Below are 55,785 nucleotides of genomic sequence, written 5' to 3'. Positions count from 1 at the left end.
GTGGCGGAGGCGGGGCTGGCGGCGGCCTGCGTGTACCTGGCTCTGTCGAAGGGGTGGGGGCGGATGTCCGCGCACCCCGGCGGGGCCGCCCGGTAGTTCGTCGCCGCCGTCGCCGATCCGGACGCCGTCATGACCGCTCGATCTTCACGGCGGTGCCGTAGAGGACGTAGGCGTCCGAGAAGCCCGAGGCAGGGCTCACCGCGAGGCGGACCCCGATGACCGCGTCCGCGCCTTCGATCACGGCGTTGCGGGCGAGCGCGTTCAGGGCTTCCTCCATCTCGTTCCTCCTCATCCAGACGAACCAGGCGCGGACGATGCGATACCCGGCCAGTGGAAGGGTGTCCGTCGTGTAGAGCTGGATCTGCCGCCCGGGTCCGGGCGCGTTCTGTGCCATACGTCACCGTCCTCGATCCGAGTGCCGGGCGGATGCGGTCGTGAGGCGGTTGGAGAGCCCGTCGAAGCCTCGGCCGGGCCGCGCTCCCGACGGTCCGCGCCCGCCGACTTCCGCGACGGGTATTCCCTCGCTCTGTGCGGGTCATGTCATCGAGGGTCATGTCGTCCAGGGTTGTGTTGTCCAGGGCCGTCTCGTCGGCCGAGGGAGCCGGAGCCCCGCTGCCGTCCGCGTGCCGACGCGAGGACCTCCGGTGCACGAAGGGACCGCCACCGAACCCTCACCGATCGCCTGATCGCCGCCCCCTCGCCATCACGACCCTTCGCAAGGACACTTGTAGACAAAGGAGTTGCCGCTGGAGGGGGACGGGACATGCGGGACGCCCATCGGGCGGAAGCCGATCGGCTGCTGGTGCGGGCCGTGGAGGAGGAGGTCCGCCGTTCGGGCGGCCGCGTCGACGGACAGGTGCTGCTGTCCCGCGCGCGCGGCGGGCTGGAGGAGATGGAGCGGACGGCCGCCGAGGAGTACGCGGCGTACACCCTGGCCCTCGACGAGACGGAGGCGGGCCGGCCGAGCTTCGGCCGCCGCTACGCCAAGGAGGGCTCCGGAACTCCCCTGCTGGTCGCGGCCGTCGCGGCGGTCGCCGCCACCGTCGCCGACCTCTCCCTGGGCACCGGGGCGGCCACGGCCCTGGGCGCGGGCGTGGCCGCAGGAGTGATCGGTGCGGCCGCCACGGTCGTCAAGGTCGCCGGTTCGCATCTGCCGGCCGCTCATCACCACGCCGGCGCGGCCGGTCAGCCCGGCGGTCCCGAGCAGCTGCGGCTGCAGTGGCTGACCGCGCTGGAGGTGCGGGGCATCCGGCCGTTCCTCGATCAGCAGCGGGTGCTCAGCGCCTCCACGGGGCCGAAGAAGCAGGGTCCCGGGCTGCGCGGCGCGGACAAGAGCGCGGCGGCCCGCAGGCGTACGGTGCTGCAGCAGTCGTTCGGTCAACTGCCGTCTCCGGACGGAATGTTCGCCGGCCGGCAGCAGGAGCTGGCGCGGATCCGGCAGTGGGCGCAGGCGGCCCGGGCGGCCACGGAGACCCGTCCGACGGTCGTGGTGCTGCACGGGGAGCCGGGCTCCGGCCGTACCGCCCTCGCGGTCCGGGCCACCCACGAGCTGAGGGACCTCTTCCGGGGTGCGGTCGTGGTGGATCTGCGGGGTGCCAGCCAGGAGGAGCCGCCGCTGTCCACGCGGGACGCCCTGCTGCATCTGCTCAACCGGCTGGGCGCCCCGCGTGAGCAGCTGCTGTTCCGTGAGCGTTCCTCCGCCGACCAGCAGGTGAAGCGGCTGAGCGAGCTGTACCACCAGCACCTGACGGGTCTTCCGGTGACGATCGTGCTGGACGACGCCTCGGACCCCGAGCAGGTGCGCATGCTGGTGCCGGAGCGTTCCGACAGCCTGGTCCTGGTCACCGCCCGGGACCAGCTCGACCTCCCCGCCGACCTGCCGGCCTGGGTGCACCGGCTGCCGGTCACGGCGCTGGACGCGGCCGGCGCGGAGGAGCTGCTGGACGCGGCGGCCCAGGACACGTCGGGGCCGTACGACGCGCAGTCCGCGGACCGGATCCGGGAGTTGTGCGGCGGGCTGCCGCTGGCGCTGCGGGTGGCGGGTTCGTCGCTGGGCTCGCGTTCGCCGCTGCAGCTCGCCACCGACCTGGGCGCGTACGGTCCGGTCGGGCCCGTGGAGCGGGTGTTGTGGCTGCGGTACACCGACCAGTCGGAGACCGGGCGCCGGCTGCTGAGAAGGCTGGCGCTGGCGGGCCGGGCCTCGCTGGGCGTGGCGGCCGCGGCCGCGCTGCTGGGCGCGGACGAGGCGGAGGCGACCCGTCACCTGGTCACGCTCGCCCAGGCCGGTCTGATCGACCATGTCCGCGGCAGCCGGTACCGCCTGCACGACCTGGTCCGCTCCTTCGCCCAGTCCCGTCTCCTGGACGAGGAGACCCCGGCCGACCGCACGGCGGCGCAGCAGCGGCTGATCGTGAACTACGCGGAGCTCGCCGACTCGGTGCTGCGCCTGGTCGACGGGAACATGTCGACCCGCTCGGACCGGTTCAGCCCGCACGGCTTCACCTCCCTCGACGAGGCGCTGCGCTGGCTGGACGACGAGTCGAGCTTCATCACGGCCGCCCTGCGGCATGCGGAGGGCGTCGACCAGGCGGCCGTGCAGAACCTGCTGGGCGCGTTGTGCGACTACTGCCTGCTGCGCGGCGACCTCTACCGGCTCGGTGAGATCAGCGAGTTGGCGCAAGCGGTCGACCAGGGTCTCCTTGTCCGCTCGGTGCAGTGGCGTACCGGTATCGCGGCCCGTCAGCTGGGCGAGCTGGACAAGGCCCGCACCACCCTCACCTCCGTCGTCGACCTCTACCTGGAGGCGCATCACGACGCCGGCGCGGCCCGTGCGCTGTGCTCGCTCGGGATCACCCTGCACCACCAGGGCCACCTCACCGAGGCGGCGGCCAAGCTCCAGGAGGCCCTGGACCTGCAGGCTCCGCCCGAGCTGGCCACCGACCGGGCGTGGACGATGCACGCGCTGGCGGCGGTGCAGCGCGACCGAGCCCGGCTGTCGGAGGCCCTCGACCTGCTCAGCCGCTCGCTCGTCCTGCACCGGGAGGGCGGTTCGGTGCACGGCGAGGCCTGGGCGCACTTCCAGCTCGGCCAGCTGGCGCTGCGCATGGGCGACGTACCGCGGGCGGAGCGGGAACTGCGGGCCGCGCTGGACCGCTACGGCCGTACCCGCGACGCCCGTGGCGAGGCCTGGGCACTGACCCAGCTGGCCCGGGCCCGACTGGTGGACGGCGACCCGTCCCCAGCGGTCGACGGCCTCCGTCAGGCGGCGTCCCGGCACCGCGAGAACGAGGACGCGCGCGGCGAGGCCTGGACGGTCTACTACCTGGGCCAGGCCCTGGAGGAGACCGGCAACCTCGACCTGGCGGTCCGCGAGCTGGAGCGCTCGCGCACGATGTTCTCCCGTATGCGGGACGTGTACGGCCTGGCCTGCGCCCGCCATCACTCGGCCCGCGTCACCCGCGACCAGCGGGCGGCCCAGACCGGCTCACTGCGCAACTCGGGCTTCGCCCGCCAGCTCCTCGTCGACGCCCGCGCCGACTTCCAGCGCATCGGTGTCGTCCACGGCGAGGCCTGGACCTGTCTGGAGCTGGCCGTCGTCGACGCCGGCAACACCCGCACCCAGCAGGCCCTCGCGCTGTGCGACGAGGCGGTCGCCCTGTTCACGTCGTACGGCGACCGGCGCGGTGAGGACTGGGCCCGCTTCCTGCGCTGCACCCTGCTCCCCTACGCCGCGCCCGGCGGTGTGGAGGTGGGCACCGCCGTCGCCCAGGAGGACCTGGCCCAGCTGGCCCGCACCGCGCACCCGCTGCGCGACGAGAAGCTGGCCGAGTACGTCACGGCGTACGGGCTGCTCCTGGACCGCGGGGTGCATCTGGAGTCGGGCTGGCAGGCGTGGCGTCTGGGCATGGTGCCCAGCCGGCACGCCCGTGAGGTGATGGGCGTGCCGGTGCCGGCCGCGGCGTGACGCCGGTCAGCCCTTGCGGTCGGCCTGTGCGGTCAGCTTTTGCGGTCGGCCGGCGCCGCGGAGTCCGCCCCGCCCGGGGCGGACTCCTTGAAGTCGACCTTCTGCATGTGCTTGTTCATGGACTTCATCAGGCCCCAGACGGCCACGGCCATCACCGCGAAGACGATGAAGCCGAGGACTCCGGGGGTGACCTTGTTCTCGTCGACCTCCTTGGCGAGGGGGACGAGGTGCGTCAGTGCCAGGCTTGCGCTCATGTCAGGCATTGTCGCGGATGCCCGCAAAGAGGTCGTCCTCGGGGAGGGAAGTATCGACGAGGGACTTCGCGAGCTCGTACTCCTCGGTCGGCCAGACCTCCTTCTGGAGGTCCATCGGCACCTTGAACCAGCCGCCGTCCGGGTCGATCTGCGTGGCGTGCGCGATCAGCGCCTTGTCACGGATCTCGAAGAAGTCCGCGCACGGGATGTGCGTGGTCAGGGTGCGCTCGGTGCGCTCGAACTCGTTCCACCGCTTCAGCCAGTCCCCGTACGGCGACTCCAGGCCGCGCTCCAGCATGGCGTTGTGCAGGGCCTCGGTGCGCGGGCGGTTGAAGCCCTGGTTGTAGTACAGCTTCTGCGGCTGGAAGACCGGCCCGAACTCGGCCTCGGGGTACTTCTCGGCGTCCGCGGCGCCCTCGAAGGCCACCATCGAGATCTTGTGGGTCATGATGTGGTCGGGGTGCGGGTAGCCGCCGTTCTCGTCGTAGGTGGTGATCGCCTGCGGACGGAACGCGCGGATCTTGCGGACCAGCTCACCGGCCGCCTTGTCGACGTCCTCCAGGGCGAAGCAGCCCTCGGGCAGCGGCGGCAGCGGGTCGCCCTCGGGCAGACCGGAGTCGACGAAGCCGAGCCACTCCTGCTTGACGCCGAGGATCTCGCGGGCCTCGTCCATCTCCTTCTTGCGTACCTCGTGGATGTGCTCCTCGATGTACTTGTCGCCCTGCAGCTTGGGATTGAGGATGGAGCCGCGCTCCCCGCCCGTGCAGGTCACGACCAGCACGTCCACCCCCTCGGACACGTACTTCGCCATGGTGGCCGCGCCCTTGCTCGACTCGTCGTCGGGGTGGGCGTGGACGGCCATCAGTCGCAGCTGGTCAGTCAAGACTCAATCCTTGGTAAGTCGGCGCCCCGGTAGCTCGGGGGCAATCGGCGGCTTCTATAGTGACCGAATCGGGGGGCGAATAATTCCGGGGTCCGGAGGACGATCATGAGTACCGCGAGCACGCGCCTGCCCGAGGGCCGTTACGGCACTTCCTCGGACGAGCGCGCCGACCGCAGACTCAAGGTCGCCGGTGCGGTCCTCGGCGCACTGCTGCTGGTCCTGGTCGGCTACTGGGCCTACCACTACGTCGTGCAGAACAAGATCAGCGCCCAGGTCGTCACCTTCGACGCCTCGGACAACGCGGTCAAGGTACATCTGGAGGTCCACAAGGACTCCGGTGCCTCCGGCTACTGCACGCTGCGCTCCCAGGCGGCGGACGGCTCCGAGGTGGGCCGGGCGGACTTCCACTTCACCGGTTCCGCGTCCGAGATCGACAGGGTCGTCACGCTCCGTACGACGGCCCGGGGCACCACGGCGGAGCTGCTCGGCTGCCACGCCGACTGACGTCAGCCACAATACGTAGGCGCTGACCTGCGTTGACGTAATTCTGATGGCTTATGTCCTCCCCCTTCCGCCGTTGAATTGTTAGGCTCGTGGTTTCGCCCTTCCGTGAAGGAACATGCTTCTGGGTAGGGCGATGCTTTGTATTCCCAGTACCTACGAGGAGCACCTGTGACCCAGACCAGCGAGAACGTCACCTGGCTGACCCAGGAGGCGTACAACCAGCTCAAGGCCGAGCTGGAGTACCTGTCTGGTCCCGCGCGCGCTGAGGTCGTCGCCAAGATCGCGGCCGCGCGCGAGGAGGGCGACCTGCGCGAGAACGGCGGGTACCACGCGGCCAAGGAGGAGCAGGGCAAGCAGGAGCTCCGGGTGCGCCAGCTGACCCAGCTCCTGGAGACCGCCAAGGTCGGCGAGGCCCCGGCGTCCGCGGACGGCGCCGTCGCGCCCGGCATGGTGGTGACCATCGCCTTCGACGGTGACGAGGACGACACCATGACCTTCCTCCTCGCCTCCCGCGAGTACGCCAGCGCCGACATCGAGACCTACTCCCCGCAGTCGCCCCTGGGCACCGGGGTGATCGGCCACAAGGTGGGCGAGAACGCGGAGTACGAGCTGCCGAACGGCAAGAAGGCCTCGGTGAAGATCCTCAAGGCCGAGCCCTACTCGGGCTGACACGGACAAGCACAGGCCCCGGCGTCCGCGGGACGCCGGGGGCTCTGCCGTGCCGTGCGTCAGGCGGTGGCGGAGCGGTACTTGCGGACCGCCAGCGTCCGGAATATCGCGATGATCAGGACCGAGTAGATCAGTGACGCCCACACCGGGTGCTGCATCGGCCAGGCGCCCGACAGGGACTGGCCGGGGTTGCCGAAGAGCACCCGGCAGGCCTGCACGGTGGCGCTGAACGGGTTCCACTCGGCGATGTGCCGCAGCCACGGGGTCATGTGGCTGGTGTCCACGAACGCGTTCGAGATGAAGGTGACCGGGAACAGCCAGATCAGTCCGCTGGAGGTGGCCGCCTCGGGGGTGCGGACGGACATGCCGATCAGGGCGCCGATCCAGGTGAACGCGTAGCCGAGCAGGAGCAGCAGGGCGAAGGCGGCGAGGACCTTGCCGGCGTTGGTGTCGCCGTTCGTCCCGACGCGCCAGCCGACGATCAGGGCGACCACGGCGAGGACCACCAGGGTCAGCGCCGTCTGCACCAGGTCGGCGAGCGTGCGCCCGGTCAGCACCGCACCGCGTGCCATCGGCAGGGAGCGGAAGCGGTCGATGAGGCCCTTGTGCATGTCGTCGGCGATGCCGGCTCCGGAGCTGGCCGTCGCGAAGGTGACGGTCTGCGCGAAGATGCCGGCCATCAGGAAGTTCTTGTAGTCGGTGGCGCTGGTGCTGCCGCCGATCTGCATGGAACCGCCGAAGACGTAGGTGAACAGCACCACGAACATGATGGGCTGGATCAGCCCGTAGATGATCATCTCGGGGATCCGGGACATGCGGATCAGGTTGCGTTTCGCGACCACCATCGAGTCGCGGAACGACTGGGTCACTGCGTTGCCGGGGGCGGCCGGCACCCGCGCGGTGTCGCTGACGGCACTCACTTCACGGCCTCCTTGCGGGTGTTCTTCCTGGTCCCCTGCTTGGTCTCCCGCGCGCCGTTGTCCTCGGGTTTCTCCTCGGCCACGTGTCCGGTCAGGGACAGGAAGACGTCGTCGAGGGTGGGGCGGCGCAGGGCGATGTCGTCGATCTCGATGCCCCGGGAGTCCAGCTCGCGGATGACCTCGGCGAGCAGCTTGGCGCCGCCGGTGACGGGCACCGTGAGCCTGCGGGTGTGCTCCTCGACGGTGGTGTCGCCCTTGCCGAAGCCGCGCAGCACCTCCGCGGCGGTGCCGATGTGCTCGCGCTCGTGCACCACGACCTCGACGCGCTCGCCGCCGGTGCGGGCCTTGAGCTCGTCGGAGGTGCCCGTGGCGATGACCTTGCCGTGGTCGACGACCGCGATGTCGTGGGCGAGGTGGTCCGCCTCTTCCAGGTACTGGGTGGTGAGCAGCAGGGTCGTGCCGCCGGAGACCAGTTGCTGGATGACCTCCCACAGTTGCTGGCGGTTGCGGGGGTCGAGGCCGGTGGTCGGCTCGTCCATGAACATGACCGGCGGGGAGACGACGAGGGCGGCGGCGAGGTCGAGGCGGCGGCGCATGCCGCCGGAGTAGGTCTTGGTGGGGCGGTCGGCCGCGTCGGTGAGGTGGAACTGCTCCAGCAGCTCGACCGCGCGAGCCTTGGCCTGCTTGGCCCGCATCTGGTAGAGCTGGCCGACCATCTGCAGGTTCTCGCGGCCGGTGAGGTATTCGTCGACCGCGGCGAACTGTCCGGACAGGCCGATGGAGCGGCGTACGGCGTCAGGTTGCCTGAGCACGTCCATGCCCGCGACGACGGCCCGGCCGCTGTCGGGGCGGAGCAGGGTCGTCAGGCAGCGGACGGCTGTCGTCTTGCCCGCGCCGTTCGGCCCGAGCAGTCCGAGGACCGTGCCTTCGGGGACGTCGAGGTCGACGCCGTCCAAAGCCCTTACGTCACCGAAGGTCTTGACCAGGCCTTCGGCATAGATGGCGCCTGGCATATGGGTCTCCACGTCGTCGGGGATTCTGCGAGAAAGAGTAGATATGCGGCCCTCGGCCCGCCTATGGTTTTCCGCCGGCGCGACGGCAGGGATGGACGGGCGGTGGCGGGCAGCCTTGGCCACGCGACACACCATAACGCGATGTATCGCGTCCGTCGACGGATTTTCCCGAACGAGTGAATGAATGGTGACCGACCTGGACGTTCACCGCGGCGAGCGGAAGCCGGGGGCACCGTCGGCGGTACGGCCGCCCCGGCTGCCCCTGCCGCCCGGCCGTCTCTGCCGCCCCGCGGCCTCTCGCCCCCTCAGTCGATGACCGTGTAACCGGCCTCGCGCAGCGCCTGCTGGACCTCGACGCAGTGCTCCGGGCCCTTGGTCTCCAGGAGCAGCTCCACCTCCGCCTCGGTGAGCCCGAGCCGGGGGTCGGTCCGGACATGGCCCACGTCGAGGACGTTGGCGTCCGCCACCGACAGCACCCCGAGGAGCGTGGCGAGGGCGCCGGGACGGTCGGTCAGCCGCAGCCGTACGGCGAGGTAGCGGCCCTGCGCGGCCATGCCGTGCCGCAGGACGCGCTGCAGCAGCACCGGGTCGACGTTCCCGCCGGAGAGCACCGCGACGACGGGTCCGTGGAAGGCGCCGGGTTCGCCCAGCAGCGCCGCGACCGGGCTGGCCCCGGCCGGTTCCACGACCATCTTGGCCCGCTCCAGGCACAGCAGCAGCGCGGCGGAGAGCTGGTCCTCGCTGACCGTGCGGACCTCGTCGACCAGTTCCTCGACGATCGCGAACGGCACGTCACCGGGCCGTCCGACCTTGATGCCGTCGGCCATCGTCGCCGGGTTCGCCACCGTGACCGGGCGCCCGGCCGCCAGCGAGGGCGGGTACGCGGCCGCGCCCTCCGCCTGGACGCCGACGATCCGCACGTCCGGCCGGACCGCCTTCACGGCGACCGCGATCCCGGCCGCGAGACCACCGCCGCCGACACCGACGACGATCGTGCCGACCTCGGGGCACTGGTCCAGGATCTCCAGCCCGACCGTGCCCTGACCGGCGATGATGTCCGGGTGGTCGAAGGGGTGGATGAACACCGCCCCCGTCTCGGCCGCGTACTCCTCGGCGGCGGCCAGCGTCTCGTCGACCACCTGGCCGTGCAGCCGCACCTCCGCGCCGTAGTCGAGGGTGGCGCTGATCTTGGGCAGCGGGGCGCCCTTGGGCATGAACACCGTCGCGTGCACGCCCAGCAGCGACGAGGCCAGCGCCACACCCTGCGCGTGGTTCCCGGCGCTCGCGGCCACGACTCCGGCGGCGCGCTCCTCGGGCAGCAGCCCGGCGATCCGGACGTAGGCGCCGCGCAGCTTGAAGGAACCGGTCCGCTGAAGGTTCTCGCACTTGAGGTGCACCGGCGAGCCGACCAGCTGGGACAGATGCCTGCTGCTCTCCATCGCGGTCGCCCGCGCCACGCCCGTGAGCATCTTCTGGGCACCGCGTACATCGTCGAGGGTGACGGGGCGCAAGGAGTCAGCCGTGCTGTAGCTCATGACTCAAGTCTCGCAGTTCACAGGCCGAAGGCGCGGGTGTGACCAAGCTCCGAGACCGGTTTGCGCAGCGCCGGTACGGCTCGCCCCCTGTCCGCGTACTCTGTCCCCCACATCAGCACTCTTCATGAAGTGAGCTCCCCGCCATGCCCACAACACCTGAAATGTCGATGGACATGACGACCGTCGGTGACAGCGGTCTCCTCGACACGCTGCAGCACGAGGTGGCGGTGTTCGCCCGCCGTGCCGAACAGACCCGGCTGGGCGGTGTCGGGCAGGTGCGCAACTCCATGGACCGCGCCGCGTATCTGCTGCTCAACCGCCTGGACAAGGAAGGCCCCATGGGGGTCAAGGCGCTCGCGGCGAGCATGGGGATCGACTCGTCCACGGTCACCCGGCAGGTGGCTCCGCTGGTCGACACCGGGCTCGTCAAGCGGACCTCGCACCCCGAGGACGGCCGGGCCGTGGTGCTCCAGCTGTCCCCGCGCGGGCTGTCCCGGCTGGAGGAAGTACGTTCGTCCCGGCGTCAGTTGATGGCGGAGTTGACGCAGGACTGGGAGCCGCAGGAGCGCGAGGCGTTCTGCGCGCTGCTCACCCGATTCAACAGCGCGCTGTCCGCGCGGATGGCCGTGCCGCCGGGCACGGACGCGCCGCCGGCCTCCTGACCGTCCGGCCCGGCACCGACGCCCGCCGGCCTCCTGACCGTCCGCATCCGTCACGCACACGTGGCGCGCGGCTCTTGACCGTGAGCCCGCCCCTGGCCTCATATGAGACCGGGCCCTGTCGTACCCGTGTCCGGGGCCCGCGGTCGGGGAGGCAAGGTGCGCGATCGGCAGGTGTTGCAAGACGCCCGCCGGGCCCGGGAGTTCGAGGCGTTCGTCGCGGGCGCGGCAGGACGGCTGCTGCATGCCGCCACCCTGCTGACCGCCGAGGCGCCGGACACCAACCCCCGTGCGCGACGTCTGCTGACTCTCGCGCTCGCGCACACGTACGCGTGCTGGGACCGGCTGCGCGGTGAGGATCCGTACGACCGGGCCCGTCAGTACCTCGCCCTGCGCTTCGCCAACTCCGCGTGGCACCAGTACGGCGGCCCGCTCGGCCGCGGCCGAGCGCACCCGCGCAGCGCCCTCGCCGTGCTCACGCCCCGGGAGCGCCTGATCCTGGTGCTGCGGTTGTACGAGGGGGTCGCCGAGGAGCAGACGGCGGCGCTGCTCGGCATGCCCACCGAACGCGTGCACGCCCTCTGCGACCGGGCGACGGCCACCCTGCTGCATCCGCCGCGCAAGGCGGCGCCCACGGTGCTGGGGGCGAAGGTGGCGCCGTCGTGAACCGCGTCGAACGCGAGGCCGCGGCCCGGCGGATCATGGACCAGGCGCCGCCCTCGGTACCGCCCGATCTCTACGGCGAGGTCCTGCGCCGGGGCCGCCGGATGCTGCGGCGCCGGCGCCGGGCGCGCCGCCTGCTGTGGCTGCTGCTGTGCGCGGCGGCGGTGGCGTTCGCGGTCTGGGCGGCGACGGTGCATCCGTGGGTGGAGCCGCCGTCCACGACGACTCCGCCCATCGTCGGCTGGTGAACCGGCCGGCCGGTAGGACCGAACGGGCCCGGCCGACCGGACTAGCCGAGCGCCTGCTGCAGGTCTTCCAGCAGGTCGTCGACGTTCTCGATGCCCACGGACAGCCGCACCAGGTCGGCGGGCACCTCCAGGGCGGAACCGGCCGCCGAGGCGTGCGTCATCCGTCCCGGGTGCTCGATCAGGGACTCGACGCCACCCAGGGACTCGCCGAGCGTGAACACCTTCGCGCGGTTGCAGACCTCGACGGCCGCCTCCTCGCCGCCCGTGACCTGGAAGGACACCATGCCGCCGAACGCCTTCATCTGCTTGGCGGCGGTCTCGTGCCCCGGGTGCTCGGGCAGGCCCGGGTACAGGACCCGCGTCACGCGCGCGTGCCGGCTCAGCATGTCGGCGATCTTCGTGGCGTTCTCGCTGTGCCGGTCCATGCGCACCGCGAGCGTCTTGGTGCCGCGCAGCACCAGCCACGAGTCGAACGGGCCGGCGACCGCGCCCATCGCGTTCTGGTGGTACGCCAGCTCCTCGCCGAGCGTCTGGTCCGACACGATCAGCGCGCCGCCGACCACGTCCGAGTGACCGCCCATGTACTTCGTCAGCGAGTGCACGACGACGTCCGCGCCGAGCGAGAGCGGCTGCTGGAGGTAGGGCGTGGCGAAGGTGTTGTCGACGACGAGCCGGGCGCCCGCGTCGTGGGCGACCTGGGCGACGGCGGCGATGTCGGTGATGCCGAGCAGCGGGTTGGAGGGGGTCTCCACCCAGACCGCCTTGGTCTTCGGGGTGATCGCGGCCCGCACGGCGGACGGGTCGCTGGTGTCGGCGACGGACCACTCCACGCCCCACCGGGAGACGACCTTCGCGAACAGCCGGAACGTGCCGCCGTAGGCGTCGTTCGGGATGACCACGTGGTCACCGGGGCTGAGCAGCGTGCGCAGCAGGGCGTCCTCGGCCGCCAGTCCGGACGCGAACGCGAGACCGCGCCGGCCGCCTTCCAGCGCGGCGAGGTTCTCCTCGAGGGCGGTCCTGGTGGGGTTGGCGCTGCGGCTGTACTCGTAGCCGCCGCGCAGGCCGCCGACGCCGTCCTGCTTGTAGGTCGAGACCTGGTAGATAGGCGGTACGACCGCACCGGTGAGGGGGTCCGCCGTGTTGCCCGCGTGGATGGCGAGCGTCTCGAAGTGCTGACTGATGTGGTGCCTGTCGCTCATGGTTGACGAGCCTAGTGCTCCGACGGCCCCGGCGCGTCGTCCACAGGTCGGGGCGGCGGTTGTCCACAGGTCAGGGCACCGGTTGGCCAATTGTCGGCGCCGTCTGGTTCGCTTGACGCATGGCGATTCTCTGGGCCCTGATGGCGGCGCTCCTGCTGAGCTTCGCGCTGCTCCCCGTCCTGCGGCGGCGGCGCGGCATGATCGAGCAGGTCCACCCGAGCCACCCGGACGCCGCCGACCCGGCGGACTACGGCTTCGTGCGCGAGGAGGACCTGGACATCCGCATGCCGGGCCCCGACCAGGACCTGCTGGACGTCCTCGACGTCGTGCAGCACACCCAGGACTACCGGGCGGCCTCGCAGCTGCTCGCGGGCACCGAGATCGCGGGCGAGCTGCGCTGGCAGCGCGTGCAGGCCTTCGCCGGCGCGGCGGCGCTGGAGCTGCAGCAGCGGCCGGGCGGGGTCAGCGAGACGCCGGGCGGGCAGTGGCTGCGGGTCTGGCGGGCCGAGCAGCCCAAGGACGCCGGCGGCGCGGCCGTGCACGCGGAGTTCCTGGTCCAGCAGGCGTGGCGGACGTCGACGCCGGGCACGGACGACTTCCGGATCATCATGGAGGAGGCCAGGGACGCCTGCGGGCAGGCGGCGCTGCTCTCCCCCGGGGACCCGGTGCCGTACGTCATCGAGCTGTCGGTGGCACGCGGGCTGAACTACTCGCAGCCCGAGTTCGAGCAGCTGTGGCTGAAGATCCTGGACCGCGCGCCCGCGCACATGGGAGCGCATCTGGCGGCGCTGCACTACTGGTGCGAGAAGTGGCACGGCTCGCGCGAGCTGGCGTACTCCTTCGCCGAGGCCGCCGCCGCCCGCGCCCCGCAGGGCTCGCTGCTGGCCGCGATGCCGCTGTTCGCGGTCTTCGAGCACCTGCCCGAGGTGAACCTGGTGGTGAGCTTCTACCAGAGCGAGGTCGTCACCAAGGCCGTCCACGGCGCGCTGCACGCGGTGCACTCGGCCCGCCAGGACGACCCGATGCTCGCGCACGTCCGCCATCTGCTGGTCTTCTTCCTGGTGCGCTCGGAGCGCTGGGCGGAGGCCATGGGCGAGCTGATACGGGTCGACGGGCATGTGGGGGCCCTGCCGTGGACGCTGTCCGCGAACCCGGCCGCCGAGTTCGCCCTCTACCGCGCGCTGGCGGTGGCGGGCTACGAGGCGAACGGCGGGAGCCCGGCGACGCTGCACAGCTAGTCGAGGGGGGCCGACAAAAGAAGGGTTGTGTGTCGGCTGCGGGTGAATGGGGGCTGGTCGCGCCCACGCGGCGGTAGCCGCATATCGGGCACTGCCCCGCGCCCCTTGCGGGGCGCCTGAGTTCCGTTCGTTTTCCCCAATTCTTGGGGTCCTGTGGGGGGATCTGCCCGATGGGTGCAAGTCTGCGGGCGCTGCGCGCCCTGGTTCTGCTCTGTGGTTTCTATCTGCTCGGCCTCGTCCTGCTGGCGGTGGCGGCCGCCGTCGACGTGGCGGCGGTGACGTGGGCGCCCGGTGCCCTCGCCGGGAAGATCGTGATCGTCTCCCTGCTGCTGGCGATCCCGGTCGTGAAGGGCATGCTCATGCTCCGGACGCCCAGGGGCGAGGGCCCGCCCGGCCTCCCGGTGACGGAGGCCGAGGAGCCCCGGCTGTGGGCGCTGGTGCGGGAGCTCGCGGCGGCCACGGGCACGAGCGCGCCGGACGCCGTCGTGCTCACCGGTGACGTCAACGCGTCGGTCAGCGAGGAGCCCCGGCTGCTCGGCCTGCGCCCCGGACCCCGCCGCCTCTACCTGGGCGTTCCGCTGCTGACCGGGCTGACCGAGGCCCGGCTGAAGGCCGTACTCGCCCATGAGTACGGCCACTTCACCGGCGGTGACACCCGGCTGTCGGCGCTCGCCGTGCGCGGCCGGGTGCAGATCGGGCGGACGGTCGGGCACTTCCACGCGCGGGCCGACGGCAAGGAGGCGGCCGAGCGCGCCCGGCAGGAGAAGGCCGCCGCCAGGCGGACCGCGAAGGGCAAGCAGGCCAAGGAGATCGACACCGCCGGTGCCGGGATCACCTACCGGCTGATGGCGGCGGTCTACACGGCGTACGCGAAGCTCTACATGCGGGCCACGCTGTCGACGGCCCGCGCGCAGGAGTACGCCGCCGACCTGGCCGCCGCGCGGATCGCCGGCCGGGACGCGACGGCGTCGGCCCTCCGCGAGATCCCCGTCCTGTCCGCCGCCCACGACTTCTACCTCGACTCGTACGCGACGCTCGGCCTGCCGGCGCGACAACTGCCGCCGCGCGGGGAGTTCTTCGGCGGCTTCGGCCGGATGCTCACGGCGCGCGGGACGGAGCTGGCGGGGCTGCGGGAGAAGCTGCCTTCGGAGCCGGGATCGCCGTACGACTCGCATCCGCCGATCGCCGACCGGGTACGGCGGATCGAGGCGCTGCCCGCCTACGGGCGCGGCGCGGAGGACGGCGGCCCGGCCCTCGCGCTGCTCTCCGACCCGGCCCGGACGCTGGCCGCGCTGGAGGACGCGGTGCTGACCGACGAGGTGGGGCAGTTCGAGCGCGCCGGGGAGTGGGAGCAGTTGCTGAGCGCGTCGATGGCCGTGGGGCTGGCCTCGCTCGACACCCCGCTGCACCGGGCGCTCGCCCGCTGCACGGAGGGCCGGCCGACGCTGCCCGCGCTGCTCACGGTGATCGACGAGGGCCGGCTGTGGCAGCTGGCCCAGGGGCTGCCGCTGCCGGACCGGGAGACGGCCGGGCGGGACCGGGAGTTCCGGGCGGCCGTACGGCCGGTGCTGCGGGACGCGCTGCAGAGCATGGTGCTGGCCGAGTTCAGCGCGCGGTCGCTGCTGCACTGGGAGTTCTCCTGGTCGCGGCCGGCGGCGGTACGGCTGCCCGGTTCCGCGTCCGACCTCGACGGCGAGGCTGGGACGGAGGCCGCGCTGCACGCCGCGGTGACGGCCGCACTGGCCGATCACCCCGACACCGGCCCGCTGCGGGCACTCCTGCCACCGACCCCACACCCGGCCTGACCCCACACCCCGCCTGACCCACACCCGGCCCGACCCCACACCCGGCCTGGACCGGCAGCCGGCCTGCCCGGGACGAACGGGAGAGTCGCGGACGGAGGGGACGGGGAGGAACCTGGAAGGCACGGAGGCAAGGTGGTGGCTATGGGGACGCCGTCGACGCGTTTCAGCGAGAGTCCCGAGGATCCGTTCGCCCTCGGGCGTGGCGCGTCGGCTGTGCTCGACGATCGCGGCACCGTGGTCGGCTGGAGCGCACGTGCGCAGGAACTGCTGGGCTATCCGGCCGGGAAAGTGCTCGGCCGGGCGTGGCAGGACCTCCTGGTGGACCCCGCTGACCTGCCTGTCGTGCGGTCCGTCGTGGTGACCGCCGTGAAGGCGGGGGGCTGGTTCGGCGTCCTGCCCGTGCGGCACCGTGACGGGCGCCGTGTGGAGATGGGTTTCCGGGCCCGTCTGATCGCCCGTGAGGGGGGCGGCCGGGAGTGGCTCCTGGTCGGCGCTCCGGCCGCGGAGGTCATCGCCTGGCAGCGGGACCGTGCGCTGCTGGACGGCCTGTACCGCCGCTCCCCGATCGGCCTGGTCACGTACGGCCCGGACCGGACGGTGATCCGGGTCAACCGCGCGGTCGAGAAGGCCAGCGGTGTCCCGGCCTCGGCGCCGGTGGGCCGTCGCCCCCGCGAGTTCATGGTCGAGGAGGACGCGGGCCCGGCCGACGAGCGGGTGCGGCACGTGCTGGAGACCGGTGAGCCGTTGATCTTCACCGAGCAGTCCGCCCGGGCACGCCACGATCCGGGCCGGGAGCGGATCGTGTCCGTGTCGGCGTTCCGGATGGAAGACCCCGCGGGCCGGGTGCTCGGCGTGGCGGAGACGATCGAGGACGTGACCGACCGGCACCGGGCGCAGCGCAGGCTCGCCCTGCTGAACGAGGCGAGCGCCCTGATCGGAACCTCGCTGGACGTGACGCAGACCGCCCGGGAACTGGCCGGGGTGGCCGTCCAGGGCCTGGCCGACTACTGCTCGGTGGACCTCCTCAAGTCGGTGACGCTCGGTGATGATCCGGTGTCCGGTACGGCAGGTCCGCTGCTCCGGGCCGCCCTCGCACCGCCGGAGCACCGGGTGCCGTACCAGGAGGGCGAGGTGGTCCCGCTGCTTCCGGAGTCCCCGCAGGCGCGGTGCCTGGCCGAGCGCCGTCCGATCCTCGAAGGGCTGCTCTCCCTGCGTCCCGAGTGGTACGCCATGGACCGGCGGCGGATCGAGATCGCCTCGGGGCTCGGCGTTCATTCGCTGATCGCGGTGCCCCTGGTCGCGCGCGGTCTCGTGCTGGGCGTGGTGAGCCTGTGGCGGTCGCGCGATTCGGAGCCTTTCGAGGACGACGATGCCGCGGTGGCCCAGGAGCTTTCCTCGCGTGCGGCCGTCTGCATCGACAACGCACGCCGCTTCACCCAGCAGCAGAGCGCCGCGCTGACTCTGCAGCGCAGTCTGCTGCCGAGCGTGGCCTCGGACCTGCCGGCCGTGGAGGTGGCCTGCCGGTACCTCCCCGCCAGCGGTGAACCGGGCATCGGCGGCGACTGGTTCGACGTGATCCCGTTGTCGGGGGCGCGGGTCGCCCTCGTCGTGGGAGACGTGGTCGGCCACGGGATCCACGCCGCGGCCTCGATGGGCCGTCTGCGGGCCTCCGCGCGCACCCTGGCCAGCCTCGACCTGGAACCGGACGAGGTGGTGGCGCGGCTGGACGACCTGGTCAGCCTGCTGGCCACCGAGCTGGAGGCGAACGCCGAGGGCAACCACTCGGCGATCGAGCAGGTGCTCGGGGCGACCTGCCTCTACGCGGTCTACGACCCGATCTCCCAGCACTGCTCGCTGGCCCGCGCCGGCCACCCGGCGCCGTTGGTGTCCACCCCGGACGGCGAGGTGACCGTGCTCGACCTGCCGGCGGGGCCGCCGCTGGGACTGGGCGGACTGCCGTTCGAGACGCTCGATCTCGACCTTCCCGAGGGCAGCCTGCTCACGCTCTACACCGACGGTCTGCTGGAGGCGCGCAACGGCAACATCGACGCCGCGCTGAGGGACCTGCACGCGTGTCTGGCCTACGTCACCGACCCCCTGGAGCAGACCTGCCACACCGTGGTCGAAGCGCTGCTGCCCAAGGACCACCGCCCCACCGACGACATCGCGCTGCTCATCGCCCGTACCCGGGTGCTACGGCCGCAGAACGTCGCCTCGTGGCAGCTGCCCCTGGAAGCGACCGCCGCCGCCCTGGCCAGAGAGCTGACCACGGCGAAGCTGACCGAATGGGGGCTGCCCGAACTGGCCTTCACCACCGAGCTGGTCGCCAGCGAGCTCGTCACCAACGCCTACCGGTACGCGACCGGCCCCGCCACCCTGCGCCTCATCCGCACGCACTGCCTGATCTGCGAGGTGTCCGACACCAGCCACACCTCCCCCCACCTCCGGCGGGCCCTCAGCACGGACGAGGGCGGCCGCGGGCTCTTCCTGGTCGCGCAGCTCACGGAGCGGTGGGGTACGCGCTACAGCCACGAGGGCAAGACCGTCTGGACGGAGCAGCCCCTGTCACCCGCCTGACCCACGAGTCTGGGAGGCGTCGTCGTTCAGTGGGTGTCGGCGTTCAGTGGGTGTCGGCGCCGCACTTCGGCTCGGCGGGCCTGTCCTGGCGAGTCGTTCGGGTCGGTGGGGACGGCTGGGTGCCGTTCCTGGCGAGCGGCCGGAAGTAGTGGTCCAGCGCCCAGTCGGCCACATGGGTGCCGGCCCGGCAGCCGACCACGTCCGCCGTGCGGGAGTGGACACCGCCCCACACACGGGCGTCGACGACGTCCCGGTTCAGCTCGTCGGCGGACCCGTAGAACCGCGTGGTGCCGGTGACCCCGGAGGGGACGTAGAGGTCGAGGTGCGAGGTGCCGAGGACTCCGGTCAGGGCCCGTGCCACGGCGCCGGCGACGGTCGTGTGGCCGGCGACGTAGTCCGGGTGCGGTGGGGTGAGGAGCAGCGGCTCCCACGTCGGGTCCGCCGTCGTCGCGGGGTTGCCGTCGGTGTCGGCGAGGCGGATGGCGGTGATCGGCCGCCAGGTGCCGTAGTGGAGCTTGACGTCCCAGGCCGTGACGACGGCGTCGGTCGCCGACGCGTTGACCGCGGCGAACAGCCGGGCCGTCTCGGCGATGCCGAGCCGGTGCCGGGCGGCGTGGTCCCGTACGGCCGACTGGACCTGTTCGGTCAGGTTGCCGCTGAAGAAGAGCGCGGTCTCGGTCTGCCGCGCGCTCCTGCCCGAGCCGGTCTTCGCGCCCATGGCCTTCAGCTCCTGGAGATCCTGGGCGTAGGCGGCCGAGGAGAGGGCGGGTGGTCCGCCGGGCCGGAACTGCTGCGGGGAGGCGAGCAGGAGGGGGCGGAGCTTGGCGAGCCAGGTGTCGATGAAGGGCTGGAACGCGGGCGGGGTGGGCCGCCAGACCCCCGGCGCCGGGGTGGCGGTGAACGGAACGTCCGCGAACCTCCCGTCCCCTTCCCGGAGTTCGATGATGCGGGCGGCGGCGCGCTTGCCGTAGTCGACGCCCCGGTCTCTGGCCTGACCGGCCGGAAGAGCGGCGAGCGAGTTCGCGTAGGCAGTGTCGAGCCGCGCTCTGAAGGCGGGGAAGCAGGCGAGCAGCACGTCGTGGGCCGCGGTGGCGGCGGCCGCCGCGGAAGACGCCTTCGCCGGGCCGCGCTCGCGCCATTTGTACAGGGCGTAGCGGCCTTCGATCCCCACCACGGCGTTGTACACGGCGACGGAGACGAACCCCTCCCAGATCGCGGCCTGCCCGGAGGGGCGTGCGCCGAGACTGGCCTTGATCGTGTCGGTGGCGACGACGTTCCACTCGCGGACCACCGCTGCCGGGTCCCCCGCGGTACGGGTGTCCGCGGCGGGGGGACTTGCCGCGTCGGGGGGACTCGCCGCGGCGGTGAGCGTCACGAGGGCGAGGGCCGCGGCGGCGCAGGCGAATCCCCGGACACGTGAACGCGGAGGAACGGGCAGAGGGGGCTCTTGGTACACGTCGTCCTCACTGGAGTCGAGTGCCCCAGGCTTAGCAACGGCCCGCCTCACGATCAAGACAACTCGCTGCAAAACGGGCAGTCCGCCGAGAGTACCCTCGCACGCCTCGCCAGCCGCTACGACGGTTGGTGTAGCCGGGGAGCGGCAGGGCGAGAACGAGTGCGCAACGGGTGGGTCGCGACGCTGCCGCCCGACGACGCCCGCCCCTACCATCCGAGCATGGGAGGCCCACGCGCGCTCTCCTGGCAGGGGGGCGGTCCATGCGGTCCACGACTTCACGGTCAGTGTTCCGGCGCTTCGCCGGTGCCCTCGCGGTCTGCGGGGCGCTCGCCGCAACCTCCGGGTGCACGGTCCCCGTCGATGCCGTCGCCGGTGTCTCCGTGACCGCCGACGGCCATCTGCTCGGCGTCATGATGGTCTGCGGGCACCATATCGACGGCGCGTCCCTCTACGTGGACAGCGCCGACACCGACAAGACGGTGACGGTCGGTTCATGGACGTCCGACCGTCCTCTCAAGGCCGGTCTCACCACCTGGCCCCTCGATTCCCCTGCCACCGGCTGGACCACGACCAGGCCCCTCGCCCGGCTCGGGGCCAAGACCGCCTACACCCTCTACGGCTGGACCGAGGACAACTCGTGGTCGTCGAGCGGCGTCTCCTTCACCCCGGCCGACCGGGACCGGCTCACCCCGGGGAAGGTCCTCTACGACCGCGTCTCGGACGACGGCGACGAATCCGCCGTCATCGTCCCCATGGCGGAGTTCGAGGCCAGGGCCTGCAAGGACAGCTGACGCCGCGGGCGCGTCCGACCGGGGCGACGGGGCTACCCTGCTGTGTCATGCAGGAGACGCGCCTCGACACTGCTCGGATCCGGGCGGCCCGCATGGTGATCGACCCGGTGTTCCTCGACACTCCGCTGTACCGCTGCGAGGCCCTGGAACCCGCTCTCGGGTGCACGGTCAGCATCAAGCTCGAAACGGCCAACCCGGTCCGCAGCTTCAAGGCCCGCGGCACCGAGGTGGTCACGAGCCTGCTCGCCGGCCACGGGGCGCCGGCCGTGGTGTGCGCGAGCTCGGGCAACCTCGGCCAGGCCCTCGCCTGGTCCGGCCGCCGCCGGGGGCTCGACGTGACCGTCGTGGCCTCCCGCTTCGCGACCGCGGCCAAGCTCGATCGCATCCGCGCGTTGGGCGCCACGCTGGAGCTGGTGGACGGCGACCACGAGACGGCTCGCGAGCGGGCGGTGGCCCTCGCACGGGACGACGGCGTCCGGCTGGTCGAGGACAGCCTGGACATCGAGACCTGCGAGGGCGCGGCGACCATCGGCCTGGAACTGGCGGACGCCGCGCCGTCGTTCGACACCGTCCTGATCGCTCTCGGCGGCGGGGCACTGGCCACTGGCGTGGGTCATGTGCTGAAGGCGCTGGCACCCGGGGTCGAGGTGATCTGCGTCCAGCCGCTGGGCGCACCGGCGATGACGTACTCGTGGCGCCGGCGGCGCGTCGTCAGCACCGGGTCGGCCGACACCATCGCCGACGCCGTCGCCGGCCGGCACCCCATCCCGGCCGTCCTGGACGACCTCCTCCTCGTCGCCGACGATGTCGTTCTGGTCCAGGAGACGTCGATCGTCGCCGGGATGCGGATGCTCCTCGACCACGCCGGCCTCATCGTCGAACCGTCGGCCGCGCTCGGCATCGCGGCGATCCTGGAGGACCGCGAACGCTTCGCCGGCCGGCACGTGGTCACCGTCGTGTGCGGCAGCAACGTCGACGTGGCCGCCTATCACCGCTGGGTCGGTGCGGCTCCCGGCCCCGGGCCCTCGGCCGCCACCGCGTAACCGGGCACGGACGGCCATCGAACCGTCAGGACCGTCGACTCCTCCTCCGCGCACCACGAGTGGTCGACTCCGTGTCCCCAGACGACGTAGTCACCCTGTTCCTCCAGCAGGACACTGCGGCCGGGGAGTTCGACGCGGAAGCGGCCGCTGATGAGAACCAGGAGGGCTGTGCGTTCCTCGCCCCGCACCCACTGCGACCGCTCGTCGCCGCGCGGGTGTACGCCCCACTTGATCTCCACCGCCTCGCTGTGGCGCGGATCGCCGGCGCCCTTGAAGTGCCCGAGAAGCCATCCCCGGTCCAGGGGTGCGTCCCTGCCCGCATTGCCGACGTACACGGAGTCGTTCACACGGGCGGACGCTAGCAGTCGCCACGAGGAACGGGCGGGCCGGCGGACGTCATGCCTTGAGGTGCTGCTCCCGGACGGCCTTCATGAGGCCCGCCATGGCGGACAGGGTCTCGCGGTCGCCCCCGTCGTCGATCGCCTCCAGAGCGGCGGCCGCGGCCTCACGGATCTGGTGGGGAAGCCCCTCGGCGGCCGTGAGACGGTAGGCGGCCCTACGGCGTGCCCTGCGCTCGGCGATGTCCACCGCGTCGGGGCCGGAGAGCGGGAAGACGGCCGCCCGGTACGCCGATATCCCGAGCACCACCATGTCCGCGATCCCGTCGGCGTACCCGGTCGCGGCGGCCTTGCGCCGACCCTCCTGCATGGCCGCCATGATCCGGCGGCGGGACAGGATGGTGCCGAGGGCGCCGCCGCCCGCCAGGGAAAGGGCGCAGGTGACGGCGAGGAACGGTCCGTCCCACGCGTAGCCGGTGAATCCTCCGAGGATCGAGAGCGCGACGGTCCAGGCGGCCGCAGTCCGGGCGCTTATCTGCTCGGGTGTGGTGTCCATGACGGCAGTGTCCCAGCGGGTGCCGCCGCCACCCGCGCGGGGTGGACCGGCGGCACCGAACCGCGGCCGCCGGTCCTCGCGGTCAGCCCTGCGCGCGGGCGGGGAGCTTCCAGCCGGGGCGGGGGAAGTGGCAGGTGTAGCCGTCCGGGTAGCGCTCCAGGTAGTCCTGGTGCTCGGGCTCGGCCTCCCAGAAGGGCCCGACCGGCTCCACCTCGGTGACCGCCTTGCCCGGCCACAGGCCGGAGGCGTCCACGTCCGCGATCGTGTCCTCGGCGATCCGCTTCTGCTCGTCGTCCACGTAGTAGATCGCCGAGCGGTAGCTGAGGCCTATGTCGTTGCCCTGGCGGTTCCTGGTGCTCGGGTCGTGGATCTGGAAGAAGAACTCCAGGAGCGCCCGGTAGTCGGTCTTCGTGGGGTCGAAGAGGATCTCGATGGCCTCCGCGTGCGTGCCGTGGTTGCGGTACGTCGCGTTCGGCACGTCACCCCCGGTGTAGCCGACCCGGGTCGCCGTCACGCCCGGGAGCTTGCGGATCAGGTCCTGCATGCCCCAGAAACATCCGCCCGCCAGCACGGCCCTCTGCGTCTGCGCAGTCATCGCGGCCCCTCCAATACTCGTCGGCCTGGTCATTCGGGCTACCCGGCTCGCACATCCACCGGCGTCCGATGCCCACCCTCCTCAACGCACGAGGGTTCCCGTCGATTCCGTGCCCCGCTCCTGTGCGCGGGAGCGGGGCACGGGGGAGGAAGAGCGCGCGGCCGGTGTCAGTGGGCCGGCTGCGGATCGGCCGCCGGGGCCGGTTCCTCGTCGAAGGTCATCTCCGGCGGGGCCTTGCGGAAGCCCCTGGTGAGGTAGGCGAGGTAGCAGACGCCGACGGCCAGCCAGATCAGACCGAGGGTGCGGGCCTTGCTGTCGAGGTGGCACAGCAGCCACACGTCGACGACGGCGCCGACGGCCGGGAGCAGGACGTACGACCACACGGCGGGACGGCGGCCCGCGCGGCGCTCCCGGACGTAGGTCGCGATGACGGAGAGGTTGACGAAGGTGAAGGCGGTGAAGGCGCCGAAGTTGATGAAGGACGTGGAGGTGGCGACGTTCAGGCGCAGCGCGATCAGGCCGACCGCTCCGGCGAGGAGGATGTTCAGGGCGGGGGTGTGGTACTTGGGGTGGATGCTGCCGAAGACCTTCCTGGGCAGTACGGAGTCGCGGCCCATCGCGTAGAGCAGCCGTGCCGTGCTGGCCTGCGCGGCGATCCCGGAGGCGAACTGGGCGACGATCAGGCCGGCCAGGAACACGGAGGAGAACACGTCGCCGCCGATCGCCTTGGCGATCTCGAACGCGGCGGAGCTGGAGTCGGTGAACGCGTACCCGGGGTGGGCCAGCTGGGTGGCGTAGGCGACGACGACGAAGATGCCGCCGCCGAGCAGCGCGGTCAGCATGATGGCGCGGGGGATGGTGCGCTTGGGGTCGACGGTCTCCTCGGTCAGCGTGGTGACCGCGTCGAACCCGAGGAAGGAGTAGGCGGCGATGGCGGCGCCCGCGGAGATGCCCGCGAGGCTCGTCGCGTGGTTCGCGAACGGTGTGGCGCTGGCGAGTCCCGCCGCTCCCTGGTGCTGGAAGACGTGCCGCAGACAGAGCAGCGCGAAGATCGCGACGACCAGGACCTGGAAGACCATCAGCAGGTCGTTCACCCGCTCCGCGGTCTTGATGCCCCGGATGTTGAGCGCGGTGGTGACGGCGATGAACGCGACGATCCACACCCAGAACGGCACCGAGGGGTACTCGGCCTGGAGATAGGCCCCGCCGATGAGCCAGATGACCATGGGCAGGAAGAAGTAGTCCAGCAGGGTGGCCCAGCCGACGAGGAAGCCGATCCGGGAGTCTATGGAGCGCCGCACGTAGGTGTAGGCGGACCCGGCGACGGGATGGGCCGCGGCCATCTTCCCGTAGCTGTGCGCGGTGAAGAGCATGGCGCCGAGGGCCAGCAGGTAGGCCGTCGGGACGGAGCCGTGGGTGCTGTCGGCGACGACGCCGTAGGTGCCCAGGACGATGATCGGGGCCATGTAGGCGAGCCCGAAGAGCACGACGGATCTGAGGGTCAGGCTGCGGGTGAGGGTGGGCGGGGAGGAGGGAGCGGACATGGCGTTCCTTGGGCCGAGGGGACGGGGTGCCTTTTTTCTGGGGGGTGACGATCAGTTGTCGGTGACGCGCCAGCGGCGGGGGTCCAGGCGGCCGGCGTAGAGCGGGAGGTCGATGGGGGCGTCGGCCTCGGTGAACTGGTTCCACATGCGGTTCAGGCCGGCGGTGCCGAAGGTCCGTACGCGGGTCACGTCGTCCAGGTCGAGGACGTCGGTCAGCACGGTGGGCGCGGAGTCGGGGGCCTCGACGCGGACGCGTCCCTCGGGGTCGACGACCAGGCTGCGCCCGGTGCCGTCGGGGCCCGCGGTGTTGACGCTGACCACGTAGACCTGGTTGACGATGGCGTTCGCCCGGGCGAGGACGAGTTCCTGGGCGCGGTCCGCGGAGGTGGTCATCACCGGGTTGACGATGACCTCGGCGCCCATCCAGGCCAGGTGCCTGGCCACCTCCGGGAACCAGGCGTCGTAGCAGATGGCGAAGCCGACGCGGCCGGTGTCCGGGAGGTCCAGGACGACGAAGCGGTCGCCGGGGACGTACGGCTCGAAGGGCCGCCACGGGAAGACCTTGCGGTAGTGGGCGGCGAGCCGCCCCTCGGGGGAGAAGGCGAGCGCGGTGTTGAAGAGCTCGCCGGCCGGACCGCGCTCGCAGACGGTGCCCGGGAACAGCCAGACGCCCAGGTCGCCCGCGAGCTCGGCGAGCTGCCGCACGCGGGGGCCGTCGAGCGGCTCCGCCGCGTCCCGCAGCCGGCTCTCCGACTCGGCGGGCGGGCCGTCGGTGCCGCACAGGTGCAGCTCCGGGTAAGCGAGGAGGCGGGTCTGCGGGAAGCGCGCCAGCACGCCCGCGACGTCTTCGGCGAAGCCGGACAGCGGGTCCGCGGCCGGGCGGGGAGGGGCCTGGACCAGGGCGACGGGGAGGGGTCGGGACATGGCCAGGAAATTAACTCAATATGAGTCCTTATACAATGGTCTCATTATGAGCAGTTTTACTGGCCGCTACATTGAGGGCATGACCGGCACCCCGAACGGATCCGCGCCCGCGCACCCCGAGGCGCACCCCGAGGGGCCCGTCCTCGCCCTCAACTCGCCCAAGCTGAACGGGATCCGCCGACTCACCGCGCTGGACACGGTGCGCGCCCGGATCGCCATGGCGGTCGACCTCGGGCTGCTCTCCCCCGGCGAACGGCTGCCCCAGACCGACGCCATAGCCGAGGCGCTCGGCGTCGGGGAGATCACCGTGCGCCGCGCCCTGAGCACCCTGTGCACGGACGGCGTCCTGGAACGCAGGCGCGGCCGCAACGGCGGCACCCTGGTCGCCGAGCAGCCGACCCGGGGGGTCGTCGACGCGGCCGAGGCGTACCACGGGCAGACCGCGGAGGTGCACCGCCTGATCGACGAGCGGACCGTCCTGGAGTGCGGGATCGCCCATCTCGCGACCCGCGCCGCGTCCGCCGCGGCCCTCGACGAGCTCGACGTGCTGGTCGCGGCCATGGACCGGGCGGAGAGCTGGGCGGAGTTCCACTCCTGCGACGAGCGGTTCCACCTCGCCGTGGCCCACGCCACCGGCCTCGACGCGAGCGTGCAGACCTACGGGACCGTGCTGCGCCGGCTCTACGCGTACTACCTCCCCTACCCCCTCGCCGCCCTGCGCGAGTCCAACGACGAGCACCGGGCGCTGGTGGCGGCGCTCCGCGCGGGGGACGCGGCGGGGGCGGCCGACATCGCCCGCCGCCATGTGGAGACCCTGCACCGGACGATGTTCGTGGGGCTGGTTCGCTGACGCTCCGCTGGGGGTGCCGCGACATGCTGTGTGTCCGCTGCGGCGCCGTCGTGGCTGGTCGCGCCCACGCGGCGGAGCCGCATATGGATGCAACCCCGCGCCCCTTACGGGGCGCTGCCGAACGCAGGCGCCGATATTCGGTTGCCGGGCGGCGCTCCCGCGGGCTCAATGGCAGGCATGGCCGACATCCAGGGCTCGTACGACGAGCTGTTCACCGCCGTGCCCACCGCTCTCGCCGCGCTGATCGACGACGGTGACGTGGGAGGTGCCGTGGCCGTCTTCGTGGACGGGGAGCCCGTCGTGGACGTGTGGGCCGGGTTCGCCGACACCGGCCGGACCCAGGCGTGGGAGCGGGACACGATCGTCAACGTGTTCTCCGTGACCAAGACGATGACCGCGCTGTGCGCGCTCGTCCTGATCGACCGGGGGAAGCTGGATCCGGACGCGCCGGTCGCCCGCTACTGGCCCGAGTTCGCCGCGGCCGGCAAGCGGCACGTGCTGGTGCGGCATCTGCTGTCGCACACCGCCGGGCTGCCCGACTGGGAGGGTCCGGTCGAGGAGCTGTACGACTGGGCGGCCGCGACGGCCCGGCTCGCCGGGCAGGCCCCGCAGTGGGAGCCCGGGACCGCGGCCGGGTACCACTCGGCCACCCAGGGGTTCCTGGTGGGTGAGGTGCTGCGGCGGATCACCGGGCGGAGCGTGGGCGAGTTCTTCGCCGCGGAGGTGGCCGGACCGCTGGGCGCGGACTTCCACATCGGCCTCGGCCCCGAGCACGACCACCGGGTGGCGCTCACCGTGCCGCCGCCGGGCAGGGACGAGGACTACACGGCGAGTGCGGCGAACCGCGACGCGGCCGCCGCCGCCCCCACCACCGCCACCGCCCTGCGCGTCCGGGACGGCAACAGCCTCGCCTGGCGCCGCGCGCAGATCCCCGCGGCGAGCGGCTACGGCAACGCCCGCTCGGTCGCCCTCGTCCAGTCCGTGCTCGCCTGCGGCGGAACCGTGGGCGGGGTGCGGGTGCTGTCTCCGGAGGGGTGTGAGCGGGCCCGGGAGCTCCAGTTCGAGGGCGAGGACCGCGTCCTCGGCATGCCGGCCCGGTACGGCCTCGGCTACGGCCTCTTCGGCAGCGCCCTCGGCTGGGGCGGCTGGGGCGGCGCGCTCGTCTGGGTCGACCCCGACGAGCGGCTGGCGATCGCGTACGTGACGAACCAGATGCGCGAACCCGCCGCCGACAACCGGGGCATCGAGCTGATCATGGCCGCCCAGGACGGCATCAAGGGGCTGCGGGCGACATGAGTGGTGCGCTCTCTCTCGTCGGCGGCGGCTGGGACGCGCCCGAGGTGTACGGGCCGTTGCTGCGGGCCGCGGGCGGCGGCCGGATCGGGTGCGTGATCGTCGACGAGGGGGACGGCGAGGCGCAGTTCGCGCGGTACGCGGAGGCGTTGCGGACCGCGGGGGCCGATGCCGTGGTGCCGTTGCTCGTGCCGCTCGGGGGACGGTTCGAGCCGGAGTCCCTGCTGGAGAGCGGAACGGCCGGGCTGCTGGTCTGCGGTGGGCTCACCCCCGCGTACCAGGACGCGTTCGCCGGGTGTGCCGCCCGGCTGACCGGGCTGCTCACCGAACGCGGCATCCCCTACGCCGGGTTCTCGGCCGGTGCCGTGCTCGCCGCCCGGCGGGCCGTGGTCGGCGGCTGGCTGGCGGACGGTGTTCCGGTCTGCCCGCCGGACGCCGCCGAGGATCTCGAAGAGGTCGAGGTACGGCCCGGGCTGGGCCTGGTGCCCTTCGCGGTGGACGTGCACGCGGCGCAGTGGGGCACGCTGGGACGGCTGGTCGCGGCCGTGTCGCGAAGGTCGGTGCCGTACGGGGTGGCGATCGACGAGAACACCGTGCTGGAGGTGACCGGCCGGACGGGCCGGGTCGGCGGGCGCGGGCGCGTCCATGTCGTACGGCCCTCGGGCGACACCGCGGGTGCGGTCGTACGGTCGTACGCGCCCGGTGTGTCCGTCCCGCTGGGTCAGCCGCCGCTGCCGTAGGGGCGGGTGAGGATCTCCAGGCGGTGGCCGTCGGGGTCGTCGAAGTAGGTGCCGCGGCCCCCGTCGTTGGTGTTGATCTCGCCGGGACGGGTGTGGTGCGGGTCGGCCCAGTAGCCGAGGCCGGCCGCCCGCACCCGCGTGAAGATCTCGTCGAAGTCGTCCTCGGAGACCAGGAAGGCGTAGTGCTGCGGCGGGATGTCCCCCGGGGTGTCCATGAAGTCGAGGGTGACGCCGTTCGGCAGCGCGACCGGGGCGAACGGACCGTAGTCCGGGCCGACTTGCAGTCCGAGGATGTCGGCGAGGAACCGGGCCGAGGCGTGCTTGTCGTGTGCGGCGACGATGGTGTGGTTCAGGTTCACGGTCATCGTGGGACCTCCTGCTGTCCAACGTACTCCCGGCACCGGATAAGGTAAGGCTCGCCTTAGTCACTGATCGGGAGAGCCAGTCGTGCGTGCGTTGAGGTTGAGGGCCGTCCTGGCCGTGTCCGCCGTGTCCGTCGTGGGCGGTCTGCTGGCCGGCTGCTCGTCGTCCGGCGGTGACAACGATGCCGGTGCCGCCGCCCACGGCGACGAAACCGTGAACAAGGTCGCCGGCGCCTCCGAGGGCCCCTCCGCCGCGCCGAGCGCGCTCGCCGACGGGATGGGCTCCGACACGGACACCGACGGCGTCTTCCCGCGCACGGTCACCCACTTCGAGGGGAAGACCACCATCGAGGCCGAGCCGAAGCGGATCGCGGTGCTCAGCACCGGGCAGCTCGACGACCTGCTCACCCTCGGCATCGTCCCGACGGCCGGCACCCGTGCCGAGAACGCCGGACTGGTCCCCGACTACCTCGCCGACGCCTTCCCGCAGTACAAGAAGAAGCTCGCCGCGATGACCGACGCGGGCACCCGCCAGTCGCCCAACCTGGAGTCCCTGGCCGCCGCCAGGCCCGACCTGATCCTGGTCAACGACTCGCTCGGCGACCTCTACCCGCAGCTGTCGAAGATCGCGCCCACCGTGGTCACCGCCGGCCAGGGCATCAACTGGAAGCGCGACCTGCTGCTCGTAGGGGACGCGGTCGGCGAAGGGCAGAAGGCGCAGGAACTGCTCACCGGCATCGTCGACAACGCGAAGGCCAGCGGGTCCGCCCTGAACGGCTCGGCGACCGTGTCCATGGTCCGCTTCACGCCCGACCGCACCCGGATGTTCGGGGTGTCCTCCTTCACCGGCTCGATAGCCGTCGACATGGGGCTCTCCCGCCCCAAGTCGCAGCAGTTCACCGCCATTTCGCAGGACATCAGCGCGGAGAAGGTCGACACCGCCGACGGTGACTGGATCTTCTACTCCGTGCAGGGCGACGCGGCGGAGACGGACGCGGCGACCGTGCTCGCCGGGCCGCTGTGGAAGTCCATGAAGGCGGTCGAGGCCGGGCACGCCGTGCAGGTCGACGACGACCCCTGGTACCTCAACGCCGGTCCCACGGCCGCGCGTCTGGTCGTACGACAGCTCGCCGAGCACCTCCGGTAAGTGCGCCGCGCCCTCCTCTGGCCGACGGCCGCCCTCGTGGTGGCCGTCGTCGCCGTGCTCAGTCTCGCCGTCGGCACGCGTGCCGTACCGCCGGCGACCGTCCTGGACGCCCTGCTGCACGGCGGGTCCTCCCCCGACGCGCTCGTCGTCCGCTCGCTGCGCCTGCCCCGCACCGAGGTCGGCCTCACCGCGGGCGCCGCGCTCGGCCTCGCCGGCGCCACGCTCCAGGCGGTCACCCGCAACCCGCTCGCCGACCCCGGCATCCTCGGCCTGAGCCAGGGGGCGGCGGCCGGGGTGGTGCTCGCCATCGTCCTCGGCGGCTCGGGGTACGGCTTCGGGGCCTACGTCTGGTATGCGTTCACCGGCGCCGTCGTCGCCGCGTGCCTGGTGTACGGCATCGCGGCGCGGGGTCGGGGCGGGGCGTCCCCGGTGAAGCTGGCGCTGGCCGGCACCGCTCTGTCCGCGATGACCGCGGGGGCGACGACGGTGGTCCTGACGTCCAGTTCGGCGACCCTCGACCAGTTCCGGTTCTGGCAGGTGGGGGCGCTCAGCGGGCGGGACGCGGGGACCGTCGTACGGATGCTGCCGTTCCTGGCGGCGGGCGCCGTGCTGGTGCTGGCCTGTGCCCGGGGGCTGGACGCGCTGGCCCTCGGCGACGAGACGGCCCGCTCGCTCGGACACCGGGTGCATGTCGTGCGGGGGTGCGCGGCGCTGGGGGCGACCCTGCTGACCGCGTCCGCGGTGGCGGCGGCCGGGCCGATCGCGTTCGTGGGGCTGGTGGTGCCGCATCTGGCGCGGCGGTTGGTCAGGGGCGGGGGCTACGGGCGGGTGCTGCCGCTGTCGGCGCTGCTGGGAGCGGGGTTGCTGGTGGCCGCGGACGTGCTGGGGCGGGTGGTGCGGGCTCCTGCGGAGGTGCCGGCCGGGGTGATGACGGCGTTTGTGGGGGTGCCGGTGCTGGTGGCGCTGGTACGGAGGAAGGGGGCCGTGTCGTGAGGCGTACCCGGGGTGGGGGTCGGGGGGTGAGGACGCTTACCGGCGCTGGCCGGGTGCCGCTGCGCCCACCCGTGCCGCCCTGCGGCACGCCTGCCCGCAGCTGGGTGGCTGAAGAGCGGGCGGCTGGGCAGCGCCCCGAAGGGGGCGCGGGGAACTGCGCGAGCAACCCCCACCGGCCCGCAGGGACATCGGTGCTCCGCCCCCACCCCCGCTTCTCCCTCGTCCTCCACAAGCGTTCGATCCTCGTCGCCCTCGTGCTGCTCACCCTCCTCGCCCTCGCCATGGCCGCCTCCGCCTCCCTCGGCCAGACCTACATCTCCCCCGCCGAGGTCTGGCGCACCCTCCGCGGCGAGCCGACCCCCTACGACCTCGTCGTCAACGAGCTGCGCGTCCCGCGGATCGTGCTCGGGGCGCTCGTCGGCGGGGCGCTCGGGCTCGCCGGGGCGCTGGTGCAGACCGTCACCCGGAACCCGCTCGCCAGTCCCGACGTCATCGGCGTCGGGCACGGCGCCGCCGCCGCGACCGTGGTCGCACTGGCCACGGGAGCCGTCGCGTCGCCGTCCGCGCTGCCCGCCGTGTCCGTGGCCGGCGGCCTCGCTGCCGCCGCCCTCGTCTACGTGCTCGCCTGGCGGCACGGCATGCAGCCCAGCCGCTTCGTGCTCACCGGCGTCGGTATCGGCGTCGCCCTGTCCGCCGTCGTCCAGCTGTACCTCGCCGACAGCGAGCTGGACGCGGCCGAGCAGGTCAAGCTGTGGCTGACCGGGAGTCTGAACGGGCGGGGCTGGGAGCAGGCCGGGCCGCTCGCCGTCGTCCTCGTGCTCGCCCTGCCGGGGCTGGTGTGGGCGGCCCGGGCGGCGCGGCCGCTCGGGCTCGATCCCGACACCGCCGCCGCCCTCGGCCTCCGGGTCGACCGGGCCCGGCTCGGTCTCACCGCCCTCGGCGTCGTGCTCGCCGCCGCCGCGACCGGTGCCGCCGGGCCGATCGGGTTCGTCGCGCTCACCGCGCCGCAGCTGGCCAGGCGGCTCACCCGCACCCCTCAGCTGCCGCTGGTCTGCTCGGCGCTGACGGGCGCACTCGTGCTGGTGGCCGCCGACCTGGTGGCCCGCACCCTGGTCCCTCCGCTGGAGATCCCGGTCGGTGCGCTGACCTCCCTGGTCGGCGGCCCCTATCTGCTCCATCTGCTCGGCCGCAGGCCGAAACCCTGACTCAGATCGTCGCCGTGTCGATCACGAAGCGGTAGCGGACGTCGCTGTTCACGACCCGCTCGTACGCCTCGTTGATCTGGTCGGCGCCGATGAGTTCGATCTCGGCGCCCAGCTGGTGCTCGGCGCAGAAGTCGAGCATCTCCTGGGTCTCCGGGATGCCGCCGATGCCGGAGCTGCTCAGGCTGCGGCGGTTGCCGAAGACGGAGGAGAGGAGGATGTGGACGGGCTCCTCGGGGATGCCGACGTTCACCATGGCGCCGTCGGTCTTCAGCAGCGACAGGTAGGCGTCGAAGTCGAGCGGGGCCGACACCGTGTTGAGGATGATGTCGAAGGTGCCCTTGAGATCGGCGAAGGTCTGCGGGTCGCTGGTCGCGAAGTAGTGGGTCGCGCCCAGCTTCAGGCCGTCGTCCTTCTTGCGGAGGGACTGGGAGAGGACGGTGACCTCCGCGCCGAGGGCCGCGGCGATCTTCACGCCCATGTGCCCGAGGCCGCCGAGGCCGACGACCGCGACCTTCTTGCCGGGGCCGGCGTTCCAGTGCTTGAGCGGGGAGTACGTGGTGATGCCGGCGCAGAGGAGGGGCGCCGCCACGTCGAGGGGGAGACCGTCGGGGATGCGGACGACGTAGTTCTCGTCGACGACGACCTTCTGCGCGTAGCCGCCGTAGGTGGGCTGCCCGTCCTTGCCGACGGCGTTGTACGTCCAGGTCGGGCCGCCGCCGGTGCAGTACTGCTGGAGACCGGCCTTGCAGTTGTCGCACTCACGGCAGGAGTCGACCATGCAGCCGACGCCCACCCGGTCCCCCACCGCGTACTTCGTGACACCCGGGCCGACCTCCGAGACGACGCCCGCGATCTCGTGACCGGGCACCATCGGGAAGATCGCCGTACCCCAGCCCTCCCGGGCCTGGTGGATGTCGGAGTGGCAGATACCGGCGAACTGGATGTCGATGAGGACGTCGAACTCGCCGACCGCGCGCCGCTCGATCGTGGTCCGCTCCAGCGGGGCCTTCGCGGCAGGCGCGGCGTAAGCAGCAACAGTGGTCATGAGGGGGGTTCTCCTAGAGGTGTCTTCGCACCCGGTCGCCTTCTTCCGTCCCGGGCACGTTTCCAGGCTCCTCCACGCTACGTCCGTCACCCAGCCCCCGCCTCTGCGTACGTCTGCCGTGCCTACCACTGGCGGGATCAGGTTCCGGTGCGTACGACCGTGAATACTGGACGTATGGAAGACCAGCCCCGACCCTCCACCGCCACCACCGCCTCCGCCTCCCCGTCCCTGGACCGGCGTGCCGAGCTCAGCGAGTTCCTGCGCACCCGGCGCGCCCGGCTGCGCCCCTCCGACGTGGGGCTGCCGGACTTCGGGCGGCACCGCAGGGTGCCGGGGCTCCGGCGCGAGGAGCTGGCGCAGCTGGCCGGGGTGTCGGTGGCGTACTACACGCGCCTGGAGCAGGGCAACGGGCGGAACGTGTCCGCGGAGGTGCTGGACTCGATCGCCCGCGCGCTGCGGCTCACCGACGCCGAGCACGCTCATCTCATGCATCTCGCCAAGGGCAAGCAGCACAAGAAGAAGGCGTCGGCGCGGCCGCAGCAGGTGCGCCCGGCGCTGGGCCAGCTGCTGGAGGCGATGGAGGGCGTGCCGGCGTACATCGGGGGGCGCCGCTCGGACATCCTGGCGTGGAACGGGATGACGGCCGCGGTCTTCGGTGACTGGTCGCAGCTGCCGGTCACGGAGCGCAACTGGGCGCGGCTGGTGTTCCTGCGGCCCGCGTACCGCGATCTCTTCGTCGACTGGGAGCAGAAGGCGATCGACATCGTCTGCCTGCTGCGCATGGACGCGGGCTGCTATCCCGACGACACCCGGCTGTCCGCGCTGGTGGGCGAGCTCTCGGTGAAGAGCGAGGAGTTCCGCCGGCTGTGGGCGACGCACGACGTCAAGGAGAAGAGCCACGGGGTGAAGCGGCTGCACCACCCGCTGGTGGGCGAGCTGTCCCTCAGCTACGAGTCGTTCCGGATGCCGGACGACCCGGACCAGTCCCTGGTCACGTACCACGCGGAGCCGGGCTCCGCGTCGGCCCAGGCGCTGAGCCTGCTGGCCAGCTGGGGCACCGACGCGGCCCGGGTCGCCCCGGCCCCCTGATCGACCGGCCGACTGACCGGCTGTTCGGCGGCATGGAGAACGGCCCGCCGGAAGCCGCGCTTCCGACGGGCCGCTCGCTGGGGTTCTACTCGGCGGTCTACGCGCTCACTTGCCGTAGTACGCGTTGTAGATGGAGATCGTCGACTTGTTGCCCTTCTTGTCGGCGATCTTGGCGTGGAACGAGATGGCCTTGCCCTTGGCCGGGTTCTTTACGGTGATCTTGCCGTGGCTGACCGTCAGCTTCTTCCAGGTCTGGCCGTAGTCGTACGACACCCAGACCCCGAGGGACTTCAGGTTGCGGCCGGCGGCCGCGCCCTCGACGGTGACCGGGAAGGTGACCTTCTTGCCCGCCTCGACGCGGCTGTCCAGGCCGGTCTTGGCGCCGAAGTGGACGGTGGAGGCCGGGAGCTGGGCGAGTGCGGTGCTGCCGCCCGGCTTCTTCGAGTGGAAGGTCCAGCTCGCGTCGATCCGGGTGGAGGCGGCGGCGACCTTGACCGAGCGGATGACCGAGGTGGTCAGCTTGTACTCGGCGTCGGCGGACGGCACGGTGAAGACGCTGTCACCGAACAGCGGGTCCTGGTTGGAGCCCACCTTGGTGCCGTTGCGGTAGAGGGTGGTGTTCACCGACAGGAAGTCGGAGGACCCGGCGTGCTTGGCGCCGTCGGAGAACAGCGGGACGATGCCGAAGATCTGGTTGCCGTCGCGGTACAGGCCGTACTCGGACGTCAGGTGCGGGCCGAAGACCGCGACGTTGAAGGTGTTCCGGTAGGAGTTGCCGGCCTTGTAGGTCTTCGGGTCGCCCAGCGTGTAGAAGGCGTCGGCGATCGGCAGGCCCTGGGCGTCGTGGCCGGAGTACTGCGTGGCGTCGAAGGCCCACTGGGCGTCGTCCACGGTGGAGACGTGGAAGGTACGGGTGCCGGGCAGCTTCTGCTCCACCGCGTCGCCCATGACGAGGTCCTCGCCGACCACGCCCCAGGGTGCGACCGAGCCGGTCTTGTTCGGGGCGGAGGCGCCGAAGGCGTTCTTGACGGTGGCGAGCTCACCGGTCTTGAAGTGCCGGACCTTGTCGCCCTGGATCTTCTTGACCTGGGCGCTGGTGGCGACGTCGTACTCCTCGTCGGCACCCTTGGTGAACTGGCCGCTCCAGGTCTGGGTCAGACCGCTCGCGACCTCACCGCCCAGCGGTGCGAGCCGGATGTTGGCGAAGGTGTCGAAGCCGACCCCGAACCCGATGCCGGCCGGGTCGTACATGTAGTCGACGGTCGCCGAGTGCGGGGTGGCCTGGGCGTCCGGCACGGTGATGTCGGCGGACTTGGTGGTGCGGGCGTCGATGGTGAGCGTGAGGTCCTTGGTGACGCTCAGCTTCGGGTTGACCAGCCAGTCGAGACCGCCGTCGAAGGTGGTGAAGTCCTTGGCGATCCAGGCGTCGAGCAGGTACGTGCCCTTCGGCACCCGGAAGCTGGCGGTCCCGGTGTCGGAGACGGGCACGACGTAGTCGCGGCCGTTGCCGAGGCCCGAGTAGCCCGCGAGGTCGGTGGCGTAGACACCGGTCGGGTTGCCGTCGCGCCCGATGTGCTTGACGGTGACGGTGTACGACTGCACCTCGCGCGTGACCGCGGCCGCCGTGCGGATGCTCTGCCCGCCGCCGGTCGCCGTGACGTACGCCGAGTAGGCGCCGTCGAGGGTGCCGCCCAGCTTGGTGTCGACGGTGAGGTCGACGGCGGCCGTGCCGCCCGCCGGGACGGTCACCTTGGTCGCGCCGAGCTTGAAGAAGCCGGCCGGGGCCGCCGCGCCCTTGGGGTCGGTGCCGGCCGCCGCGAGGCTGAGGGTGACGTCCTTGGTACCGGTGTTCCGGTAGGTCACCTGCTTGGTGACCGGGGTGTCGTCGGTGTGCGGCCACTGCTGCACACCGAAGTTCACCGACACCGGGTCGGCGAGCACGGTCTGCTTGATGGCCTTGTCGACGGCGATCCGGCCCGAACCCTGCTCGAACGGCGTGTACTTGCCGCCCTTCGCGGAGCCGGTCAGGGCCGCCTTCAGCTGCTGGTAACCCCAGTCGGGGTGCTCCTGCTTGAGGATGGCGGCGGCACCCGCGACGTGCGGGGTCGCCATCGACGTACCGGAGATGGTCAGGTAGCCGGGCGGGTTCTCGCCGACCTCCTGGTCGATGACGCTGCCCTTGGCCGCGGCCGCGGTGATGTCGACGCCGGGCGCGGTGACGTCCGGCTTGATGGAGCCGTCGGCGGCGGGGCCGGTGGAGGAGAAGTCGGCCAGCTTGTCGTTGCCGTCGACGGCGCCGACGGTGAGCGCGGCGGCCGCGCTGCCCGGCGAACCGATCGACTCGGGGCCCTCGTTGCCCGCGGCGATCGCGAACAGGATGCCCTTCTCGGTGGAGAGCTTGTTGACCTCGGCTTCGAGCGGGTCGATCTCCGGGGTGTCGTAGCCGCCGAGGCTGAGGTTGACGATGTCGGCGCCCTCGGCCGCCGCCCACTCCATGCCGGCGAGGATGCCGGAGTCGTCACCGGAGCCGGTGTCGTCCAGGACCTTGCCGTTGAGGATCTTCGCGCCGGGCGCGACACCCGTGTACTTGCCGTGCGACTTGGCGCCGGTGCCCGCCGCGATGGACGCGACGTGCGTGCCGTGGCCGAAGTGGTCGGTGGCGTCGGCGGCCCCGCTGAAGTTCTTGGACTCGATCACCTGGTCCTTGAGGTCCGGGTGGGTCGTGTCGATGCCGGTGTCGAGGACCGCGATCTTGACGCCCTTGCCGTTGTAGCCGGACTTCCAGGCCGTGGGCGCGCCGATCTGCGGCACGGACTTGTCGAGGCTGGCCTTGCGGACGCCGTCGAGCCAGACGTGCGCGATGCCGGCGGCGGCCTTGTTCCCGTTGGTGACCGCGTCCCAGAGCTCGGGCGTGTCCTTGACCGGGGTCTGCACGGCGTCGGCGTTGAGCGTCTTGAGGCTGTGCCGCAGGGTGCCCGCGTCCCGCACGTCGGCCCTGGTGGCCGCGGCGGCGCCGCTGTACCCGACGATGACCTTCAGGCCGTTCCTCTGCGCCCTACGGGTCGCGGCCTTGTTCAACTCGGTGACGTCGAAGAGCCGTTGGTCCAGCTTGCCGGAGGACACCAGCTGGACGGCGTCACCGGGGACGACGAGGGTGTGCCCGTCGACCTTGCTGATCCGGAAGGGTATGTGCTGGCGCCCCTCGGCCCGCTCCAGGCCGACGACGCGGCCCTTGGCGTCCAGGGCGACCCGGTCGCCGGTGATCAGGGTGACGTGGTGCTTGGCGGTGAGCGAAGAGGCGGCGGCGGCCGTGGCGGCGCGCTGTTCCGGCTTCGCCGACGCCGGGCTGGTCATGCCCGCGGCGAGCGCGACGGCTGCTGCCGTGGCCACGGTGGCCGCGGCAGCTCTTTTCACTTGTCTGCGCAAGACTCCCCCAGGAGACGGTGTGCCGGGCGAATTCCCCGTTCACCCGGCCGGGGGCAGTCTCGTACGCACATACGTCAACCCCCCGGAATACGGAGTATGCCGGGGGGTGATCAGTGGGCTCAATAGATGAGAGGCCGGTAAGAAGAGTGCGGGACAACTGTTACGCGCCGGGGTGAACACCGTTACACAACCGCGTGGTTTCACGCGGCGCGCCGGTGTTATGCGCCGGCGTTCTCCTTGACGGTGATCTTGCCCTTGCGGATGGTCGCGAGGCGCGGGGCCTTCTTCGCGATCGCGGAGTCGTGCGTGACCATGATGAAGGTCAGCCCGTGCTCCTTCCACATGCGCTCCAGTACGTCCATGATCTCGTCGCGCATGCCCTCGTCGAGGTTGCCGGTGGGCTCGTCGGCGAGCAGCACCTTGGGGTGCTTGACGAGGGCCCGGGCGATGGCGACACGCTGCTGCTGGCCGCCGGACAGCTCGGAGGGCAGGTGGCCGAGGCGCTCGCCGAGACCGACGGACGTCAGCGCCTCGGCGGCGCGCTCACGCCGTTCCTTGGTCTTGATGCCGAGCGGGACGAGGGCGGTCTCGACGTTCTCCTGGGCGGTGAGCGTCGGGATGAGGTTGAAGGACTGGAAGACGAAGCCGATGTTCTCGCTGCGGACCCGGGTCAGCTTGGTCTCGGAGAGCTTGGCCAGGTCGGTGCCGTCGAGGACGACCTCACCGGACGTCGGCCGGTCCAGGCCGCCCAGCATCTGCAGGAGGGTGGACTTGCCGCCGCCGGTGGGGCCCTGGATGACCAGGCGGTCGCCGTCGGCGATGGTGAGGTCGATGCCGTCGAGGGCGCGGACGGTGTCCTTGCCGCGTGTGTAGAGCTTGGTGACGTTTCTGAGTTCGTACATGGTGGCTCCTGGAGGGTTTCGGGGTGGGGCGGTCGGGTGTCGGCTGCGGGCCGGTGGGGGTTGCTCGCGCAGTTCCCCGCGCCCCTTTGGGGCGCCTCAGCCGCGGGCGCCTTGTCAGCTGACCCAGCTGCGGGCAGGCGTGCCGCAGGGCGGCACGGGTGGGCGCTGGGGGTCCCCCCGGCCGAAGGCTGGGGGAGGCACCCGGCCAGCGCCGGTGAGCGACACCCCCACCCCAGCCGCAGCCGACGTCAACTACTCGACCCGCCGAAGTGCATCCGCCGGCCGCAACCTGGACGCGCGCCAGCCGCCGAACGCGCCCGCGATCAGGCCGCCGGCCACCGCGAGGCCCACCGCCAGCGCGATCGTCGTCACGCTGACCGGAGCCGTGAGGGCGACCTCCAGGGTCTTCGCGGTCTGCCGGCCGGGACCGCCGCCGAAGCCGCCGCCCCCACCGCCGCCGAAGCCGCCACCACCGGTGCCGCCACCACCGCCGCTGCCGACGGAGGCGTCCAGCGTGGGGCTGATCGCGGTGACCACGTAGGCGCCGACCAGACCGAGCCCGATCCCGAGCGCACCGCCGACCAGGCCGTTGACCATGGCCTCGCCGATGACCTGCCGGGTGACCCGGCCGGACTTCCAGCCCAGCGCCTTCAGCGTGCCGAACTCACGGACGCGGCGGGAGACCGCCGAGGAGGTGAGCAGGCCGGCGACCAGGAACGCGGCCACGAGCACCGCGATGGACAGCCACTTGCCGACGTTGGTGGCGAGCGAGGACGCCGTGGAGAGGGAGCCGGAGACGGTGTCCGCGAGGTCGGCGGAGGTGGTGACCGTCGTACCCGAGACGTTGCTCTGGATGGTCTTCTTGACCGAGGAGATCTGCTTGGAGTCGGTCGCCTTGACGTAGATCGTGGTGACCTTGTTCTTCTCGTCGGCCAGCGTCTGCGCCTGCTTCAGCGGCATGTAGAGGTTGGCCGCCGCGTCACCGCTGTCGGCCGTCGCGATGCCGATGATCGTGAACTTGACCTTGTTGATCGTGACGGTCGAACCGACCTTGTACTTCTTCTCCTTGGCGAACGCCGAGTCGGCGACCAGCACCTTGGCGTTCGTCTCGGTGGTCTTGAAGGTACGGCCGCTGGTGATCTTCGACGAGGTCAGCGGGCCGACCGCGGTCTGGGTGACGTCGGTGCCGTAGACCGTGTACGAGTTGACGTCGAAGTTGGCGCCGCCGCCCTGGACCTCGCCCTGCGGCTGGCCGGTGCTGCCGCCGCCGGGGCCGCCGGCGTTGCCGCCGGAGCCCTGGTTCTGCTGGAACTGACCCCGGGTGAACTGGCCGCTGATCTTGACCACGTTGAGGTTCAGCCCGCCGACCGCGGTCGCGACGCCCTTCTGGTCGCCGACCTTGGTGACGGTGGTGGAGGCGAGGGTGCTGAAGCCCTGCACCATGACGCGGTCACTGCTCTGCGTGGACGACGAACCGTTGTTCTGCGCGTCGAAGTTGAAGCGGGGCCGCTGGGAGGCGCTCGCGGACGCCGTCGCAGCCTTGGTGACCGTCATGTCCGTACCCAGGCCGTACAGCGACTGGAGGACCTTGTCCTGGGCCTTCCCCATGCCGTTGGACACGGAGTTGACCACGATGACCAGTGCGATGCCCAGCGCGAGGCCGGAGGCGACGACGAGAGCCGCCTTTCTGCGGCGGCGCAGTTCGCGCCTCAGGTAGGTGAAGAACATGACCGCAAGGTAGGGACGCACCGTGATGGCTCGATAAGGCCTAAATAAGAGATGCATGAGAAGGCTGTACGGAGGCCAGGAATGACCCCGCACCGGGCTGTCAGCGCCGCCCGGGCACGCCGGGACCCCGGCCGGGCGGGGGAATCACCGGCCGGGGCGGCTCGAAGCCCGTCGCTCAGCGCCCGCCCAGGAGTACGTCCGCGGCGCGTTCGGCGAGCACGGTCACCGGGGCGTGGGTGTGCGCCCGTACCAGGCCGGGCATCGCGGCGGCGTCCACCACCCGCAGACCGGTCACGCCCCGGACCGCGAACGCCGGGTCGACGACGGCCTGTTGGTCCGTGCCCATCCGGCAGGTACTCACCAGGTGGTGGATGCTGCCGCCGGTGGCGCGGATGTACGCGGTGATGTCGTCGAGGTCCTCGGAGAGCGCGCCGTCCGTGAGCGGCTTGCCCAGCCACTGCGCCAGGTCGGGCTGACGCAGGATCCGCTGGGCCGCGCGGACACCCGCGACCAGGGTGCCCAGGTCCTCCCCCGCCTCGTCGCTCAGGTAGCCGGGGTCGATCAGCGGGGTGTCGTACGGGTCGGCGCTGCGCAGGGTGACGGTGCCTCGGCTGTGCGGGCGCATGAGGATGACGCCCAGGGCCATGCCGTGCGCGGCGGGCCGCTGGTGCTCGCCCAGCGGCACCACCAGGTGGACGATCTCGACGTCGGGGGCGTCGAGTTCCTCCCGGGTGCGCAGGAACAGCAGCGCCTCGGAGATGATCGAGTCCAGCGAGCCGTGGCGGTCGCGCAGGTACTGGTCGATCTGCTCGGGCGAGGTGCCCGAACCGGGCGACCAGAAGCCCTGTGCCTCGAAGGCCAGCGGGACGAGCAGATGGTCCGTCAGGTCGCGGCCCACCCCCGGCAGGTCCCGCACCACCGGGACGCCGTGCCGGGCGAGTTCCCCGGCGGGGCCCACGCCGGACCGTAGCAGCAGGTGCGGGCTGCCCACGGCGCCGGCCGACAGGATGACGTCGCGTTCGGCGCGCAGGGTCTCGGTGCCCGACTCCCCCTCGACCTCGATCCCGACCGCCCGCGTGCCCTCGAACAGCACCCGGCGCACCAGCGTGTCCGCGAGGACGGTCAGGTTGGGCCGCTCCCGGGCCGGTGTCAGATAGGCGTCGGCGGAGCTGTGCCGCAGGCCGTCGCGGTGGGTCGCGCGGGCCAGGGCGTACCCCTCCTGGACCTCGGCGGCCGGGGTGTACCCGAGGCGCGCGCAGGCGTCGACGAAGGCCGGGGTCACGGGCTGCGGATAGCGCAGTCCGGAGAGGCTGATCCGCTGCTCGGCGCGGTCGAAGTAGGGCTGCAGGTCGTCGTGGCCCCAGCCGTCCAGGCCCGCCTGCGCCCAGCCGTCGTAGTCCGCCCGGTGGCCGCGGGTCCACAGCTGGGCGTTGATCACCGAGGAGCCGCCGACCGCTTTGCCGCGCGGGATCGGTATCGCGCGGTCGCCCAGGCCGGGCTGGGGCACCGTGCTGAAGTTCCAGTCCAGGTCGCCGCCGAACAGCCGCGGGAAGAGGATCGGCACCCGCACCTCGGGGCGGGTCTCCGGAGTCCCGGTGCCCGCCTCGACGAGGAGGACCCGGGCCGTGCCGTCCGCGCTGAGCCGGTCGGCGAGCACGCAGCCGGCGGAACCGGCCCCGACGATGACGTAGTCCCACCGGCTCACCGGGCGACCGCCTCTCGGCCCCGGGCGGTGCCGTCCGGGGGCGTGGTCAGGCCCCAGGTGGTGCTCTTCCGGCGGTCCCGGGCGGTGCCTTTGCGGCGCGGGGTGTCGGCCATGACAGCTCCTTCTTGTGTGCGGAGAGTGCTGAGGGGGGTGACGGGGCGACTGCTGGGTGACCGGGCGGGCGGTGCGTCAGCGGGCCGCGGGGGCGGAGTCGGAGGGCGAGGCGGCGGTGGTGGAGGCGGGGGCGGTGGCCTGCTCCGGGGCCGCGGCGGGGCGGGCGCGCAGCACGTGCCGGAGGAGGGCGAGACCGGCCAGGATCATGACCAGGCCGCAGACGCCGTTCCAGCCGAAGGCGGAGTACGCGCGCACGCCCAGCCAGGAACCGGCGCTGCCGCCGAGGAACGCACAGGTCATGTACGCGGTGTTGAGGCGGGCGCGGGCCTCGGGGCGGAGCGCGAAGATGCGCGCCTGGTTGGCGACCTGACCGGACTGCATGGCCACGTCGAGCAGGAGCATCCCGGCGCCCAGGCCGACCAGACCGACGGCGCCGCCGAGGTGACCGGTCAGCAGCAGGGCGCCGGCGGCGATGGCGCCCACCATGCACACCAGGTTGACGACGTCGGGGCCCTGGCGGTCGGTGCGGCGCCCGGCGACCGGGGTGGCGAACATGCTGGCCGCACCCACCAGGGCGAGCACGCCGACGGCCGGGGTGCCCAGGTGGTAGGCCGGGCCGGTGATGTACAGCGCGAGGGCGGTCCAGGCGGCGCTGAAGGCGGCGAAGACCAGCACCTGGTTGAGGGCCGAGCGGCGCAGCTGCGGCTCGGTGCGCAGCAGGTGCAGGGAGGCCGCGAGCAGGGCCGGGTAGGGCTGGTCGGTGCTCGGGGTGGTGGTGGGGAGCGCGGCGGCCAGGGCCAGGGTGAGGACGAGGACCAGGCCGGCGGCGACCAGGTAGGGGGCGCGCCAGCCGAGCCACTCGCCGAGGGTGCCGGAGAAGGTGCGGGCCAGCAGGATGCCGCCGATCAGGCCCGACAGCAGGGTGCCGGTGACCGCGCCGCGGCGCTCCGGCGCGGTGAGGCCGGCCGCCATCGGGATGAGGATCTGCGGGACCACGGTGGTCAGGCCGACCAGCGCGCTGGCGACGGCGAGGACCGGCAGGGCGGTGGCGGTGCCCGCGAGCACCAGGCCGGCACAGGTCACCAGCAGCAGGGTGGTGACCAGGCCCCGGTGGCGCAGCCGGTCGCCGAGCGGGACCAGCAGGAAGATGCCGGCCGCGTAGCCGAGCTGGGCGCAGGTGACCACGACGGCCGCGGACTCCGGGGAGACGTGCAGGTCGTCGGCGATGAGCGGGCTGATCGCCTGTGGGAAGTAGATGTTGGCCACCGCGACGCCGCAGGCGACGGAGAGCAGCAGGATCAGGCGCCGGCTCAGCGTCGGCGAGGAGGGCGAGGGAGCGGAGGGAGGCCCAGCGGACACGACACACCTCTGGCGAGGAAGGGGACAGAGACAGGGAAAAGCTGAGAAGTACTGAGAGGTACTGAGAAGTGCTGAGAGGGGAGCCGAGAAGAGGGGCGGAGCCGCGAGCTCCGCACGGAACCGTTTTAACCGGTTCCTCGACGGTACCAGTAAAACCGGTTCCGAAGTAGGGTGGTTCTCATGCCCGACACACCCGCGCCCACGGCCCCCCGCTTCCGCAGCGGCGCGGGCCGGATCTGCCTGGACTTCATGCGCACGCTCCGGTTGCGCGGCATGGACGGCGCCACCGAGGAACTGGACACCCCCGAGGCCCTGACCGCCTGGGTCGCCCAGCTGGGCCCCTATCCCGACGGCACGGCCGTCCCGGCCCCGGCACCGGACGTGCTCCGCGAGGCACAGGCGCTGCGGGAGGCGGTGCACGCGCTGCTGACCGCGGCCCGCTCGCCCGCCGGCCCGGCCGGCTGCCCGCCCGGGGAACGGGAGCTGCTGAACCGGGCCGCCGCCGCGGCGCCCCCGGTCCCCGTGCTCGCCGCGGAGGGCACGATGACCTGGACCGCCGCGGACCCGGTGGGCGCGGTCCTCGCCGACATCGCGCGCGACGCGCTCGCGCTGGCGACCTCGCCCGCCCTGGACCGGGTGCGGGCCTGCTCCGGACCGCACTGCGCCGCCTGGTTCCTCGACACGTCCCGCCCGGGCAACCGCCGCTGGTGCTCGATGGAGACCTGCGGCAACCAGGCCAAGAAGCAGACCTGGCGCTCCCGGCACACGAGCCCGACCGGGGCCTGACGGGCCGTCGCCTCGGCCGCGGGCTCAGCGGGGACCGGCGGCAGGCGGTGCGGCGGGGCGGACGAAGCCCCGGTCGACGTAGACCAGCGCCTCCCGCTCCTGGGAGGTGACGCAGTCCAGGACCCGGCCGACCAGCATGCTGTGGTCGCCGCCGTCCACGACCTCGTGCATCCGGCAGGCCAGCCGGACCACCGCCCGGGGGATGCCGGGCAGTCCGCGTTCCAGGGGCTCGGTGTCGCCCGCGGCGAACCGGTCGACGCCCGAGGTCGCGAACCGCCGGGCGATCTCCGACTGGTCGTGCGCCAGGACGTTCACCATGAAGTGGCCGGCGACCGCGAACGCGGCGTGCGTACTGGCCTTCTTGTCCAGACTCACCGTCACCAGCGGCGGGTCGAGGGAGAGGGAGACGAAGGAACTCGCGGTGAATCCCCAGCGGCGTCCGCTGTCGTCGACCGTGGTGGTGACGACAACCGGGCCGGGGACCCGGGACATGGCGCGGGTGAAGCCGATTTCCTCGGCAGCTTCTTCGGCAGCGACGGACATGGGATACGGCGCCTCCTCGGGCGTGGTCTCGGTCAGGGCGTCAGGGCGTCAGGGCGTCAGGGCGTCAGGGCGTCAGGCGACGCTCGCGCGGGGGGCCGGGTCGCCGGTGGTGTCCGGGAGGAGCGAGCCGTGTCCGGCGCCGCCCAGGGCTTTGAGGAAGGAGCGGGCCCAGTGGTGGACGTCCCGCTCGCCCAGGTGCCGGCGCAGCTCCTGCATGCGGCGCCGGCCGTCCGCCGGGTCCAGGGTGAGGGCGGTGGCCATGACGTCCTGGAGTTCGTGCCGGTGGTGCGGGTTGACCAGCAGGGCCCTCGTGAGTTCCTGCGCGGCGCCCGCGAACTCGCTGAGCACCAGCGCGCCGCCCAGGTCGGGGCGGGCGGCGACGAACTCCTTCGCGACCAGGTTCATGCCGTCGCGCAGCGGTGTCACCAGCATGACGTCGGCGGCCCGGTAGAGGGCGGCGAGTTCGGTGCGGTCGACGGTGGTGTGCAGGTAGTGCACCGGTACCTGGCCGACCTGCCCGAAGGTGCCGTTGATGTGCCCGACCCGGGCCTCGATGCGGGCGCGCAGGCGCCGGTAGTGCTCGACGCGCTCCCGGCTGGGGGTGGCGATCTGGACGAGGACGGTGTCCCGGGCGGTGGCGCGGCCGTCGGCGAGGAGTCCCTCGAAGGCGCGCAGCCGCTGGTCGATGCCCTTGGTGTAGTCGAGGCGGTCGACCCCCAGCATGATCCTGCGGTGCCCGCCCAGTTGCCGGCGGAGCTGCCGGGCCCGTTCCCGTACCGTCTCGCCGTTGGCCAGCTCCTCCAGGCCGGCCGCGTCGACCGAGATCGGGAAGGCGCCGACGCGGACCTCGCGGTTGCCCACGAGGACGGTGCCGAGGACGGACGAGCGGGGCGCGTGGCCGACGCTCTCCGCCCGCCGCAGCCGGCGTACCAGGTGCAGGAAGTTCTGTGCGCCGCCGGGGAGTTGGAATCCGACCAGGTCGGCGCCGAGCAGGCCGTCGACGATCTGGCTGCGCCAGGGCAGCTGGAGGAAGAGCTCGGGCGGCGGGAACGGGATGTGCAGGAAGAAGCCGATCCGTACGTCGGGCCGCAGGGCGCGCAGCAGTTCGGGGACGAGCATCAGCTGGTAGTCCTGGACCCAGACGGTGGCCCCGGGGGCGGCGAGGGCCGCCGCGTGCCGGGCGAAGCGCTGGTTGACCCGCTGGTAGCTCTGCCACCAGCCGCGGTCGAAGTCGGGCGGCACCACCACGTCGTGGAAGAGCGGCCACAGCGTGGTGTTCGAGAAGCCCTCGTAGTACTCCCGGTACTCGGTCTCGTCCAGCGGGACCGCGTGCAGCCGGACGTCCTGGTCGGGCAGGTCCGCGGGGGCGCTGTCGGCGGTGGTGCCGGCCCAGCCCGCCCAGGCGCCCCGGCGGGTGCGCAGGATGGGTTCGAGGGCACTGACCAGTCCCCCCGGACTGCGCCGCCAGCGCGGCCCGTCCGGGCCCCGGGTGTCCAGGTGGACCGGGAGACGGTTGGCGACGACGACGAAGTCCGCGCCGGATGCGAGGGGCTGGCTGGTCCTGAGCATGTCCACGTCCTGCTTTCCCTCCTACGGGAGTGACCGCGCCCCGAAAGGGGCGCGGGGCTGCGTTCGCTGTGCGGCTCCGCCGCGTGGGCGCGACCAGCCACGACGGCCCCGCAGTTGACACACGGCCCCTACAGCGGAGCGCTTTCGCGGAAGTCGACGATCGTCTTGAGGTCAGTCGTGCTCCGGTAGTTCTTGAAGATCTCGACGAGACCCTCGTAGTCCCGGAAGCTGTGCACGGTGGAGAGCAGGCGCCTGCCGTCGACGATGCCGGACAGCAGCATCTGCATGGCCGTCTGGATCACGTTCGCGGAGTGGTGCATCGGGAACGCGGTGACGTCGAAGGGCGAGGCGCTGATGTTGATGCCCTTGGCGAGCATCAGCCAGGTGTCGAACTTCTGCATCTCCTGGGAGGCCCCGTACAGCACGTACCGGCCCTTGGGCCTGAGCCGGCGCATCGCCACCCGCCGGGGGTCCTTCTCCTCGTCCTCGACGCGCACGGTGGGCAGCGCGTCGAAGACGTAGTCGAAGGTGTTCTCGGCGACCTCCGCGATGAGCTCCTCGGGCAGGTAGGCACGCTCGGAGAAGTGTTCCGTGGCGTGCTGGTTGCGCATCGGGTTGGCGTCGACGGACACCACCTGGTTCGGGGCGAACAGGCGCCTGATGACGCTGCCGGCGATGATGCCGATCGGGCCGGTGCCCATGATGAGGACCCTGTCGCCGATCTTCGGCGGGTTGCCCAGGAGGGAGCGCAGCGCACCCGTGGTCGGCTCGATGAAGGACGCCTGCAGGTCGTCGAGGGCGTCGGGGATCTTCACGGCGGCGGCCCGCAGGTCGTCGTTGAAGTTGCGGTCGGCCCAGAACACGTCCTCCTTGACCTCGCCGGAGAAGACCGGGCGCAGCGACCGGTACTCGGCGAAACCGCCGAAGTCGGTCTGCCCCCAGTAGACGATCCGGTCGCCGATCGCGATGTCGGAGCGGGTGAACTCCGGGCCCTTCTCGACGACTTCGCCGAGGTACTCGTGCCCCAGGATCACCGGGTACTCGGAGGGGAACAGGTGCCCTTCGAAGAAGGAGATGTCGGTCGAGCAGATCGACACGCAGCGGGTGCGCAGCAGCAGGCCGTCGGCGGGCGCCGCCGGGCGCGGCACGTCGGCGAGCACGGTCTGGCGCGGGGCGAGGAGCTGAAGGGCCTTCATGGTCTGCATGGTTGTCCTTCCGGGCAGGTCGCGGTTGAGGAAGTGGGGCCGGTACCGGGGCAGGTCAGCGGCGCATGGCGAGGCCGCCGCCAAGCAGGTACCGGCCCGCCATCTCGACGTTGGTGGGCGAGAGGGTGATGTGCTTCGCGGCCGAGTGGGCGTCGCGGAAGTAGCGTTCGAGCAGGCTGCTCGCGTACAGCGAGGAGGTGCCCGCCACCGTGAACAGCGAGGTGATCGCCGCGCAGCTCAGCTCGGCCACGGTCGCCGCGGTCAGCCGGACCGTGGCGCTCAGCGCGTCGCCGCCGGTCTCGCCGTACTGCTCGGCGTGCCAGCCCGCGTCCGCGAGCAGCAGCCGCGCGGCCCGTACCTTCGCCTCGGCGCGGGCGTACCGGTCCTGCACGGTGTGGCCCGCGGCCAGCGTGGTGGTGCCCGCGGCCGGCCGCTTGGCCAGGGCGAGCCGCTGGAACTCGCGCAGCGCGCCGCGGGCCGCGCCCAGCACGGTCGACGACGAGCCGAACAGCCCGAAGTCGTAGTAGCTGATGCCGTAGCCGCGGGACGGGCGGGCGGGCGGTGCGGCGAACATGTCCCGCTGGTCGACGGTGTAGTGCCCGGCGACGAACACGTCGTCGACCTCGTAATCCTCGCTGCCGGTGCCCCGCAGGCCGAGGGTGTGCCAGGTGTCCAGCATCCGTACGGCGGACTTCGGCACGAACAGCATCCGGATCTCCGGGCCGCCGCCGTCCGTGGTGCGGGGTGCGCCGCCGGTGGTGACACGGGCCGCGCACACCAGCCAGGCGGCGTGCGCCGAACCGCTGGCGAAGCCCCAGCGGCCGGAGAGCCGGTAGCCGCCGTCGACCGCCTCGGCCGTCCCCGTCGGGTTGACCGAGCCGACGACCAACGCGTCCTGGTCCCGGAACAGTTCACGGGCCTGCGGCTCCGGCAGGTAGTCCGAGATCCGGCCGATGGCCGCCTGCACCCCCATCTGCCACGCGATCGCCGGATCGAGCCGGGCCAGTGCCTGCAGCACCTGCGACCCGGTCTCCAACGACACCTGGGCACCGCCCAGTTCACGGGAGACCAGCATCCGGGGAAACCCGGCGTCCCGCAGTGCCTCGAACACCGGGAGCGGCGAGAACCGCTGCCGCTCACCCTCCTCGCGCCACTTCTCGATGACGGGGGCGATCGCGTCGACACGGCCGAGCCAGTCGGCCGTCTGAGCCGGCACGGGTTTCCCGTCGAGCAGGGCGAGGAACTCCTCGCCCTCGTGGTCGTGGTCCATACCCACCTCCTTCAGGTCGCTCGGAGCGTAGGCAGCGCAAACACGTGTTCAATACGGGAAACCGGCCGGTAGTAGGGCCCGCGGACCGACAGCCCCGGCCCCCGCCCGCACACGGCAAAGAGCGGCACACGGGGACGGCAAGGGGCGGGCAAGGGCGAGAAAGGGCCGGCAAAGGAAGCGGGGCCGATGCGGCACGGGGAGCCGACGGGCACCCCGTGGCACCACGTTCCGGGCAGCGGAGAGGGGCGGCCCGCAGGAGAGTTCGCGGGCCGCCCCTGGACGGGCGTGGGAGGGTCAGCCTGTCTGTTCCAGCAGGCCGGCGAAGGCCAGCCACAGGTCGATGTGCTGGTGCACGGCGGCGATCAGCGCGGCCCGGCAGTGACCGGGCAGGGCGTCCGCCAGTACCGCGCCCTCGGCGCCGACGAGCGCACGGTTGTCGAGCATGCGCAGCAGGTGCCGTCCGGGGTCGGAGAAGCGGATCGAGGGGTCACGGGCGAGCACGGCGAGGGGGTCCTTGGCCAGGACGCGCCGCCGCACCGGGCGGGCCGGGGCGTCGGCGGGGCCGACCGCGGCCAGCGGCAGGGGCTCGGCGCCGGTGGTGTTCCGCCGTGCCCGGACCGGGTCCTCGCCCCGCTCCATCCGCGCCCGCACGTCCCGGGCGGTGCCCACCGACACCCCGGCCGCGGCGGCGATCCGGCGCAGTGACGCCTCCGGATGCCCGCGCAGGTACGCGGCCGCGCGCTCCCGGCCGGCGGCGGGGTCCACCGGGCGGGCCCGGCCGTCCCGTCCCACCCGGGTGTTCAACTGGGGTCCGTTCCCGGATGAACGCTGTCGCAGCGTCGCGACGGTCTTCGTGGACAGGCCGGTGGCCTGGGCGATCGCCCGGTTCGACCACGCGGGGTAGGCGGCCAGGATGCGCCGGGCGGCCGCCGACCGCTCCTGCTGGTTGAGCCGCCGCCCGTGGTGCAGGTTCGCCCGTACGGAGGCCACGAACGCCTCCCGCTCGTCGCCGTCGAAGAACCGCACCTCGATCTCCGGGCGGCCGGCCAGCATCGCCGCGGTGAGCCGGTGCATGCCGTCGACGACCCGCAGCGTGCGGCGGTCCACCAGGATCGGGGGCAGTTCGCCGAGCTCCATGAGGGATCTGGCGTAGGCCAGGTCCACGTCCTCGGCCCGGGGGGAGTCGGCGGGCGCCAGTGCGGCGACCGGCACGCTCTCCACCGGGGACGGTACCGGGTCCGGCCGGGTGGGGGGTGGGGGTGTCGTCATGGCCGGCGGTCCACGACTCCCCGGCCGAGGACGGCGAGCAGCGCAGCCACTCCGGCCGGACCGGGCACCCGCAGGTCGCAGTGGTCCCGCAGCTCCGGCACCGCCTCGTCGGGACCGGCGGGCGCGCTGTAGACGGTGGCGGCGGGCCGGCCCTGGGCGCGGCGCCGGGCCAGCAGCCGGAGCACGGGGAGGTCGGCGAGGTCGTCACCGGCGTACAGCACGGCGTGCGCGGGCCGTTCGGCGAGGAACCCGGTCAGGGCCGTGGCCTTGTCGACGCCGTCCGGCCGTACTTCGAGGACCCGGCGCCCCGCCTCGACCCGCAGCCCGAGGTCGTCGGCCAGTGCGCGCACCGGGGGTGCCAGAAGGCGCAGGGCCGCGCCGGGGTCCGGACAGCCCCGGGTGTGCACGCAGATGCTGTGCGCCTTGTCCTCGATGCGGGCGCCGGTGCCGTGCCGGGCCACCAGCGGGCGCAGTTGCCGGCGCAGCCGGTCGATCGCCGGGTGCGGCGCGGGGGTGCGCAGCCGGCCGGTGGCCGAGTCCCAGCGCTGCAGGCCGTAGTGGCCGAGCACGGTGATCCGCGGTGCGCCGGCGCCGGTGCGCAGGGCGGCCGCGGCCACCACGTATCCGGCCGGGCGGCCGGTCGCGATCACCACGCGCATCCCGTGCCGGGCGAGGGTGACGAGGGCTGTGAGGGCCTGCGGCAGCGGGCGGGCGGCGGCGGGGTCGGTGACGATCGGGGCGAGGGTGCCGTCGAAGTCGACGGCGACGACCGCCTCCTCGGGGCGGTCGAGGAGGGCCCTCAGGCCCTCGGCACCCGCGGGTGTGATTCCCGTGGTACCGGCCTTGCGTAGGGCCGGCCACAGCTCTTCGTCCGGCGTGCGGACAGGGCGAAGCGATGACGTGCTGGTCATGGGCGGTGTCTCCGTTGGCGTCCACATGTGGGATGACGGGCGCTGAGACAGCCGGGAACGTCAGCGGTCCACGGCTGGTGGCCCTCGCCCGGACGGCCGGCCGCCGGCGGCGGGCATCGGTCACCGGTGCGGAGGGAGGCGCGGAGGTTCACATAGGCGAGGAACGAGGCCTCGGGTGAGAAGGCGTCACATGGGTGGGCAGTACCGAAGACACCGGAGATCGGTGCCGGGCGGCCGCAACGGCGTCGCCTTCGGCGCGCTTTCGGCCACGGTCGTGCTGCTGCTGTACATGCTCGGACATCCCCCGTCGCGTTTTCACACGTACTTCTGCGCAGTGGCGAGTTCACAGGGCGCCGACTTCGAAGACCAGGGGAAGTTGTGGCCGACTGGACACAAGCGGCCAACTCCGCCTCCGCCGCCCGCCGTCGATCCGTTCCGGTGCCACCCGGACGCGGGGCTTCCGGTCCGCGGCGACAACCGCCGCCCCTCCGCCCGCACCCCGCCGACCTGCGGAGACAACTCCCGTCCGGTATTCCGGACTACCATCCGGCAGATTCGGGGGGCCGTACGGACCCTACCCGGATGTACAGAATTCAATGAAGCAAACGGGGAGGAAGATTGTGGACAGCAGGCCACCCGGAGACGCACGGCTCATTGACAGATCCACGGGCCTCTCCACCGCGGCCTCGGAGCTCCTCGACCAGACCGTCGGCACGCTGACGGCGCTCACGAGTCCGGACATCGCGGCGAGCTACCGGACCCTGGCCGAAACGGATGGTCCAGTTCCGCTGGCGGACGCCGACCGGCGGCTCGGCGGCCCGGGAAGCGCCGTCCGGCTGCTGGACCTGGGCCTCGCACACGTCCTGCCGCACGACCCGCCGGTCCTCGCGGCGGCGGCCCCCTTACCGGCCCTGGAAGCGGCGCTCGCCCACAAGCAGCACGAACTCAACGCCCAGTACGACATCGTCGCCCGCTCCCAGCGGGAGGCCGCACAGATACGCCGGCTCGCGCACCGGCAGGCGCAGGCGGCCACCTCGCACCGGCTGGCCCGGGTGCTCACCGACTCCGACGACATCGCGGCCCTGTCCAACACCATCGGCACGGCGGCCACCGCGGAGCATCTGACCCTGGAGACGTTCCGCTACGACCTGCCCCTGTCGGACGGCTCCGCACAGCCGCCCACGGCCGCCTCGATCGCCCGGGGCGTACGGCACCGCAGCATCTACGAGTCCGCCTTCCTGAGCGACCCGGTGGGCGCCAGGATCATCGAGCGCTGCGCCGCGGCCGGGGAGGAGATACGGCTGCTGCCGCGGCTGGAGATGAAGATGAAGGTCACCGACGGCGCCCAGGCCCTGCTTGCGCTCACCCCGACCGGTTCCAGCGCGGCCCTGCACCTGACCTCGCCGGTCGCCGTGGACGCGCTGTGCCACTACTTCGAGCTGCTGTGGCGCGACGCCCGGCCGCTGACGCTCTCCGGCTCCTCCGGCTACGGGGACCGGGAGGGGCAGCGGCACGAGATCGCCGCGCTGATGCGGCAGGGCCTCAAGGACGAGGCGATCGCCCGGCGCCTCGGGCTGACCCCGCGCACCGTGCGCCGCCGGATCAGCGAGTTCATGGAGGAACTCGCCGCCGAGACCCGCTTCGCCGCGGGCACCGAGGCCCAGCGCCGCGGCTGGTTCGACGCACCCGCCGAGTAGGCGGCGGAACGCGGAAGGCGGCCGCCCCGAGGACGGCCGCCTTCCGTGCGGATCCGTGGTGCGCGGGTGGCTCAGACGGCCGAACCGGCCTTCCAGTCCGCCCAGTTCAGGTTCCAGCCGTTGAGGCCGTTGTCGGCGGCCACGGTCTTGTCGCCGGTGTTGGAGACGACCACGACGTCACCGATGATCGAGTGCGTGTACATCCAGTAGGCGGGCGTGGTGGTGTCGTCGGCGCCCTTGGTGTCGGACAGGCCGACGCAGCCGTGGCTGGTGTTCACCGAGCCGAAGATGGACTTGGCGCCCCAGTAGTTGCCGTGCAGGAAGGTGCCGGAGCTGGTGAGGCGGATGGCGTGCGGCACGTCCTTGATGTCGTACTCGCCCTTGCCGTCGTTGTCGGTGAAGCCGACGGTCGCGCCGTTCATGCGCGTCTGCTTGTACTTCTCGGACATCACCATGATGCCGTTGTACGTTGTGTTCTCGGGCGAACCGGCCGAGATCGGGATGGTCTTGATGGTCTTGCCGTCCTCGGTGACCTTCATCTCCTTGGTCTTGGCGTCGACGTAGGAGACCTGGTTGCGGCCGATGTGGAAGGTGACCGTCTTCTGCTGGACGCCGAAGACACCGGAGGCGCCCTCGACACCGTCGAGCGCCAGCTTCAGCGTGACGGTGGAGTTCTCCTTCCAGTAGTCCTCGGGACGGCAGTCCATGCGCTGGGTGGAGAACCAGTGGCAGACGACCTCCTGGCCGCTGCTGGAGGTGACCGTGATGCCCTTCTGGACGGCGGCCTTGTTCGTGATCTGCTTGTCGAAGTTGATCGACACGGGCATGCCGACGCCGACGGTCGAGCCGTCCTCCGGGGTGAAGGTGCCTATGAAGCTGTTGGACGGGGAGACCGTGGTGAAGGACGCGTTCTCGTGCGCGACCAGGCCGGCGGAGTCCTTGGCCTCGGCGGCGACCTTGTAGGTGGTCGACCGCTCCAGCTGGGCGGAGGGCTTCCAGCTGGTCTTGTCGGCGGACAGGGCGCCGGCGACCGCGGTGCCGTCCGCGGTGGTCATGGCCACGCTGGTGAGCGTGCCCTTGCTGACGGTGACGGCGGCCGAGTTGTTGATCGACGCGTTGTCCGAGCCGTCCTTGGGTGTGATCGTGATGTCGGCCTGGGACGACTTCTTGGCCGCCGCCGCGTCCGCCTGGGACTGCGAACTCTCGCCGCCGCCGGACGCCTTGTCGTCGCTGCCGGAACACGCCGTGAGCACCAGAACACCACCGAGCAGTGCGGACGCGGCCATCAGGCCCTTGCGCCGCTTACTGTCCGTCATCACACGCTTCTCCATCGTTGCCGAGTCCGCGAACACACCGAGAGTCCCCGTCAAGAACCTTCAACGCTACGGCCGCGCCGTCCCGTTCCACATTCTTCGGATCTGTGGGGCACACCACGTCCACAGGGGCGGCCGATGCGGGAGGGGCGGGCCCGCGCGCCCTCTGAGACGACGAAACCCCGGACGGCGGTTGCCGTCCGGGGTCACCGGTTCCCCGGATCGCTCAGCCGATGCCGCCCTCTTCGTCGTCGCGCTCGTCATCATCCTCGTCGAGATCCCAGTCCGGCGAATCCGGATCGTAGGAAATCGGCTCGCTGGACCAGGAGGCCTGCTGGAGCTCGATCCCGGGCACCTCGCTGACCAGGTCGAACGGATCGACGAGATAGGCGATGGCCTCGGCGGTGTCTTCCGTCACAGCGGCCTCGGCGTGCGCCCGCTCGTCGCCCGGCAGGTCGGGATCCCCGGCGACCCGGCGCAGCGCGGCCTTGGTGACCTCGCCGGCGTCCTCGACCTCGAGGACCAGCTCCACCCGAAGCCGTACAAATCGTGATGTCTCTGGAGTGCTCATGGCGGGAGCGTACGGCCGAATCGTCCCGTGACTTTCCCGTGACCCGCGATTTTCACTAACATCGCCCCACACGGCCAATTCGCCAGCGCCACAAGGGGATCGATATTCCGTGTCATCCGCTCGCCGCCCGTTGCTGACCGCCACCGCCGCAGGCACGCTCCTGTGCGCGCTGTGGTTCGTCCCGTCCGCCAACGCGTCACAGGACGCCCCGGCGAGAACCGGCACGTCGGAGGGTACGGCGACCCGCGTCACCCAGCAGGCCCGGGCGCTGTCCGAGGCCACCTCCGAGGCGACCGGGGACGCCACCCGACTCGCCGACACCGGCAGCCCGAACACCACGCCGTACGTCGTCGGCGGCACCCTTTTCCTCGCCGTCGGCGCGGGCTTCGTGGTGTATTCGGTCCGCCGCGAACGGCTGGAATTTTAAATAACTTGACCGGCCTTTGACCCAACGCTCACAGTCGCCCCATGAAGAGATCATCGGGCGTGCGGATCCGCGCCCTCGCCGTCGGCGGCGCGCTGTCCCTCGCCCTCATCACGGGCTGCTCCGGCGGAAGTTCCGAGGACACCGCGGGCACCGCGCGGGAGGCGTCCACCGTCAGGGCGCTGAGCACCGGGGAGTTGAAGCAGCGGATCCTCGCGCAGGGCGAGGTGGACGGCTACAAGGTCAACGCGATCGGCGAAGCCGCGCCGGACCGGAGCACCATCAAGTCCAGCGACGCCGAGTGCCGCCCGCTGGCCTACGTCCTCACCGGCCTCGCCCCGGCCGAACCGGCCACCGAGATCGGCCGCACGGTACGCGAGGACAAGAAGGACCCCACCGACGACGCGACCTCCCTCGGCGACATGGCCGACGGCACGTTCGAGAGCGCGCTCAAGGACTCCCTGAACCTGGACATCACCTCCCTCTCCCTGTCGTCGTACGACGGGAACGGAGCCCGGGACGCCCTCCAGGCGCTCTCGACCGCCCTCAAGACGTGCACCACGGGCTTCACGGGCGGCACCTCCGGCGACGAACAGAAGGTCACCGAGGTGAAGCCGACCAAGGCGTCGGGACTGGGCGACGAGTCGGTCGCCTTCACCGCGACCACCGACATGGACGGCGACAAGGGCCCCCTCCACGCCGAGGTCGTCCGCCACGGCAACACGGTCGCCACGTACTTCACGATGAACATCGGCGCGATGATGGCCGGGAAGACGTACACCGTGCCACCGTCGGTGATCAAGGCCCAGTCAGCCAAGCTGAAGTAGATTGCGCAGTTCCCCGCGCCCCTTTGGGGCCCTGGAGGCGCCCTGCGTCGAAGGCGCGGGCGAC

General features: G+C 72.1%; 51 protein-coding genes (1 of these 51 only partly in view). 23 read left to right on the top strand and 28 right to left on the bottom strand.

Annotated elements, in window-relative coordinates; genetic code table 11:
• Nucleotides 1-96, top strand: the 3' portion of a protein-coding gene (locus tag ABZ887_RS43905) for a hypothetical protein (RefSeq protein WP_361303564.1). It extends 309 nt beyond the left edge of the window; 96 of the gene's 405 nt are visible here — the last part of the coding sequence; the start codon falls outside the window, past its left edge; the stop codon is at nt 94-96.
• 31 nt (nt 97-127) lie between these two features.
• Here the strand turns inward: ABZ887_RS43905 and ABZ887_RS43900 are convergent, their stop codons facing one another.
• Nucleotides 128-394 carry a heavy metal-binding domain-containing protein gene (locus ABZ887_RS43900; protein WP_361303561.1) on the bottom strand — a complete coding sequence of 89 codons (267 nt, stop codon included), beginning with the start codon at nt 392-394 and terminating at the stop codon, nt 128-130.
• A 369-nt stretch (nt 395-763) separates the two neighbouring features.
• Here ABZ887_RS43900 and ABZ887_RS43895 point away from each other — a divergent pair, with 369 nt between their 5' ends.
• On the top strand, nt 764-3,964 hold the full coding sequence (locus ABZ887_RS43895; RefSeq protein ID WP_361303558.1) for a tetratricopeptide repeat protein: 3,201 nt from the start codon (nt 764-766) through the stop codon (nt 3,962-3,964).
• 32 nt (nt 3,965-3,996) lie between these two features.
• Here the strand turns inward: ABZ887_RS43895 and ABZ887_RS43890 are convergent, their stop codons facing one another.
• A complete protein-coding gene (locus tag ABZ887_RS43890; RefSeq protein ID WP_361303555.1) occupies nt 3,997-4,218 on the bottom strand; it encodes a hypothetical protein in 222 nt (73 codons plus the stop codon).
• A 1-nt stretch (nt 4,219) separates the two neighbouring features.
• Complete coding sequence (gene mca / locus ABZ887_RS43885) at nt 4,220-5,101, bottom strand: mycothiol conjugate amidase Mca (RefSeq protein ID WP_361303552.1); 882 nt, start codon at nt 5,099-5,101, stop codon at nt 4,220-4,222.
• 105 nt (nt 5,102-5,206) lie between these two features.
• On the opposite strand from mca, the gene ABZ887_RS43880 reads away from it, so the two are divergent.
• Both ABZ887_RS43880 and greA read left to right on the top strand, forming a co-directional pair.
• Nucleotides 5,207-5,605 (top strand): DUF4307 domain-containing protein, encoded by a 399-nt coding sequence (locus ABZ887_RS43880; protein WP_361303549.1) that lies wholly within the window; start codon nt 5,207-5,209, stop codon nt 5,603-5,605.
• Nucleotides 5,606-5,773: 168 nt separating this feature from the next.
• On the top strand, nt 5,774-6,274 hold the full coding sequence (gene greA / locus ABZ887_RS43875; protein ID WP_089099139.1) for a transcription elongation factor GreA: 501 nt from the start codon (nt 5,774-5,776) through the stop codon (nt 6,272-6,274).
• Nucleotides 6,275-6,333: 59 nt separating this feature from the next.
• Here the strand turns inward: greA and ABZ887_RS43870 are convergent, their stop codons facing one another.
• From ABZ887_RS43870 to ilvA, 3 genes are all read right to left on the bottom strand, one after another.
• Nucleotides 6,334-7,194 (bottom strand): ABC transporter permease, encoded by an 861-nt coding sequence (locus tag ABZ887_RS43870; protein WP_361303546.1) that lies wholly within the window; start codon nt 7,192-7,194, stop codon nt 6,334-6,336.
• The gene (locus tag ABZ887_RS43865; protein ID WP_361303543.1) at nt 7,191-8,207 is read right to left on the bottom strand and encodes an ATP-binding cassette domain-containing protein; all 1,017 of its coding nucleotides are present in this window, start codon (nt 8,205-8,207) and stop codon (nt 7,191-7,193) included. The genes ABZ887_RS43870 and ABZ887_RS43865 overlap by 4 nt, the downstream gene beginning before the upstream one ends.
• 305 nt (nt 8,208-8,512) lie before the next feature.
• Entirely contained in the window at nt 8,513-9,742 is a 1,230-nt protein-coding gene (gene ilvA, locus ABZ887_RS43860) for a threonine ammonia-lyase (protein ID WP_361303540.1), read from the bottom strand.
• Nucleotides 9,743-9,909: 167 nt separating this feature from the next.
• On the opposite strand from ilvA, the gene ABZ887_RS43855 reads away from it, so the two are divergent.
• The 3 genes from ABZ887_RS43855 to ABZ887_RS43845 all read left to right on the top strand — a co-directional run bounded on the left by ABZ887_RS43855 (nt 9,910) and on the right by ABZ887_RS43845 (nt 11,312).
• The gene (locus ABZ887_RS43855) at nt 9,910-10,404 is read left to right on the top strand and encodes a MarR family transcriptional regulator (protein ID WP_361303633.1); all 495 of its coding nucleotides are present in this window, start codon (nt 9,910-9,912) and stop codon (nt 10,402-10,404) included.
• 156 nt (nt 10,405-10,560) lie between these two features.
• A complete protein-coding gene (locus ABZ887_RS43850) occupies nt 10,561-11,067 on the top strand; it encodes a sigma factor-like helix-turn-helix DNA-binding protein (protein ID WP_361303537.1) in 507 nt (168 codons plus the stop codon).
• Complete coding sequence (locus tag ABZ887_RS43845; protein ID WP_361303534.1) at nt 11,064-11,312, top strand: hypothetical protein; 249 nt, start codon at nt 11,064-11,066, stop codon at nt 11,310-11,312. Before ABZ887_RS43850 ends, ABZ887_RS43845 begins: the two co-directional genes overlap by 4 nt.
• A gap of 41 nt (nt 11,313-11,353) precedes the next feature.
• Here the strand turns inward: ABZ887_RS43845 and ABZ887_RS43840 are convergent, their stop codons facing one another.
• Nucleotides 11,354-12,511, bottom strand: coding sequence for a cystathionine gamma-synthase (locus tag ABZ887_RS43840; RefSeq protein WP_089099143.1), 1,158 nt, complete (start codon nt 12,509-12,511; stop codon nt 11,354-11,356).
• A gap of 119 nt (nt 12,512-12,630) precedes the next feature.
• Here ABZ887_RS43840 and ABZ887_RS43835 point away from each other — a divergent pair, with 119 nt between their 5' ends.
• The 3 genes from ABZ887_RS43835 to ABZ887_RS43825 all read left to right on the top strand — a co-directional run bounded on the left by ABZ887_RS43835 (nt 12,631) and on the right by ABZ887_RS43825 (nt 18,131).
• On the top strand, nt 12,631-13,749 hold the full coding sequence (locus ABZ887_RS43835) for a hypothetical protein (protein WP_361303531.1): 1,119 nt from the start codon (nt 12,631-12,633) through the stop codon (nt 13,747-13,749).
• A 170-nt stretch (nt 13,750-13,919) separates the two neighbouring features.
• Nucleotides 13,920-15,554 carry a M48 family metallopeptidase gene (locus tag ABZ887_RS43830; RefSeq protein ID WP_361303529.1) on the top strand — a complete coding sequence of 545 codons (1,635 nt, stop codon included), beginning with the start codon at nt 13,920-13,922 and terminating at the stop codon, nt 15,552-15,554.
• A 141-nt stretch (nt 15,555-15,695) separates the two neighbouring features.
• Nucleotides 15,696-18,131 carry a SpoIIE family protein phosphatase gene (locus ABZ887_RS43825; protein WP_361303526.1) on the top strand — a complete coding sequence of 812 codons (2,436 nt, stop codon included), beginning with the start codon at nt 15,696-15,698 and terminating at the stop codon, nt 18,129-18,131.
• A 43-nt stretch (nt 18,132-18,174) separates the two neighbouring features.
• On the opposite strand, the gene ABZ887_RS43820 is transcribed toward ABZ887_RS43825, so the two are convergent.
• On the bottom strand, nt 18,175-19,506 hold the full coding sequence (locus ABZ887_RS43820; protein WP_361303523.1) for a vanadium-dependent haloperoxidase: 1,332 nt from the start codon (nt 19,504-19,506) through the stop codon (nt 18,175-18,177).
• 341 nt (nt 19,507-19,847) lie between these two features.
• On the opposite strand from ABZ887_RS43820, the gene ABZ887_RS43815 reads away from it, so the two are divergent.
• A complete protein-coding gene (locus ABZ887_RS43815; protein WP_361303520.1) occupies nt 19,848-20,378 on the top strand; it encodes a hypothetical protein in 531 nt (176 codons plus the stop codon).
• Nucleotides 20,379-20,425: 47 nt separating this feature from the next.
• Nucleotides 20,426-21,421, top strand: coding sequence for a pyridoxal-phosphate dependent enzyme (locus ABZ887_RS43810; protein ID WP_361303517.1), 996 nt, complete (start codon nt 20,426-20,428; stop codon nt 21,419-21,421).
• Here ABZ887_RS43810 and ABZ887_RS43805 read toward each other — a convergent pair.
• From ABZ887_RS43805 to ABZ887_RS43785, 5 genes are all read right to left on the bottom strand, one after another.
• Complete coding sequence (locus tag ABZ887_RS43805; protein ID WP_361303514.1) at nt 21,367-21,768, bottom strand: signal peptidase I; 402 nt, start codon at nt 21,766-21,768, stop codon at nt 21,367-21,369. The genes ABZ887_RS43810 and ABZ887_RS43805 overlap by 55 nt on opposite strands.
• Nucleotides 21,769-21,817: 49 nt before the next feature.
• Nucleotides 21,818-22,315, bottom strand: a complete 498-nt coding sequence (locus ABZ887_RS43800) for a hypothetical protein (RefSeq protein WP_361303511.1) — start codon at nt 22,313-22,315, stop codon at nt 21,818-21,820.
• A gap of 82 nt (nt 22,316-22,397) precedes the next feature.
• A complete protein-coding gene (msrA, locus tag ABZ887_RS43795; RefSeq protein WP_361303508.1) occupies nt 22,398-22,910 on the bottom strand; it encodes a peptide-methionine (S)-S-oxide reductase MsrA in 513 nt (170 codons plus the stop codon).
• A gap of 167 nt (nt 22,911-23,077) precedes the next feature.
• The gene (locus ABZ887_RS43790) at nt 23,078-24,454 is read right to left on the bottom strand and encodes an APC family permease (RefSeq protein WP_361303505.1); all 1,377 of its coding nucleotides are present in this window, start codon (nt 24,452-24,454) and stop codon (nt 23,078-23,080) included.
• Between the two features lie 51 nt (nt 24,455-24,505).
• A complete protein-coding gene (locus ABZ887_RS43785) occupies nt 24,506-25,378 on the bottom strand; it encodes a carbon-nitrogen hydrolase family protein (RefSeq protein WP_361303502.1) in 873 nt (290 codons plus the stop codon).
• A 79-nt stretch (nt 25,379-25,457) separates the two neighbouring features.
• Here ABZ887_RS43785 and ABZ887_RS43780 point away from each other — a divergent pair, with 79 nt between their 5' ends.
• The 3 genes from ABZ887_RS43780 to ABZ887_RS43770 all read left to right on the top strand — a co-directional run bounded on the left by ABZ887_RS43780 (nt 25,458) and on the right by ABZ887_RS43770 (nt 28,261).
• Nucleotides 25,458-26,228: a GntR family transcriptional regulator gene (locus ABZ887_RS43780; protein ID WP_361303499.1), complete on the top strand. Its 771-nt coding sequence runs from the start codon at nt 25,458-25,460 to the stop codon at nt 26,226-26,228.
• 177 nt (nt 26,229-26,405) lie between these two features.
• Complete coding sequence (locus tag ABZ887_RS43775; RefSeq protein WP_361303496.1) at nt 26,406-27,524, top strand: serine hydrolase domain-containing protein; 1,119 nt, start codon at nt 26,406-26,408, stop codon at nt 27,522-27,524.
• Nucleotides 27,521-28,261 (top strand): hypothetical protein, encoded by a 741-nt coding sequence (locus ABZ887_RS43770; RefSeq protein ID WP_361303493.1) that lies wholly within the window; start codon nt 27,521-27,523, stop codon nt 28,259-28,261. Before ABZ887_RS43775 ends, ABZ887_RS43770 begins: the two co-directional genes overlap by 4 nt.
• On the opposite strand, the gene ABZ887_RS43765 is transcribed toward ABZ887_RS43770, so the two are convergent.
• Nucleotides 28,243-28,626 (bottom strand): VOC family protein, encoded by a 384-nt coding sequence (locus tag ABZ887_RS43765; protein ID WP_361303490.1) that lies wholly within the window; start codon nt 28,624-28,626, stop codon nt 28,243-28,245. The genes ABZ887_RS43770 and ABZ887_RS43765 overlap by 19 nt on opposite strands.
• Before the next feature lie 91 nt (nt 28,627-28,717).
• Here ABZ887_RS43765 and ABZ887_RS43760 point away from each other — a divergent pair, with 91 nt between their 5' ends.
• From ABZ887_RS43760 to ABZ887_RS43750, 3 genes are all read left to right on the top strand, one after another.
• Nucleotides 28,718-29,770 (top strand): iron-siderophore ABC transporter substrate-binding protein, encoded by a 1,053-nt coding sequence (locus ABZ887_RS43760; protein WP_361303630.1) that lies wholly within the window; start codon nt 28,718-28,720, stop codon nt 29,768-29,770.
• The gene (locus ABZ887_RS43755) at nt 29,771-30,763 is read left to right on the top strand and encodes an iron ABC transporter permease (protein WP_361303487.1); all 993 of its coding nucleotides are present in this window, start codon (nt 29,771-29,773) and stop codon (nt 30,761-30,763) included.
• Between the two features lie 191 nt (nt 30,764-30,954).
• Entirely contained in the window at nt 30,955-31,968 is a 1,014-nt protein-coding gene (locus ABZ887_RS43750; protein WP_361303484.1) for an iron ABC transporter permease, read from the top strand.
• 1 nt (nt 31,969) lies between these two features.
• Here the strand turns inward: ABZ887_RS43750 and ABZ887_RS43745 are convergent, their stop codons facing one another.
• Nucleotides 31,970-33,013, bottom strand: coding sequence for an NAD(P)-dependent alcohol dehydrogenase (locus tag ABZ887_RS43745; protein ID WP_361303481.1), 1,044 nt, complete (start codon nt 33,011-33,013; stop codon nt 31,970-31,972).
• Nucleotides 33,014-33,187: 174 nt separating this feature from the next.
• Between ABZ887_RS43745 and ABZ887_RS43740 the strand changes: the two genes are divergently transcribed.
• On the top strand, nt 33,188-34,102 hold the full coding sequence (locus tag ABZ887_RS43740; protein WP_361303478.1) for a helix-turn-helix transcriptional regulator: 915 nt from the start codon (nt 33,188-33,190) through the stop codon (nt 34,100-34,102).
• A gap of 105 nt (nt 34,103-34,207) precedes the next feature.
• Here ABZ887_RS43740 and ABZ887_RS43735 read toward each other — a convergent pair whose 3' ends face one another.
• The 5 genes from ABZ887_RS43735 to ABZ887_RS43715 all read right to left on the bottom strand — a co-directional run bounded on the left by ABZ887_RS43735 (nt 34,208) and on the right by ABZ887_RS43715 (nt 43,336).
• Complete coding sequence (locus ABZ887_RS43735) at nt 34,208-37,456, bottom strand: S8 family peptidase (protein WP_361303627.1); 3,249 nt, start codon at nt 37,454-37,456, stop codon at nt 34,208-34,210.
• A gap of 290 nt (nt 37,457-37,746) precedes the next feature.
• The gene (locus ABZ887_RS43730; RefSeq protein ID WP_361303475.1) at nt 37,747-38,430 is read right to left on the bottom strand and encodes an ABC transporter ATP-binding protein; all 684 of its coding nucleotides are present in this window, start codon (nt 38,428-38,430) and stop codon (nt 37,747-37,749) included.
• Between the two features lie 252 nt (nt 38,431-38,682).
• A complete protein-coding gene (locus ABZ887_RS43725) occupies nt 38,683-40,158 on the bottom strand; it encodes an ABC transporter permease (RefSeq protein WP_361303472.1) in 1,476 nt (491 codons plus the stop codon).
• Between the two features lie 175 nt (nt 40,159-40,333).
• Nucleotides 40,334-41,863: a GMC family oxidoreductase N-terminal domain-containing protein gene (locus tag ABZ887_RS43720; RefSeq protein ID WP_361303470.1), complete on the bottom strand. Its 1,530-nt coding sequence runs from the start codon at nt 41,861-41,863 to the stop codon at nt 40,334-40,336.
• 189 nt (nt 41,864-42,052) lie between these two features.
• Nucleotides 42,053-43,336, bottom strand: a complete 1,284-nt coding sequence (locus ABZ887_RS43715; RefSeq protein ID WP_361303467.1) for an MFS transporter — start codon at nt 43,334-43,336, stop codon at nt 42,053-42,055.
• A 180-nt stretch (nt 43,337-43,516) separates the two neighbouring features.
• On the opposite strand from ABZ887_RS43715, the gene ABZ887_RS43710 reads away from it, so the two are divergent.
• Nucleotides 43,517-44,122 (top strand): ABATE domain-containing protein, encoded by a 606-nt coding sequence (locus tag ABZ887_RS43710; protein ID WP_361303464.1) that lies wholly within the window; start codon nt 43,517-43,519, stop codon nt 44,120-44,122.
• Between the two features lie 24 nt (nt 44,123-44,146).
• On the opposite strand, the gene ABZ887_RS43705 is transcribed toward ABZ887_RS43710, so the two are convergent.
• The 6 genes from ABZ887_RS43705 to otsB all read right to left on the bottom strand — a co-directional run bounded on the left by ABZ887_RS43705 (nt 44,147) and on the right by otsB (nt 50,889).
• Nucleotides 44,147-44,665: a flavin reductase family protein gene (locus tag ABZ887_RS43705; protein WP_361303461.1), complete on the bottom strand. Its 519-nt coding sequence runs from the start codon at nt 44,663-44,665 to the stop codon at nt 44,147-44,149.
• A 72-nt stretch (nt 44,666-44,737) separates the two neighbouring features.
• Nucleotides 44,738-46,234, bottom strand: coding sequence for a trehalose-6-phosphate synthase (locus ABZ887_RS43700; RefSeq protein WP_361303458.1), 1,497 nt, complete (start codon nt 46,232-46,234; stop codon nt 44,738-44,740).
• Between the two features lie 128 nt (nt 46,235-46,362).
• Nucleotides 46,363-47,439, bottom strand: a complete 1,077-nt coding sequence (locus ABZ887_RS43695) for an alcohol dehydrogenase catalytic domain-containing protein (protein WP_361303455.1) — start codon at nt 47,437-47,439, stop codon at nt 46,363-46,365.
• Between the two features lie 55 nt (nt 47,440-47,494).
• Nucleotides 47,495-48,709: an acyl-CoA dehydrogenase family protein gene (locus ABZ887_RS43690; RefSeq protein ID WP_361303452.1), complete on the bottom strand. Its 1,215-nt coding sequence runs from the start codon at nt 48,707-48,709 to the stop codon at nt 47,495-47,497.
• Nucleotides 48,710-49,003: 294 nt separating this feature from the next.
• On the bottom strand, nt 49,004-49,978 hold the full coding sequence (locus ABZ887_RS43685; RefSeq protein WP_361303449.1) for a ParB/RepB/Spo0J family partition protein: 975 nt from the start codon (nt 49,976-49,978) through the stop codon (nt 49,004-49,006).
• Nucleotides 49,975-50,889, bottom strand: coding sequence for a trehalose-phosphatase (gene otsB / locus ABZ887_RS43680; RefSeq protein WP_361303446.1), 915 nt, complete (start codon nt 50,887-50,889; stop codon nt 49,975-49,977). The genes ABZ887_RS43685 and otsB overlap by 4 nt, the downstream gene beginning before the upstream one ends.
• 620 nt (nt 50,890-51,509) lie before the next feature.
• Here otsB and ABZ887_RS43675 point away from each other — a divergent pair.
• Complete coding sequence (locus ABZ887_RS43675; protein WP_361303443.1) at nt 51,510-52,586, top strand: helix-turn-helix domain-containing protein; 1,077 nt, start codon at nt 51,510-51,512, stop codon at nt 52,584-52,586.
• Nucleotides 52,587-52,657: 71 nt separating this feature from the next.
• On the opposite strand, the gene ABZ887_RS43670 is transcribed toward ABZ887_RS43675, so the two are convergent.
• Both ABZ887_RS43670 and ABZ887_RS43665 read right to left on the bottom strand, forming a co-directional pair.
• Nucleotides 52,658-53,902 carry an Ig-like domain-containing protein gene (locus ABZ887_RS43670; protein ID WP_361303440.1) on the bottom strand — a complete coding sequence of 415 codons (1,245 nt, stop codon included), beginning with the start codon at nt 53,900-53,902 and terminating at the stop codon, nt 52,658-52,660.
• A gap of 223 nt (nt 53,903-54,125) precedes the next feature.
• Nucleotides 54,126-54,470: a hypothetical protein gene (locus tag ABZ887_RS43665; protein ID WP_361303437.1), complete on the bottom strand. Its 345-nt coding sequence runs from the start codon at nt 54,468-54,470 to the stop codon at nt 54,126-54,128.
• Nucleotides 54,471-54,579: 109 nt separating this feature from the next.
• On the opposite strand from ABZ887_RS43665, the gene ABZ887_RS43660 reads away from it, so the two are divergent.
• Both ABZ887_RS43660 and ABZ887_RS43655 read left to right on the top strand, forming a co-directional pair.
• Complete coding sequence (locus ABZ887_RS43660) at nt 54,580-54,897, top strand: LAETG motif-containing sortase-dependent surface protein (RefSeq protein WP_361303434.1); 318 nt, start codon at nt 54,580-54,582, stop codon at nt 54,895-54,897.
• Nucleotides 54,898-54,938: 41 nt separating this feature from the next.
• Nucleotides 54,939-55,721 carry a hypothetical protein gene (locus ABZ887_RS43655; RefSeq protein ID WP_361303431.1) on the top strand — a complete coding sequence of 261 codons (783 nt, stop codon included), beginning with the start codon at nt 54,939-54,941 and terminating at the stop codon, nt 55,719-55,721.
• Nucleotides 55,722-55,785: the final 64 nt, after the last annotated feature.

Source organism: Streptomyces sp. NPDC047061, assembly GCF_040643955.1.
In the GTDB taxonomy this organism is placed as follows: Bacteria; Actinomycetota; Actinomycetes; order Streptomycetales; family Streptomycetaceae; genus Streptomyces.
This window is presented reverse-complemented; position numbering and strand designations above follow the sequence as displayed.

What these genes read in the sequence shown, in the direction of transcription:
- ABZ887_RS43900 (WP_361303561.1), bottom strand. Translation starts at nt 394, where the DNA reads ATGGCACAGAACGCGCCCGGACCCGGGCGGCAGATCCAGCTCTACACG.
- ABZ887_RS43895 (WP_361303558.1), top strand. Translation starts at nt 764, where the DNA reads ATGCGGGACGCCCATCGGGCGGAAGCCGATCGGCTGCTGGTGCGGGCC.
- ABZ887_RS43890 (WP_361303555.1), bottom strand. Translation starts at nt 4,218, where the DNA reads ATGAGCGCAAGCCTGGCACTGACGCACCTCGTCCCCCTCGCCAAGGAG.
- ABZ887_RS43880 (WP_361303549.1), top strand. Translation starts at nt 5,207, where the DNA reads ATGAGTACCGCGAGCACGCGCCTGCCCGAGGGCCGTTACGGCACTTCC.
- ABZ887_RS43865 (WP_361303543.1), bottom strand. Translation starts at nt 8,207, where the DNA reads ATGCCAGGCGCCATCTATGCCGAAGGCCTGGTCAAGACCTTCGGTGAC.
- ilvA (WP_361303540.1), bottom strand. Translation starts at nt 9,742, where the DNA reads ATGAGCTACAGCACGGCTGACTCCTTGCGCCCCGTCACCCTCGACGAT.
- ABZ887_RS43855 (WP_361303633.1), top strand. Translation starts at nt 9,910, where the DNA reads ATGGACATGACGACCGTCGGTGACAGCGGTCTCCTCGACACGCTGCAG.
- ABZ887_RS43840 (WP_089099143.1), bottom strand. Translation starts at nt 12,511, where the DNA reads ATGAGCGACAGGCACCACATCAGTCAGCACTTCGAGACGCTCGCCATC.
- ABZ887_RS43835 (WP_361303531.1), top strand. Translation starts at nt 12,631, where the DNA reads ATGGCGATTCTCTGGGCCCTGATGGCGGCGCTCCTGCTGAGCTTCGCG.
- ABZ887_RS43830 (WP_361303529.1), top strand. Translation starts at nt 13,920, where the DNA reads ATGGGTGCAAGTCTGCGGGCGCTGCGCGCCCTGGTTCTGCTCTGTGGT.
- ABZ887_RS43825 (WP_361303526.1), top strand. Translation starts at nt 15,696, where the DNA reads ATGGGGACGCCGTCGACGCGTTTCAGCGAGAGTCCCGAGGATCCGTTC.
- ABZ887_RS43815 (WP_361303520.1), top strand. Translation starts at nt 19,848, where the DNA reads ATGCGGTCCACGACTTCACGGTCAGTGTTCCGGCGCTTCGCCGGTGCC.
- ABZ887_RS43810 (WP_361303517.1), top strand. Translation starts at nt 20,426, where the DNA reads ATGCAGGAGACGCGCCTCGACACTGCTCGGATCCGGGCGGCCCGCATG.
- ABZ887_RS43800 (WP_361303511.1), bottom strand. Translation starts at nt 22,315, where the DNA reads ATGGACACCACACCCGAGCAGATAAGCGCCCGGACTGCGGCCGCCTGG.
- msrA (WP_361303508.1), bottom strand. Translation starts at nt 22,910, where the DNA reads ATGACTGCGCAGACGCAGAGGGCCGTGCTGGCGGGCGGATGTTTCTGG.
- ABZ887_RS43790 (WP_361303505.1), bottom strand. Translation starts at nt 24,454, where the DNA reads ATGTCCGCTCCCTCCTCCCCGCCCACCCTCACCCGCAGCCTGACCCTC.
- ABZ887_RS43785 (WP_361303502.1), bottom strand. Translation starts at nt 25,378, where the DNA reads ATGTCCCGACCCCTCCCCGTCGCCCTGGTCCAGGCCCCTCCCCGCCCG.
- ABZ887_RS43780 (WP_361303499.1), top strand. Translation starts at nt 25,458, where the DNA reads ATGACCGGCACCCCGAACGGATCCGCGCCCGCGCACCCCGAGGCGCAC.
- ABZ887_RS43775 (WP_361303496.1), top strand. Translation starts at nt 26,406, where the DNA reads ATGGCCGACATCCAGGGCTCGTACGACGAGCTGTTCACCGCCGTGCCC.
- ABZ887_RS43770 (WP_361303493.1), top strand. Translation starts at nt 27,521, where the DNA reads ATGAGTGGTGCGCTCTCTCTCGTCGGCGGCGGCTGGGACGCGCCCGAG.
- ABZ887_RS43765 (WP_361303490.1), bottom strand. Translation starts at nt 28,626, where the DNA reads ATGACCGTGAACCTGAACCACACCATCGTCGCCGCACACGACAAGCAC.
- ABZ887_RS43745 (WP_361303481.1), bottom strand. Translation starts at nt 33,013, where the DNA reads ATGACCACTGTTGCTGCTTACGCCGCGCCTGCCGCGAAGGCCCCGCTG.
- ABZ887_RS43740 (WP_361303478.1), top strand. Translation starts at nt 33,188, where the DNA reads ATGGAAGACCAGCCCCGACCCTCCACCGCCACCACCGCCTCCGCCTCC.
- ABZ887_RS43735 (WP_361303627.1), bottom strand. Translation starts at nt 37,456, where the DNA reads ATGACCAGCCCGGCGTCGGCGAAGCCGGAACAGCGCGCCGCCACGGCC.
- ABZ887_RS43730 (WP_361303475.1), bottom strand. Translation starts at nt 38,430, where the DNA reads ATGTACGAACTCAGAAACGTCACCAAGCTCTACACACGCGGCAAGGAC.
- ABZ887_RS43725 (WP_361303472.1), bottom strand. Translation starts at nt 40,158, where the DNA reads ATGTTCTTCACCTACCTGAGGCGCGAACTGCGCCGCCGCAGAAAGGCG.
- ABZ887_RS43710 (WP_361303464.1), top strand. Translation starts at nt 43,517, where the DNA reads ATGCCCGACACACCCGCGCCCACGGCCCCCCGCTTCCGCAGCGGCGCG.
- ABZ887_RS43705 (WP_361303461.1), bottom strand. Translation starts at nt 44,665, where the DNA reads ATGTCCGTCGCTGCCGAAGAAGCTGCCGAGGAAATCGGCTTCACCCGC.
- ABZ887_RS43700 (WP_361303458.1), bottom strand. Translation starts at nt 46,234, where the DNA reads ATGCTCAGGACCAGCCAGCCCCTCGCATCCGGCGCGGACTTCGTCGTC.
- ABZ887_RS43695 (WP_361303455.1), bottom strand. Translation starts at nt 47,439, where the DNA reads ATGCAGACCATGAAGGCCCTTCAGCTCCTCGCCCCGCGCCAGACCGTG.
- ABZ887_RS43690 (WP_361303452.1), bottom strand. Translation starts at nt 48,709, where the DNA reads ATGGACCACGACCACGAGGGCGAGGAGTTCCTCGCCCTGCTCGACGGG.
- ABZ887_RS43685 (WP_361303449.1), bottom strand. Translation starts at nt 49,978, where the DNA reads ATGACGACACCCCCACCCCCCACCCGGCCGGACCCGGTACCGTCCCCG.
- otsB (WP_361303446.1), bottom strand. Translation starts at nt 50,889, where the DNA reads ATGACCAGCACGTCATCGCTTCGCCCTGTCCGCACGCCGGACGAAGAG.
- ABZ887_RS43670 (WP_361303440.1), bottom strand. Translation starts at nt 53,902, where the DNA reads ATGACGGACAGTAAGCGGCGCAAGGGCCTGATGGCCGCGTCCGCACTG.
- ABZ887_RS43665 (WP_361303437.1), bottom strand. Translation starts at nt 54,470, where the DNA reads ATGAGCACTCCAGAGACATCACGATTTGTACGGCTTCGGGTGGAGCTG.
- ABZ887_RS43655 (WP_361303431.1), top strand. Translation starts at nt 54,939, where the DNA reads ATGAAGAGATCATCGGGCGTGCGGATCCGCGCCCTCGCCGTCGGCGGC.